Here is a 57,671-nt window from a genome sequence, read left to right as displayed (position 1 = left end):
ACGTCGTGCGCGCGCTCAGGGAGAACTTCGACCTTCCGCTCGTCGCCTACAACGTCAGCGGCGAGTATGCGATGGTGAAGGCGGCCGCGGCGAACGGCTGGGTCGACGAGCGCAAGATCGTGCTGGAGACGCTGCTCGGCATGAAGCGGGCCGGAGCGGACATGATCATTACCTATCACGCCAAGGACGCAGCCCTCTGGCTGCAGGAGGTGCAGAACTGATGGCGGACAACGTTCACGGCAGAAAAGCGGATGACAAGTCGAGCGCGGCCTTCGAGGAAGCGAAGCGCTATATTCCTGGCGGCGTCAACAGTCCGGTGCGCGCCTTCAAATCGGTCGGCCTCACGCCGGCTTACATGGAGCGCGGCGAAGGGGCGGTGGTGTACGATATCGACGGCAACTCCTATATCGACTACGTCGGCTCCTGGGGCCCGCTCATCATGGGCCACGCCCATCCCGCAGTCATCGAGGCGGTCAAATCCGCCGCTGAGCGCGGCACGAGCTTCGGCGCCCCGACGCTGATCGAAACGGAGATGGCGAAGCTTGTCTGCGAGCGAGTGCCGTCCTGCGACATCGTGCGCATGGTCAACTCCGGCACGGAAGCGACGATGAGCGCCCTGCGCCTTGCGCGCGGGTATACCGGAAGGAGCAAAATCCTCAAATTCGAAGGCTCCTATCACGGCCATGCCGACAGCCTGCTCATCAAAGCCGGCTCAGGCGTCGCCACGCTCGGCCTTCCCGACAGCCCGGGCGTACCCGAGACGGTGGCGTCCCAGACGATTACCGTTCCGTACAACGACCTGGAATCGGTCAAGCTGGCGTTCGAGAAGTTCGGCGAGGAGATCGCCTGCATCATCGTGGAGCCGGTAGCCGGCAACATGGGCGTCGTTCCGCCTTTGCCCGGGTTCCTGCAAGGGCTGCGCGACGTCACGACGAAATACGGAAGCCTGCTCATTTTCGACGAGGTCATGACCGGCTTCCGCGTCCACTACAACTGCGCCCAAGGGCTGTTCGGCATCACCCCCGACTTGACCTGCCTCGGCAAAGTGATCGGCGGCGGCCTTCCCGTCGGCGCCTACGGCGGACGCCGCGACATCATGGAGCGCATGGCTCCGGCCGGTCCGATCTACCAGGCGGGCACGCTGTCCGGCAATCCGCTTGCCATGGCGGCCGGTTACACGACCCTTAGCCTGCTGACGCCGGAAGTCTATCAGCAGCTGGAGAAGATGTCGGTGCGGCTGCAGGCTGGCTTCGAGGACAATGCGCGCGAAACCGGCGTGCCGGTGACGATCAACCGCGTCGGGTCCATGGTCTGTCCGTTCTTCAACGAGAGCCACGTCATCAACTTCGAGACGGCGCAGCAGAGCGATCTGGGTCGTTTCCGCACCTACTTCGCGAATCTGCTTGAGCTCGGCGTAAGCGTCGCTCCTTCGCAGTTCGAAGGCATGTTCGTCTCGGCAGCCCATACGGCGGAGCTGATCGACGAGACGATCGCCGCGAACCGGGAAGCTCTCCGGCGCCTGTAGTGAGGATTCCGGCATGGAGCTGATGATGGAATCCGCTTATCGCCGCGGAGAGTGGCTGCATGTGCCGGTCTCCCCGGACGGAGATGCCGGAGAGCTGAGAGCCGGAAGCCATGCGCACGAGACGCGCCTGCAGCTTCTGGCTCTTGGCCTTTGGCCGGCCAAATGGATCAATTCCCTCTTCTCCACCGGAGGCATCGGCTGGACGCCGGACGGCGAGCTGCGCCTGCGGGCGTTTCCCGCCGCAGAGGCGGCCGACCCGCTGCAGCGGCGTGCCGCGGCCGTCCTTGCGGCGTCCGGCGGCGCATATGCGCCGGACTGGCCGGAAGTGCTGCATGAGGACGATTGGTGCCTCGTCCTGAACAAGCCGGCCGGCATGCCGGTCCACGGCAGCGGCGAAGCGCCGCGTCCAGCGGGAAGCAGGGCTTCCTATTCCGACGCAGCGGGCAAGGCGCCTGCCTGCCCGGCGACGCTGGACGAAGCGGCGGCATGCCGCTGCCTGGCGGCTGGAGACCCGCTTCCGGCGAGGCATATCCACCGCATCGACGACGATACGAGCGGTCCGGTGCTGTATGCGAAAAAAGATCTCGCCCAGCAGGTGCTCGATGCGGCGATGCGGGAGAAGGCGATCGGCCGCCAGTATTGGGCTGCCGTACACGGCGCTCCGAATCCGCCTGAGGGCAAGATCGACCAGCCGATCGGCAAGGACCGGCATCATCCGTCGCGGAGAAGAGTATCGCCGGGCGGAGACCGAGCGGTCACGTTTTACACAGTTCTGGAAGCATGGCGCTCGGCAGCTCTCGTTCAGCTTGCGCTCGAAACCGGAAGGACGCATCAGATCCGGGTTCATATGAGCCATATCGGCCATCCGCTGCTTGGAGACGGCCTGTACGGCGGGGCGTCGCCGCTGCTCGGCCGTCAAGCCCTTCACGGAAGGAGGCTTCGGTTCCGGCATCCATGGACGGGCTCCGATATGGAGATCGAGGCCGCTCTTCCCGCCGATATGGAGCGTCTGCTGGCACGGCTCCGCGCCGGGAAGCCGTAAGGGAAAGGGCGGGCTTTCTATGTGAGAATTCCCCCTGCCCTAAGTCCCGTCCCGGGTGGCAACGTCTCGTCGGCAGGCTTGAGGCCGCCCTCGGTTTATGAACCGCTTTGCATCGTTTTGAGCGATGCAGGGCGGTTCTTTTTTCTGGCTCGCCAGCATGACGGAATGAACGAATAAAGCCGGCTTCGCTTCCATCGCGGAATCAAGCGATACAGGATTGGATTTTATTCTTCGCCGGCCATGAAGCAGAGGAAGCGAGTTTTTTCACCTGGGAGAAACAGGTCTCGATGTCGCGCCTTTTCCGGCCCTTTAGGACGGTTTTTCCAGCTCATGTACGCCGAAGCCGGCGTTGCCGGAGGCAGCCGTCAAGCAAGAACAGCCTGCTTCCGTCGGCGAGTCCCTCCCCCAAGTAGTCATGCTATGCGATTCCCTGCCATATAGATGGTATGGAGCAAGGCATATGCCCAAGCAATAGCTAGGGAAGGGAGGCTTAAGCGTGAGCGAACTAACACAAGGACTGCGGTTCGACGTGTATGAACGCGTCCATCTGCCCGAGGAAGTTCCCGCTATCGACGAGCTGGAGGAAATCGAACTCGTTCCCCGCATCCAAGTCGTTCAGCAGGGAGAACAAGCCATACTGCGAGGCCAGCTGCTGCTGAGCGGAGTGTACCGCACGACGGACCGTTCGGCGTCGGCGCAGTCGATGGAGCATCGGATTCCGGTGGAGATTACGCTTCCGATGAACCGCATCGAGAGGCTGGATGACATCTCCGTGGAGATCGACAACTTCGACGTCGACCTCCTGTCGGCGCGTACGCTGAACATTACCGGCGTGCTGTCGTTGTCCGGCATCCGGGTGGAGTCCTCCTCCGAGGAGGAGGGGGAGTGGAAGGAAGAGCCTTATACGGTGGTGCATCGCCAGGAAGCGCACCCGACGGGCGACATTTCTCCGGTCCGATATCTGGAGCTGGATGAAGAAGAAGACGAGCCGCAGGGAGAAGCGGGGGGAGAAAGGGATTTCGATCAGGCGACTCCTTATCGGGACGCAGAAGCAATTGCCGGCCAGAGCTACGATCCGGTCGAGGAGGCGCAGAACGAGCCGTACGCCTATGCGGCCGGCTGGACGCAGCTCGGCTCGGCCAGCGGGGCTCGCGAGGAGGAAGTGGACTCTTCCTTCCAGCAGGAGGAGGGTTCCTCCAGGCAGGATGCCGAGACGGAAAACGAAGCTCTCGCGGCCAGCGGAGGAAGCTCCAGCCCGTTCCGCGCGCCGATTCCGCCTGCTTCGGACATTCCCCTGGTCCAGAGCGAAGAGCGGCAATCGGCCTTCTCGGCGCTCCGGAACATAGCGGAGGAGATCATTCCGGCAGAGCCGGAAGCAGCGGCGGATGTCCCGCAGGAGGAAGATCCGGTCGCCGTCCTGTACGGCCGCCCGGCTGCCGAACTGCCGCCGGTCGAAGAGGCGGCGGCCGATTCAGAGCCTCAGCGCGTCGAGACGGAAGACGCCGGGGAAGGGGAATCAGCATCCGCCTTCGCCGCGGAGCCGTTCGAGAATCATGAGCCGCTGCAGGAGCAGGAGAAGCAGGAGCTGCGCATCGCGTTCGGCAGCAAGCGATCGGCTTCGCCCGAGGAAGCCGGGCAGGAGCTTGCTTCTTCGCTGATCGGCTCCAGCAGGAGGGAGCGGGAGCAGCGGCAGGCCGCCGAGCGCAGCCGGCAATCCCAGGAATCCCAGCCGGCAGCGCCAGCGGAAGAGGTGGAGTGGCAGTCGCTTTTCCTCGGCCGGGTCAGCGAAGAGAAGCCGTTCCGCAAAGTGCGGATCTGCATCGTGCAGCGGGAAGAGACGCTGGATCTGATCGCCGACCGCTATCATCTTCAAGCCCGCGAGCTTGCTCTCTACAACCGCCTTGCCGATCAGGGCGTCGCAGAGGGCCAGGTTCTCTACATCCCTTGAGCGGGAGCGTCCCGAATCTATCCCGGCTCCGTCCATGGCTTACCATACCGCGCCTTTCCCCGCTTTGCGGGGGATGGCGCCTTTTTTGGCTTCGGCTGCCGTTTCCAGCCCGATCCCGGCATGGGTCCGATATGGCTGCCCGGGCAAGGCTGCCGCCTAATCAAGTTGACTCCAGCCTTCAAGAACGCTAAAATGAAGCTACCTATTTTTCGAAGTTTGAATAGCCGACGTTGAAAGGGAAGAGCATTCGCCTCGCCTACAGAGAGCAGACCGCAAGCGCTGGAAGGTCTGCAGGCAAGGAGCGGATGCGGGTCGCCCCGGAGTTGCCCCGGTCATGCTGCGCGAGCAGCGGAAGCCGGAGCCGGCCGCAGCCGATATCCTGCGCCAAAGTGCCGCAAGGAAGCTTTCTTGCGGAACAAAGGTGGTACCGCGGAAGCCTGAAGTCTTTCGTCCTTTGCGAAGAGGATGAAAGGCTTTTTTTGTCGGAAAAAACGGCGTTCGCCTTCCTGCGGAATCCGGGGCCCGGCATCGGGCCGGAGGCGGATGTACGCTGTCCTCCGCGCAGGCCGGCCAGCCGAGGCGTTGTCAAAAAGAAGGCCATAAAAAAACGACTTTCATTGATAAGGGTGAATCCAAAATGTCAGAGACTCAGCAGCACACGACGGAAATGCCGACGACCTACGATCCGAAGGCGGCGGAGCAGAAAGGAACCGAGTTCTGGGAAAAGGGCGGTTTCTTCCAGGCCGGCCGCAAGCCAGAAGCGAAGCCTTACACGATCGTCATCCCGCCCCCCAACGTAACGGGAATGCTCCATATCGGGCATGCGCTCGATTTCACGCTGCAGGATATCATGATCCGAACGAAGCGCATGCAGGGATACGACGCCCTGTGGCTGCCCGGAACGGACCATGCCGGCATCGCCACGCAGACCGTAGTGGAGAAGAAGCTTCGCGAGCAAGGCATGACGCGCCACGATCTGGGCCGCGAGAAATTCCTGGAGCAGGTATGGGAGTGGAAGGACACGTATGCGGGGACGATCCGCAGCCAGTGGAGCAAGATGGGCCTTTCCCTGGACTACTCCCGCGAGCGCTTCACGCTGGACGAGGGGCTTTCCAAAGCCGTTCGCGAGGTGTTCGTCCGCTTGTACGAGAAAGGGCTGATCTATCGCGGCGCCAAGATCATCAACTGGGATCCGGCAGCGCGCACGGCCCTGTCCGACATCGAGGTCGAGTACAAGGAAGTGAACGGACACCTGTACCACCTGAAATATCCGCTTGCGGACGGAACCGGCCACGTCACCGTCGCGACGACCCGTCCCGAGACGATGCTCGGCGACACGGCTGTAGCGGTGCATCCGAAGGATGAGCGCTACGCCGCTCTCGTCGGCAAAATGCTCGTGCTCCCTGTTACCGGACGCGAGATTCCGATCATCGCAGACGATTATGTCGAGAAGGACTTCGGCTCCGGAGCGGTCAAGATCACGCCTGCCCATGATCCGAACGACTTCGAGGTCGGCGAGCGCCACAGCCTGCCCAAGATCATCGTCATGGACGAGAGCGGCGTCATGAACGCCGAGGCCGGACCTTACCAAGGCCTCGACCGCGCCGAAGCGCGCAAGAAGCTTGTCGCCGACCTTCAGGAGAGCGGCGTTCTCGTCCGCATCGAGGACCATGTTCATCAAGTCGGGCACAGCGAGCGCAGCGGCGCCGTCGTCGAGCCGTACTTGTCCACGCAGTGGTTCGTGGCGATGAAGCCGCTCGCCGAACGCGCGATCGAAGCCCAGAAGTCCGGCGAGGGCGTGAACTTCGTGCCGGACCGCTTCGAGAAGATCTACCTGAACTGGATCGAGAACGTCCGCGACTGGTGCATTTCCCGCCAGCTGTGGTGGGGCCATCGCATTCCGGCCTGGTACTGCGACTCCTGCGGCAAGCTTCATGTCGCCCGCGAGGATCTCAAAGCTTGCCCGGACTGCGGGCATGGAGAGCTGCGCCGCGACGAGGACGTTCTCGACACCTGGTTCAGCTCCGCCCTTTGGCCGTTCTCCACGCTCGGCTGGCCGGACGAGGACAGCGCCGATTTCAAGCGCCACTATCCGAACGACCTGCTTGTCACCGGTTACGACATCATCTACTTCTGGGTAGCCCGCATGATCTTCACGGCGCTGGAATTCACGGACCGCATCCCGTTCAAGGACGTGCTCATGCACGGCCTGGTGCGCGACGCGGACGGCAAGAAGATGTCCAAGTCGCTCGGCAACGGAGTCGATCCGCTGGACATCATCGAGCAGTACGGTGCGGATGCGATGCGCTTCATGCTGTCCACCGGCAGCACGCCGGGGCAGGATTTGCGGTTCCGCCTGGAGAAGGTAGAGCAGGCGAGAAACTTCGCCAACAAGATCTGGAACGCTTCCCGCTTCGCCTTGATGAATCTGGAAGGTTTCAATTATGATGATATCGATATAACTGTTCCGCTCGGCACGGCCGACCGCTGGATCCTGCATCGTCTGAACGAGACCTCGCGCGATGTGACGAGACTGATCGACGCCTACGACTTCGGCGAAACAGGACGCCTGCTGTACAATTTCATCTGGGACGATCTGTGCGACTGGTACATCGAGGTTGCCAAGCTGAATCTGTACGGTCAGGATGCCGACGCCAAAAAGGCGACGCAATCCGTGCTCGCCTACGTGCTGGACCGGACGCAGCGCCTGATCCATCCGTTCATGCCGTTCATCAGCGAGGAAATCTGGCAGCATCTGCCGCATGAGGGCGAGTCCATCACGACGGCCGCCTGGCCGGTCTATGAAGCTGCGCTGGAAGCGCCGGAAGCCGTCCGCGAGATGGAGCTGCTCATGAGCACGATCCGCTCCGTGCGCAACATCCGCGCCGAAGTGAACGTGCCGATGAGCAAGAAGATCGAGCTGCAGATCAAGCCTTCCGGCAGCTTCGAAGCCGGCATCCTGAGCGGCAACGAAGAGCTTCTGCGCCGCTTCTGCGGCACTTCCTCCCTGGCGGTCGACACGGGACTGTCCGCTCCGGACAAGGCGATGGCCGCCATTGTGACGGGGGCGGAGCTGTACTTGCCGCTTGCGGGACTCATCGACATCGAACAGGAGATCGCGAGGCTGACGAAGGAAGCCGCCGTTCTCCGCTCCGAAGTGGAGCGCGTGGACAAAAAGCTTTCCAACGAAGGCTTCACGGCCAAAGCTCCGGCCAAAGTCATCGAGGAAGAAAAAGCCAAAAGGGCCGATTACGAGTCCAAGCTGGAGAAGGTGCTGGCGCGGATCGAGGAGCTGCAGAGCTGATCGAAGCTGCGATTGTCCTTGGAGGACGGTGGGCCCGGCGAAGGGCGTTCGCGCCGTTCGCCGGCGCAAGTCAAACATAAAAGGAAGCGAAACGATATGGACAACCAGGAAACGCATCGACAGGCCGGAGGCCTGCTGAAATCGTACGAGGAAGCGCGGGAATGGATCGAAGGCCTCATCGGCTTCGGCATCCGTCCGGGCCTGGATCGGATGAAGCTGATGATGGAGCGTCTCGGACATCCCGAGCGCCGGCTCCGCTTCATCCATGTGGCGGGAACGAACGGCAAAGGCTCCGTCTGCGCCTACCTGACCGAGGCGCTGACGCGCGGAGGCTATGACACGGGAACGTTCACGTCGCCTTATATCACCAAGTTCACCAACCGCTTCCGCTATAACGGCCAGGATATCGAGGAGGAGACGCTGCTGCGGCTGGCCAACGAGCTGAAGCCGCTCGTGGACGAGATCGCGGCTACCGAGCACGGCTCCCCGACGATGTTCGAGGTATCCACGGCGCTGGCGATCCTGTACTTCGCCAAGGTGACCTACCCGGATTACGTCGTCTGGGAAACCGGCCTCGGAGGCCGGCTGGACGTGACGAATATCGTGACGCCGGTCATCTCGGTCATCACGAACGTCGGGCATGACCACATGGACGTGCTCGGCAGCTCCATAACGGAAATCGCGTCGGAGAAAGCCGGCATCATCAAGCCTGGGGTCCCGGTCGTAAGCACCGTCGAGGATCCGGAGGCGCTGGCGGTCATCCGCGCGGCGGCAAGCCGCAGCAAGAGCACGCTGTACCAGCTCGGCGAGCAGTTCTCCATTCAAGCGCTTGAGGTGTCGGAGGCCGAGCAGAGCTTCGCGTTCCAGGGCCTGTTCCGCTCTGTGAGTCCGCTGACGGTGACGCTTGGCGGCGCCCATCAGCGCACCAATGCCGCTGCCGCGGTCATGGCGCTTGAGGTGCTGCGCCAATACTGCGCCTTGCTGGTCGACGACGAGCAGCTTCGCGCCGGCCTCAAGGAGGCCGCATGGCCGGGCCGCCTCGAGATGGTGAGAAGCGAGCCGCGGCTGCTGCTTGACGGCGCGCATAATCCCGAAGGAGCGGAGTCGCTGGCGGCGGCGCTCAAGGACGTCTTCAAGTACCGCAAGCTCCATCTCATGATGGGAATGCTGGAGAACAAGAATCATCGGGATGTGCTGCGGCATATACTCCCTATAGTGGATACCTTTGTCATTACGGAGCCCGCCTTCCGCAAGGCGATGCCGGCCCCTGCTCTTGCCGAGCTGGCACGCTCGGAAGCGGCGGAGCTCGGGGTTTCGCCGGAAATCGTGGTCGAGCCCGATTGGACCGCTGCGCTGCGGCGCCTGGAAGAGGCGGCGGGTCCGGAGGACCTGTCCGTCGTAACCGGCACTCTTTATTTAATCGCCGATGTCCGCACCCGGGTGCTTGGGCTACCGGATTCTGAAAAAGGTTGGTGACCGTCATGACGACTACAGCAGAGCACGTACATTTTATCGGAATCGGCGGCTACGGCATGAGCGCGATCGCCCGCGTCATGCTGGAGATGGGATACAAGGTGACGGGATCCGACGTTGCGCGGGCGGAGCTGGCGGAAAAGCTGGCATCCAAGGGAGCAAGCATCTATATCGGCCATGACGCAGGCAACGTCAAGGGGGCCGATCTGGTCGTCTACAGCACGGCGCTGTCCAAGGACAACGTGGAGCGGCGCGCGGCGGAGGAGCTGAAGATTCCGGTGCTCCATCGCTCCCAGATGCTGGCCAGGCTCATGAATGCGGGCAAGGGGGTCGCCGTCGCCGGAGCGCACGGCAAAACGACGACCTCCTCGATGATCGCTCTCGTCATGGAGAGCTGCGGAGCGGATCCGACCTACATCATCGGCGGCGAAATCGTCAATGTCGGCACGAACGCCAAGGCGGGCAAAGGCGAATATGTCGTAGCGGAAGCCGACGAGAGCGACGGCTCCTTCCTGCATTACCATCCGGCGATCGCGGTCGTCACCAACATCGAGCCGGATCATCTGGAGAACTACGACGGCGATTTCGCCAACCTGAAGAAGGCCTACGTCCAGTTTCTCACCCAGGTCACTCCCGATGGAAGGGCCGTCGTATGCCTGGACGATCCGATCGTCCGCGAGCTGCTGCCGCAGGCGGCAGGCTCCCTTCCGTCCGAACGCATCCTGACCTTCGGCATCGACGAGGAAGCGGAATTCCGCGCATCGGACATCGTGCTCGGCGACCGCAAGGTGGCGTTCAAGCTTTCCCGTTCCGGCAAAGAGCTCGGCGTCGTGCAGCTGTCCGTCCCTGGACGCCATAACGTGTACAACGCGATGGCGACGCTGATCACCTGCATGGAAGCCGGCATTCCGTTCGGCGCGGCAGCTGCCGCGATCAAGGAATTCATCGGGGCCAAGCGCCGCTTCCAGGTGCTGGGCGACGTGAACGGCATTCTCGTCATCGACGACTACGCCCATCATCCGACGGAGATCCAAGCGACGATCAGCGCCGCCAAGGCGACCGGCAAGCGGATCGTGGCCGTGTTCCAGCCGCAGCGCTATACGCGCACCTTCTTCCTGCTGGAGCAGTTCAGCCGGGCTTTCGCCGAAGCCGACGAAGTGATCATCACCGACATCTACTCCCCGGCCGGCGAGCAGCAGATCGAAGGCATCAGCTCGCAGCGGCTCGTGGAGATGATCGTGGAGAACTGCAATGCCAATACACGCTATCTTCCGACCAAGGAAGAGGTGCAGGCCGAGCTGTCGAAGCAGGCTGCGCCCGGCGATCTCATCATTACGATGGGAGCCGGAGATATCTGGAAGGCCGCCGACGGCCTCGCGCGCGAGCTGCGGGAGCGGCACGGGCAATAACATCGGAACAGCAGAAGGAAGAACCTTCGAAACGGCCTGATGCAGGCTTTTTCGGAGGTTTTTTTTCATGCCGGAATCCGGTTCCTCGCAGAGATGCGGGGCCTCCCGCCTTTTCCACCCGCTGCAGCTTCCGCTCTCGATCCTGCCTATCAATCTCTATATCCTTCTTCCAAAACGAGGAATAACTCTATCGTTCGGACATAGATTAGAGTAAGAACCCGGCATGGCAGGAGGAATGGAACATGACGAAATCGCGGATGACCTATCGTCCGGACGGTCAAGGGAAGCTGGTGCAGGATCAACGCAAATCGCCACCGGCTGCAGGGAGCGGGCAGCGTGCCGCCGGAGCGGAGGCTCCGGACAAGGGACAGGCGCCGGCGCAAAGGCAAAGGCAAAAAAAAGATCAAGCGCTTTGGCAAGGCCAAGTGCTTTCACAGGAGCAGCCAAAGGACCAACCGCAGGCAAAGGAACAGATGAAAGCAAGAGAGCCATTGCAAGCAATCGCACAGCTGCAGCCGAAGGGCCGCTTGCAGGCGGAAGAACAAAAGAAAGCAAAAGAGCAGTTGCAAGCCGTAGAGCTGCAGCCAAAAGGCCAAATGAAGGCGAAGGATTTTCCGCTCCGGCATGGGGGCGCGCGCCAAACGGGCATGCGCAAGCAGGCATCGCTGCCGCCGGATTGGAGTCCGACGCCTGCGGAGTCGCTTTCATCCATGGAATTCACAGCGGAATACAAAGCATGGGAAAGCCCCTTTCAGGATGACATCGACAGGTTGGAAAGCCTCATCCGCAAGGAAGACGGGCGTCCGGCCGGAAGGCAGTTGCCGGCTGACGCCGCACCTGCACTGGAAAAACGCCGTGCCGGCAACACCTTCGGAGCGGAGGGGCTCCTCGAAGCCCCATCACTCACACCGGATGAAGTCCAGGCTCTCTCCACGGACGAGCGCCTCGACGGCCGGGCTGCCAGGCCCGGAGAGCGCCGCAGCACGCCGCTCCCCGATCCGGGCATTCTCTCCGAATGGCCGCAATGGCCGGATGCGGAGCCTGTGTCCGCGGCAGGAACGGAGCTTTTCGAAGGGCCCGTCATCGATTTGGATGAAATTCGCGCATCAAGGAAGCTTAAATCCGTCCCCGCTCGTCGTATAGAAAGCGGAAGCGCGGGCGGCAGCCGCAGAGGCCCGTCCTGGCCGGCGGTCCTGCTGTCGGTTGCCGGCGCGATAGCGACCGGAGCACTCTTCGGCTACATCGCCTTGGCACTCTTCGCAGGCGGCAGCGTTCTCCCCGCCAAAGACGGCGGAGCCGCCGGAAACACGGCTTCCGAGCCGGCGTCCGCTCCTGCGGCATCGCCTCCGGCAAGCGGCGCCGGCTCTCCCGCCGTCAAGACGGAATCGTCAGCAGGCGGCGCTCCGACTTCTGCCGGCGCTGCGGCGGACGTTCAGGCGGATTGGCCGCAGACGGCTTTCAGCCTGCTGCAGTACGGCGTCTTCTCGGCCAAGGACAGCGCCGCCGCGGCGGCGTCCGAGCTGAAGGCTGGCGGACTCGGCTCTGCTTCGGCAAAGGCGGACGGCGGCTACCGCGTCTACGCCGGCATCTCGTCGAAGCGCAGCGGCGCGGAGTCTCTCGCTGCTTCCATCTCCGGCACGGAAGTATACATCAAGGAAGTCTCGCTTCCCGCGGCCGGCAAGTTTCGTTTCGCCGGATCCGAAAGGGATGCGAAGGCGTTTGGACCCGCGACATCCGGGCTGATCGCGCAGCTGGCCGACATGACGCTGGCCTCTGCGAGCCAGGCGAAGCCTGGCGCTGCGGACAAGAAAGCCATGGCGGAATGGGACAAGCAGCTGGCCTCGTGGCGGCAAGCCTATGCAGCCTTCCGTCCCGGGGTACAGGGCAAGGAGTCGGCGGCCGCGGCCGATAGCCTGGAGTCGGCGGTCAATCTGGCTGCCAAAGAGCTGGACGCCTATAATGCGGCTCCCTCGAAGGCGCGTTTGTGGACGGTGCAGAGCCGATCGATGGACGTCTTCTTCGGACAGCGTGCGTTGATCGAAACCTTGCAGCCGTAAGGGGAGACAGGTTCTTTACATTGTAAAGAACGGAGGCGATCGCGTATAATGAGGCCAGGTGTCAATCATTGGCGAGAGGCGTTGAACCATGAAGAAAAATGGCTGGACGCTTCTCTTCTTTATCGTGCTTGGACTTGTCGCAGGAGCGCTTGCGAACCGCTGGCTGAAGGATGTGCCGGGGGTGTCGGCGCTGACGCGCTCCACGGATATCCGCTGGTCTCCCGCCGCCGATCTGGGCGTCCTCAGCTACAGCCTGGACGTCACCATCCAATTCAGCCTGATCAGCCTGCTCGTGCTCGTGCTTGCGCTGTGGCTGTACCGCCGCCTCTGACCGGAGGACATGGCGGACCGTTATCGAAGAGGAGCATTATGGAAGAGGAGCATTATCGAACATGAACGATGTCGCTATACCCGATCGGCTCGTACTGGCCTCGGCATCCCCGCGGCGCCGGGAGCTGGTGTCTGTCCTCGGACTTGAGCTTCCTGTCCGCCTGCTTCCTACCGGGGCGGATGAATCCGTCGCCGGGACGCTCTCTCCCGGAGAGATCGTCCTCGAGCTTAGCCGGCGCAAGGCCGAGGCCGCTGCCGACGCGCTTCGCGGCGAGCAATCCGCAGAATCCTCCTCAGGGAACGATCTCGTGCTCGGCGCCGATACGATCGTCGTGCTGGACGGGGCGGTGCTCGGCAAGCCCGCGGACCGCGAGGATGCCGTGTCTGCCCTGATGGCGCTGAGCGGCCGCACGCATGAAGTCTATACCGGCGTCACCCTCCTTTCCTGCCCGGGAGATCGCGCCGTCAGCCGCTGGCAGCGTACGCTGGTCACGATGAAGCCGTTCGGCATCGAGAGCGCCCGCCGCTACGCGGCTACGGGAGAACCGCTGGACAAAGCCGGCTCCTACGGCATTCAAGGCGTGGGCGGCGTGCTGGTGGAGAAGATCGAAGGCTGTTATACCAATGTCGTCGGCTTGCCGCTGCCGCTGCTTGCGGACATGCTGGCCGAATTCGGCATACACGTCATTTAATTCTGCTGCTCCCGTGCCTGCGCGCTGCGCCAGGACGGGGGCTTGAAGGCGGTCGGGTCCAATGTCGGTTCCATCAAAAGGATTAAGCCTGCGCGAGCTTCCAAGCGAAGAACGTCCGAGAGAGCGCATGATCAAGTACGGAGCGGAAGCGCTCAGCCATGCCGAGCTGCTGGCGATCCTTCTGCGGACGGGAACGGCGTCGGAGACGGCGGTGCATCTGGCCTCGCGTATTCTGGCCCAGAGCGGCAGCCTGCGCGGACTGGTGGACATGGGGACGACGGAGCTGACGCGGATCAAGGGCATCGGTCCGGCCAAGGCGCTGCAGATCCGGGCCGGCATCGAGCTCGGCAGGCGGCTTTCCCAGAGCCGCCGCGGAGAGGCCGTCGTCGTGCGGAGGCCGCAGGACGCGGCGGATTACCTGATGGAAGACCTTCGCTATCATAAGGTGGAGCATTTCGTCTGCCTGTTTCTCAACACCAAAAATCATATCGTCGCGCGCGAGACCATATCGGTAGGAACGCTGAATGCATCGCTTGTCCATCCGCGGGAAGTATTCCGCGAGGCGATACGGCATGGCGCGGCTTCGATCGTCTGCGCCCACAACCATCCGAGCGGAGATCCGACCCCGAGCACCGAGGATGCGGCGCTGACGCGCAGGCTGGCAGAGGCGGGAGAACTGGTCGGAATCGACGTGCTGGATCATATTGTCATCGGCGATGGAGTCTTCATTAGTTTGAAGGAACAAGGCCTCTTGTAATATAATGAATAGGATTGCCGCATTTCAGAAGGGAGTTTGACCATGTTCGGAGGCTCTAAGGATTTAGGGATTGACCTGGGTACCGCCAATACGCTCGTGTATGTCAAAGGAAAAGGAATCGCTGTCAGGGAGCCGTCTGTGGTGGCCCTGCGTACGGATACAAAAACGATTGAAGCTGTCGGCGAGCATGCCAAGAAAATGATCGGCCGCACGCCCGGCAACATCCGCGCTGTCCGTCCGATGAAGGATGGCGTCATCGCGGATTTTGAGACGACAGCCACTATGATCAAATATTTCATTCGCCAGGCGCAGAAGCAGCGCGCCCTGTTCCCGCGTCATCCAAACGTCATGATATGCGTGCCTTCGGGAATTACATCCGTCGAGAAGCGCGCCGTCGAAGACGCGGCCAAGCAAGCAGGAGCGCGCGAGGCGTTCACGATCGAGGAGCCGTTCGCGGCGGCGATCGGAGCCGACCTGCCCGTATGGGAGCCGACCGGCAGCATGGTCGTCGATATCGGCGGCGGCACGACGGAAGTCGCGGTCATTTCGCTCGGAGGCATCGTGACGAGCCGTTCGGTCCGCATCGCCGGAGACGAGATGGATGAGGCCGTCATCCAGTACATCAAGCGGCTGTACAATCTGATGATCGGCGAGCGCACGGCCGAGCAGCTGAAGATGGAGATCGGCACGGCGATGGCGCTGGAGCAGTCGGAGACGATGGAAATCCGCGGCCGCGACCTCGTGACGGGGCTGCCCAAGACGCTGTCGATCACTTCGGACGAGATTACGGAAGCTCTCGCGGATACGATCGCGGCTATTATCGACGCCGTGAAGATCACGCTCGAGAAATGCCCGCCGGAGCTGTCTGCGGACATCATGGACCGCGGCATCGTGCTTACCGGCGGCGGAGCGCTGCTGCGCAACCTGGACAAGCTGCTCTCCCGCGAGACCGGCATGCCGGTCATCGTAGCCGAGAATCCCCTTGACTGCGTAGCGATCGGCACGGGCCGCTCGCTCGACAACTTGCATTTATTCAAAAACAGAGGCGGCTCCAGGTCCAAGCGCTAAGTCGCAGGAGGAGCGGATGAATGAGACGGGCGGGTGAACGGTTTGTTTAAGCATTTGCGGAACAGGCGGCTCTTCGTTCTCATGATCAGCTTCATTCTTTTCATCGCGGTCATCGGCGTGTCGATCAGCAACCGCTCGGGGCTGACCGCGCCGGAGAAGTTCCTTCGGGATACGACCGGATTCGTGCAGCAATGGTTCTACAAGCCCGCTGGCTATATGGCGGGCTTCTTCCAGGATATCGGAAACTTGCGCGCCATGCATGAAGAGAATGAGCAGCTGCGCATGACAGTAGCCGCCTATACGAGGGACAAGGTGAAATTCAATGCGATGGAGCAGACGAACCAGAGCTTGCAGGAGCTGCTGCACTTCACCGAAGCCCAGAAGAAGATCAACGATTACAAATTCCTGTTCGCCCAGGTCATCGCGGTCAGTCCGGATCCATACAACCAGACGCTGACGATCAACCTCGGCTCCAAGAACGGGATCAAGGAAAAGATGGCCGTCATAACCGACGAGGGCATGGTCGGCATCATCAGCAAAGTGTCCGAGGTCACCTCCACGATCATGCCGCTGCTTGAACTGAACGACCAGGCGCCGGGAATATCGGCGACGGCGCTCGGCAAGCAGAAGCAGTCGTTCGGCATCGTCAGCAGCTACAACAAGGAGACGCAGATGCTTCAGATGACGAAGATCGCGGCGGACGACCCGATGACGAAGGGCGATACGATCCTGACCTCCGGACTGAACAATGTCTATCCGGAGGGGCTGGTCATCGGGACCGTAGAGTCCATTCAGGACAGCGACTTCGGCCTGACCAAGACGGCCAGCATCAAGCTGGCTGCTGATTTCGATCATCTGAACGAGGTGCTTGTCGTCCAGAAGCCCGAGGCGATCCAATGAGGATGCAAGGCATCGTAGGCTTGACCTTCCTGGCCTTCGTCGTGCAGTCGACGATCGTGCCGTGGATCATTCCGGGCGAGTTCGCCGGGCGAATCGTTCCTCATTTCACGCTTGCCGTCGTGCTCTTCGCGGCCATGTACCACAGCCGGCACTCCGCTCTGCTGCTCGGAGCGGGCTTCGGGCTGCTGCAGGATATCGTCTTCCGCGGGCATCTGCTCGGCCTGCATGCCTATGCGATGGCTCTCATCGGCTACCTGTTCGGGCTGCTGCTCGAGAGGCGCCGCAGCACGATGATGATGGCGCTTGTCGTCGTCGCGTTCGGCACGCTCTTATATGAACTTGCCCTTTATTTTGTCTACAAGGTGTTCCAGTTCACGCAGGAGTCCCTGTCCTGGGCGCTGGTCGACCATATTCTTCCCAGCCTGTTCCTTCAGCTGGCATTCGCACTGGCGGTGTATATCCCGCTGCGGAGATGGTTCCAGAACTTGGCCATGAACCGGTACAGCAAGAAAGAGCCTGAATGAAGCCATGCATGAAGGAAGCAGGAAACCGCCTTCCGCAAGCCGAATTGAGTACGTCAAGGAGGGACGGATGTGACCGACAAACAGCGTATTACGATTAAGGGAGTCAAGGACGGTCTCATCTTCCTCTTTGACGATCAGTGCGAGCTTTCGGAATTGATGGAAGAGCTCCAGTTCAAGCTGGAAAAATCCCACCAGCAGCTGCTTTCCGGGCCGCTGGTGCATGTGCATGTGAGGCTGGGCGCGCGCAGCCTGGAGGAGGAAGACAAGGAGAGAATCCGTTCCTTGATCCGCCAGAAGGGGAACCTGCTTGTCCAGTCGATTGAATCCGAAGCTGCCGCCGAAGAAGGCGATGAGGCCGGAATGCAGGCGTTCAAGCTTATGACGGGAATGATCCGTTCCGGACAGACAGTGGAGCATGATGGAAGCCTGCTGCTGCTCGGCGACGTGAACCCCGGCGGCACGGTCCGCTGCACCGGGGATATATATGTGCTCGGCGCTCTTCGCGGAATGGCCCATGCGGGCTGCGAGGGCCGTGAAGAAGCCATTATCGCCGCGTCGCTGCTGCGGCCGACGCAGCTGCGCATTGCGGATGTCATCAGCCGTCCTCCCGAGGAATGGATGTCGGGAGACGCCTCCATGGAGTATGCCTACCTGGAGGACGGGCGGATGCAGATCGACAAGATGAACCAGCTCGCGCGGATGCGCAAGGAGACGATGCTGTTCAAAGGGGTGTAAAGGCATGGGAGAAGCAATCGTCATCACATCGGGCAAAGGCGGAGTCGGCAAGACGACGACATCGGCCAATCTGGGCACCGCCCTTGCTCTGCTGGGCAAAAAAGTGGCCATGGTCGATACCGATATCGGCCTGCGCAATCTGGACGTCGTCATGGGGCTTGAGAACCGGATCATCTACGATCTCGTGGACGTTGCGGAAGGGCGCTGCCGCCTGCAGCAGGCGCTCGTCAAGGACAAGCGGTTCGAGGAGCTGTACATGCTGCCCGCCGCCCAGACGAAGGACAAGTCCGACGTCACGCCGGAGCAGGTCAAGGACATCGTCCTGGAGCTGAAGCGGGAGTACGATTATGTCATCATCGACTGTCCGGCCGGCATCGAGCAGGGCTTCCGCAACGCGGTAGCCGGCGCCGACCGGGCGATCGTCGTCACGACCCCCGAGAATGCCGCCGTGAGGGACGCCGACCGGGTGATCGGCTTGCTGGAGGGCTCCAAGGTTCCGGCCAAGCTGGTCGTCAACCGCATCCGCCCCGCGATGGTCAAGAGCGGGGAAATGCTGGACATCGACGAGATTTGCCAGGTGCTGGCCGTCGACCTGCTCGGCATCGTTCCGGACGATGAGAGAGTCATCAAGGCTGCCAACTCCGGCGAACCGACCGTCATGGATCCGAGCTCGCGGGCTGCGATCGCTTACCGCAACATCGCCAGGCGCATACTGGGGGACATGGTTCCGCTGATGCAACTGGAAGAGAGGCCGGGTAGGCTGCGCAGGCTCGTGAAGTTTCTGGGAATGGGATGAACGTAAGTGCTCAATAGACTCAAAAAAATGGATGTCGGCATCCTGACGCTGCTAGTGTGCTTCATGGTGGTCAGCGCGGTGCTGCTCTACAGCGTCGGCGACGGGGATCCGAAGTATGCCGGCTACTATAAGAAGATGCTGCAGTTTTATGTCGCGGGGTACATTCTGGTGACTTTCGTCACCTTGGTGGACTACCGCATTATTCTCAAGTTCTGGTATTATTTTTACGCCGTCGGCATCGCGCTGCTCGTCGCCGTCTTTTTCCTCGGCTCCAAGGTGAACGGCGCGACCGGGTGGTTCAAGCTGCCGGGCGGATTCAGCTTCCAGCCGGCCGAGGCATTCAAGATCATCATGATCATCGTCGTGGCCTACATGCTGGGACGAAGGCAGGGTGACAAGCTGCTGTTCACGCAGGATCTCCTGCCGATCGCGGTGTTGGTCGGGCTGCCCTTCATGCTTGTCGTCGTCCAGCCCGATCTCGGCAATGCCGTCATTTATCTGGTCATCCTGCTCGGCATGCTGTGGATCGGCAACGTAAAGTACTCGCATGTCCTGATCGGGCTTGTATCCGTCATCGGCGGCGCTCTTCTCTTCGTGACGCTGTTCACTTCCTTCAATGCCGAAATCAAGGACTACGCGGAGAAGCATGGCGTCAAGCACTGGTACGAGCGGATCAACACCTTCGTCGATCCGACCAATGCCGACAAGGACGAGGCTTACCAGGCGCGCAACGCCAAGATCGCCGTCGGCAGCGGCGGCTTGACGGGAGACGGCTTCCTTCAGGGCGATTCCAAAAATCGCGGCGCAGTTCCATATACGTATTCGGATTCCATCTTTGTCGTCATCGGCGAGGAGTTCGGCTTCCAGGGCTCGGCCGTGCTGCTGCTCCTGTACTTCCTGCTTATCTACCGGATGATCATCATCGCCTTCCAGTGCCTGGACCTGAAGGGCTCGTTCATCATCATCGGGATTGTGTGCATGTATGTGTTCCAGGTGTTCCAGAACGTAGGCATGATGATCGGCATCATGCCGATCACCGGCATCACGCTGCCGTTCGTCAGCTACGGCGGCACGTCTCTGATGCTGAATATGCTCAGCATCGGCATTGTTTTCAGCGTTCGGGCGCATCAGGAGAAATATCAGCTCGAGTAGCCGAAAAAAGAAAAACTCGCAAATCTTGCATAGAGATTCCCTTGAGGATGTCGGAGAAGGAGCTGCTGAGCTTCTGGCCGGCATTCTTTTTCTTTTTCTCGATGACATGCTTGTTTGACCGGGAAAAAACGGCCGAATGCGTACAAAGCCGTGATCGATTGGAAAGCATTCTTGGGCACCTCTCCTTTCCGAAGGAGCCGCCACAAGTTGAGCCGTACGGGACAATCAAACCAGCACTAGAGTCTTCCGCAGACGGGAGGCTCTTTTTATTTTGCCCGCTCGCCTTGTGCCTGATCCTGCTGCAGCCAGGGGGTGGCCAAGTCCGTCCCGCACCGTCCGCATACTTGGATAAGCCCGCTCATAAGGATAAGGAACAAGCCTCCGTCATCTTATCCGGCGGCGGAGATTCCGAAGGGAGCGGGACAAGGATGGATGCGGGAAACAAGGGACGGTTCGATGCCGATTATTCGACCCGGCGCCGCTTGAACGGCGGCCGCAGGCATGAGGAAGCGGAGGCAATCGGGACGGGCAACCGCGAGCGCCGCCAGGAAAGGATCCGGGAGTTGACGGAGAGCGGTCCCGGCGCGGGGATGCGTCCGGCTCCCTCTCGGTATGAAAAGGATACCGAGGCTGGGCGCGCCTCGTCCGGCTCGCCTCGAAAGCAAGGGGCGTTCGGCTCCGGCCCATCCGCCCAAAACAACGGAGGCGCAGGCGGCGCAGGACCGTACGGCACCCGCGTGTATGCTCCGCCGCCGGAAGCGTTTGACGCCGAGCCGGACGAGCTGTGGCAGGAAGCCTGGCCGCTCCCTTCCGAGAAGGATCCCGAGCTGGAATGGAAGCGCAGCGCCAACCCGTGGCAGCGGCTGGAGGAGGCGAGCGGCAGCCTTTCGGCTCCTTTCCGCAAGCAGGAAGGGAGGACGCCTTCATCCGGGCGCCGCTCCGGTTCCGGCGGAAGCCGCCAAGGAGGCGGCGGGACCAGCGGCTTCCGCCAGGAGCTCCAGGTGAAGCTGCTGCTCTCCGTCGCCTTGTTCGGGGCGGTATGGGGGCTGTTCCAGCTCAGCGGCGGAGCCGCGAGGCAAGGGCAGGCGCTGGTGACCGAAGCGCTGACCGAGCAGATGGATTTCACGCGGATAGCGGGCTGGTACAACCAGGTATTCGCAGGAGCGCCGTCCTTCATTCCCGGCTTCGGCATCCGGGACGGGGAGCAGACGGCAAGCGTAGGAGGGACGGTCAAGCCCGAAACGGTATCGCCGCTTGAAGGCGGCGCCGTCGTGAAGACGTTCGCCGAGTCGCTGGGCGGCGTGGAGATGGCGGGGCAGGCCGGAGGAGCGGTAAGGGCGGCCGAGCAGGGACGGGTCCAGGTCGTCTCGGCCGACGACGCCAAGGGACCGACGATCGTCATCCAGCATGCCGACGGCCGTACGACCTATTACGGCCAGCTGGGCGAGGCAGGCGTGCAGGTGAACGATTGGGTGACGGCCGGACAGGTGATCGGCAAGATGGGATCCGCGGCAGCGGACGGAAGCTTGCCCCTGCTCTATTTTGCGGTGAAGGACAACGACCGCTACGTCGACCCGGCGGAAGTGGTTCCGCTTGATTAACATCCGGGGAGTGAGGTGGAGCCTTCATCCCTTGTTCGCGGTGCTGATGCTGCTGTCGGTGATGACAGGCTATCTTGCCGAGCTCCTTACCCTTTTCACGCTCGTTTTCGTCCATGAGCTGGGACACGCGGCGGCAGCCTATGGGTACGGATGGACGATCAGGGAGATCAAGCTGCTGCCGTTCGGAGGCGTAGCCGAGCTCGAGGAGAAGCCGGGAGCGCCGGCGCGCGAGGAGGCGGTCATCGCGCTGGCAGGACCGCTCCAGAATGTATGGATGGCGGCAGCGGCCTGGGGGCTGGGCTCGCTTGGATGGATGGACGCGGGCTGGGCGGACTATCTGCTGCGCGCGAACCTGCTCCTGCTCGCCTTCAATCTGCTGCCGATTTATCCGCTGGACGGCGGCAGGCTGCTCCGGATCGCCTGCGGGCTTCGCTTTACCTTTTATTCGACGCTGAGGCTGACCGCATGGACCGGAATGGCGTTCAGCCTCGTCATGATCGGCTACGCGCTGCTGCCGCAGCTTCACCGGAGCAGCGGCATCCAGGCCAATCTGCTGGCGGTAGGGCTGTTTCTGCTGGCGACCAACTGGACCTACCGGAAGCACATTCCGTTCCTATTCCTGCGTTTTCTCGTGAACAGGGATCGCGGGGCGAGAAGGCGGATTCGGGAAGGCGTCCGGGCGAGGCCGATTGTCGTGACGCAGCGGCATCCGGTCTGGACGACGGCGAGGCTGTTCCTGCGGGACCATTATCATCTCGTCTACGTGATGGAAGAGCGGGGCCGGATCGTCAAGGTGCTGCCGGAGCAGAGGATCATCGAAGGATATTTGACGGGAGACCGTGCAGTTTCCGACCTTTTGAGGTAGAATAAGAGGCAAATCGAACGGTCTTGCAAAGACCGCGGGGGGCAGGTGTCACCGTCATATCATGAGGACAATGCTGATTCAGGCGAACGGTGCGCTGCTGCAGACGGCGGTGCTTCAGGGCGGGCGCGTCATGGAGTTTTTCATGGAGGATGCATCGGAAGGCGGTTTGGTCGGCAATATGTACAAAGGTCGCGTCGTCAACGTGCTGCCTGGCATGCAGGCGGCATTCGTCGATATCGGCCTGGCCAAAAACGCGTTTCTGTATATCGACGAGCTGCTCCATCCTGCAGCCGATCACGGCAAGGACAAGCCGGCCATCGCGGACCTGGTCCGTGTCGGCCAGGAGCTGCTCGTGCAGGTCATCAAGGAGCCGATCGGCGGCAAAGGAGCGCGGGTAACGACCCAGTTTTCCTTGCCGGGAAGATGGCTTGTCTACATGCCGGGCGCGGATTATGTCGGCGTATCCAAGAAGATCGGAGCCGAGAGCGAGCGCAGCAGGCTCCGAGGCGTCGGCGAGGAGCTGCGCAGAGGCAGCGAGGGCATCATCATGCGGACCGTGGCGGCCGGCGAGAGCCTGCATTCGCTGCGCCATGACCTGATGCAGCTCAGGGAAAGCTGGGAAGCGGTGGTGAAGAAGGCCAAAGGGCTCAAGCCGCCCCAGCCGGTCCTTCGCGAGGCGGCCTTGATGAGGCGGACGTTCCGCGACGTCTTCACGCCGGGCACCGAGGTGTACTTCGACGATCGGTCCCGGTACGAGGAGGCGCTGGGACTGGTCCGGGAGCTGGCGCCGGGCAGCGAGGCGCGGCTTCACCTGGCGGACAGGCAGGGCGGCAAGACCCTCTTCGAGCAGCATGGAATCGCCGAGCAGCTGAGCGCGGCCTTCCAGACGCGGATCTGGCTGCCGAGCGGCGGCTACCTCGTCTGGGAGCAGACCGAGGCGCTTACGGTCATCGATGTCAACACGGGCAAGTTCACCGGAACAAGCGGCTTGGAGGATACGGTGTTCCGCACGAACATGGAGGCGGCCCGCGAGATCGCCCGCCTGCTCCGGCTGCGCGACGTGGGCGGCATCATCATCGTGGATTTCATCGATATGGAAGACGGCATCCATCGGGAGAAGGTGCGCCATCAGCTCGAGGACGCCTCGCGGGACGACCGGAGCAAATGCCAGGTTCACGGCTGGACCCGGCTCGGCCTGCTCGAGATTACCCGCAAGAAAACGCGCAAGAGCATCGGGCCCAAGTTCCATGAGATCTGCGGCAGCTGCGGCGGGAGCGGGCAACGGTACGTCGGGCTCTCTCCGCGCGCCAAGGGCGGTCAGGATGGACGAGCTTCGACATAGCTATTGTATGAGCGCCTAGGATATGGTACACTACTTTGGTGTATGTCCCCCGAGGACATATATGGTACCGCACCGGACGGGTTTTCAAGCCGGGATCTCGCTCGTCGATTTCCCCACCTTTTCCAGGCGAGTCTTCGACTATAAGGAGGTGCACCATCCATGTTCGCAATTATCGAAACAGGCGGCAAGCAGTACAAAGTTCAGCAAGGCGACGTTCTCTACATCGAGAAGCTGAACGCCGGCGAAGGCGATACGGTAACGTTTGATCGCGTCCTGGCCGTATCCAAGGACGGAGGTCTCGTGACGGGTTCCCCGATCGTTTCCGGAGCTACGGTTTCCGGCAAGGTCGAGAAAATCGGCAGAGGCAAGAAGATCATCGTGTACAAGTACAAAGCCAAGAAGAACTACCGCCGCAAGCAAGGCCACCGTCAGCCGTACACGAAAGTCACGATCGAAAGCATCCAAGCGTAAGCTGGTGCTCTCATGATCGAGGTTACGTTCATCCGGCGGTCCGGTGACCGGCATATTACCGCCTTCTCCGTCAAGGGGCACGCGAAATATGCCAAAGCGGGCAAAGATATCGTATGCGCAGGTGTATCCGCCGTTACGGTGGGCACCGTGAATTCTATTGAGGCGTTGGCAGGCGTCGCCCTGCCGGCCGTCATGAAGAATGGATGGCTCCAATCGGAAATTCCAGCTCTGCAGGACGAAACGGCCGACGGCCGGGTCCAGCTGCTTCTGGAATCCATGGTGGTGATGCTGAGCGGAATCGCCGATTCCTACAGCAAATTCGTCACCTTGAACGAAGAGCTAGTTTAACGAGAAGGGAGGACACCGACATGTTGAAACTGAATCTTCAGTTGTTCGCTTCCAAAAAGGGCGTAGGCTCCACGAAGAACGGACGCGACAGCCAATCGAAGCGCCTCGGCGCCAAGCGTGCTGACGGTCAAGTCGTAAGCGCGGGCAGCATCCTGTTCCGTCAACGCGGAACGAAGATCCACCCGGGCAACAACGTGGGCATCGGCAAGGATGACACGCTGTACGCTCTGATCGACGGCGTCGTCAAGTTCGAGCGTTGGGGACGCGACCGCAAGAAAGCCAGCGTTTATCCCGTTGATCTGGCTCCGGTAGCTGCAGCAGTAGAAGCTTAAGTTCACGAGAGACGCGACCCGGCCTGATTTGAACAGGCCGGGTTTTTTTGTCAACAAATTGCCGGCTGCATACGGAGTTGGCTGGCCAGGGCATCCTTAAGGCAGAAAGTGGGATAAACGTATGAATCGCATCGGATCGGCTAAGCTGTATGCAGCGGGGTCTGTCCTGCTGCCTGCAGCAGGCGTGATCATTCGGCCTTCCTTGCTATGGACGCATATTTTGTTCATTCTGTGGGCCGTAGCCGCAGCTGCCTTCTGGATTGTCCAGGAGCGCAAGGAGCATGAGGACCGCGCCAGGCGCGCCTCCGCGCTCCAGCAGCAAGCCTCCATCCGTACGCTGAATCATCACCGGCATGACTGGATGAACGATTTGCAGGTGCTGTACGGCTATATCCGCATCGGCAAGCTGGATAGGGCTGCTGCCAGCGTGGAACGGATCCGGGACAAGATGGCGGTGGAGAGCAAGATCGCTCACCTGGGCATTCCTTCTCTCGTCGCCTATCTGCAATCTTTCCGCACGCTCAGCCACAATCTGGTGCTTGAAGTGGACGTCGAGGACAACCTCACGCTGGAGGATTTCCAGCTTGACCGAGACCGGACCGCGGATGCCCTGATCGAAGTCATTAACGCTTATCGCTTCGGCGTCAAGCCGGGAATCGGCGATCCTGCCGTCCTGGTGCTGAAGCTGTCCCGCGCAGCCGATGAGCTGATGGTGGAGCTGGAGTTCGCCGGCGAGCTGCGCGACGGCGATGAGCTGGTAGATAAATTGGAGCAGCGTCTGCGCGGAACCCCGCTGCAGGCCGTCAGCCTGAAGCAGTTCCGCCATGTGCTGCTTAAGGCTCCGCTCTGCGCATAATTGGAGGCTAATCATGTTTGTCGATAAAGCAAAAATATTTGTCAAAGGCGGAGACGGCGGAGACGGCATCGTATCGTTCCGGAGGGAGAAATACGTGCCCGAGGGCGGTCCAGCAGGCGGGGACGGCGGCCGTGGAGGCAATGTCATCTTCCGTGTGGACGAGGGCTTGCGCACGCTGATGGACTTCCGCTATCAGAAGCACTTCAAGGGCGAACGCGGCGAGCGGGGCCGTCCGAAGAGCATGCATGGAGCCGGAGCCGAGGATACGATCGTGCGCATTCCCCCGGGAACGATCATCATTGATGACGATACCGGCGAAATTGTCGGGGATATGACCCGCCACGGACAACAGGTCATCGTCGGCAAAGGCGGACGGGGCGGACGGGGCAACCCGCGCTTCGCGACGATCAGCAACCCCGCTCCCGAAATCGCGGAGAAGGGCGAGGAGGGCCAGGAGCGCTGGCTCGTGCTGGAGCTCAAGGTCATGGCCGATGTCGGGCTCGTCGGTTTCCCGAGCGTGGGCAAATCGACGCTGCTGTCGATCGTATCCGCCGCCAGACCGAAGATCGGCGCCTACCATTTTACGACGATCACGCCCAATCTTGGTGTTGTCGATGTCGAAGAGGGCCGCAGCTTCGTCATGGCCGACTTGCCGGGCTTGATTGAAGGCGCACATGAAGGCATCGGCCTTGGCCATGAATTCCTGCGCCATGTCGAGCGCACCCGAGTCATCATCCATGTCGTCGACATGTCGGGCACCGAAGGACGCGATCCGTTCGAGGACTGGCTGAAGATCAACGAAGAGCTCGTGCTCTACAACGCCAAGCTCGCCGAGCGTCCGCAGATCATCGCAGCCAACAAGATGGACATGCCCGAATCCGCCGCGAATCTGGAGCTGTTCCGCCAGAAGCTGGCGGAACGCGAAGAGGAAGGCCAGACCTACGACATCGTTCCCATCTCCTCGCTGACCAAGGAAGGCATTCAGGAGCTGCTCTACAAGGCAGCCGCAAAGCTGGATGAAATTCCGGAAGCGCCTGAACTCGAGGAGGTAAAGGAAGTCGAGGAGCGGAAAATTTACCGTCATGCCGAGAAGAAGGAAGAGCCGTTCCGCGTGTACCGCGAGAACGACTACTATGTCGTGGAGAGCGAATCGTTCGAGCGTCAGCTCAAGCGGATTCACCTCAACTCGTATGACGCCGTGAACCGCTTCGGCCGCATGCTGCGCAAGATGGGCGTCGATTCCGCTCTGCGGAAAATCGGAGCCAAGGATGGAGATACGGTGCATCTCGGCGAATTCGTGTTCGAATTTTTCGAGGGAAGCGAATACTCCCCGGAATAAGAGGCAAGCAGGGGGAATCGGGCCGGGAGAAATCCGGGCCTTTTCCTTTGTCTCTTTATAGATAACTCCTATAAAGTGATGGTTATTTTATATTTCAAAATAATAATGAATTCCCTTATGATGAGACTAAGAAAAGAAACGGGGTGGCAGCGATGGGAGATCGGGTTCAGCAGCAATTCGATGCGGTTTCGTCTCGATATGACGCACAGCGGAGAATGCTGATTCCTTGCTTCGACGACTTTTACGGAATGGCGGCCTGGGCCGCCGACAGCGCCGCAGCGGAGCCGAGGATATTGGATTTAGGGGCGGGAACGGGGCTGATGTCCTCCTTTATGAGGCAGCGTTATCCGAGAGCGCATATTACGCTGACGGATTTCACGGCAAGCATGCTGGACAAGGCGAGAGAACGATTTGCGGGCGACAGCCGAGTCGATTTCGTGCAAGCGGATATGACGGGCGAGCTTCCCGAAGGGCCTTACGACCTGATCGTTTCCTCGCTGGCCATCCATCATCTGCGGCATGAGGATAAGCGGTTGTTGTTCGGCAACGTGATGGCGCGGCTTGAAGACGGAGGCCGCTTCGTCAATGCCGATCAAGCCGCGGCGGAGTCCCCGTTGTTCGACCGGCTGTACCGGGAGCAGTGGCTGAGGGATATTTATGACGGCCGCTTGGCCGCGGAGGAGGCGGACGCCTCCGTGCTTCGAAGGGAAGTCGACATCAACGCGAAAGTGTCCGAGCAGCTTCGCTGGATGGAGGAAGCGGGCTTCTCCAGCGTCGATTGCGTCTATAAATATCGGGATTTTGCCGTGTTCTGCGCCGTGAAGTAAAGGGCCGCAAAACGATGTTCCGCTTAGAAACAGGTGAATAGATAGAGAGAGCAACACAGCTGCCGGATGATTGTCGATCGGGCAGCTTTTCTGATGGCAGTTTATGCGTTATAATGTACATAAATTCGTTAAAACGAACATTGGGCATGAAATCAACGGTTGCCGAAAGGATCGGTTTTCCGTATAATGTCCTCTATGGGAGTACATCTGTCTACGCTGGGAGGACGAAATGTTGACAGAGCGATATTATGTCGTCCGCGAGGATTTGCTGCCCGAAGCCATCATCAAGACGATCGCGGTCAAGGAGATGCTGGCGCGCGGCGAAGCGGCCACCATCCATGAGGCGGTGGAGAAGGCGGATCTGTCGCGCAGCGCGTTTTATAAGTATCGGGAAGGCGTGTTGACGCTGGGGGAGCTGGAGCGGGGGTCGATCATTACGGTGTCCATCGATTTGGAGCATCGGGCCGGCATTTTGTCCCAAGTGCTCAGCATGTTCGCGGCCCGAGGCGGCAACGTGCTGACGATCCATCAGAGCATCCCGCTGCAAGGCTCCGCCAATGTGGTGCTGTCGGTAGATACGGCTCCGATGAAGGATGAAGTGTTCGCATTCGTGGACGAACTTCGCTTGGTGCCAGGCGTCAAGCGGGCTTCGGTCATCGGCCAGGGATAGAAAAGCGCTGCGTCCGGTGCTGTGAATGCCGGATCGGCCTAAGCATGTCGACTAGGAACAGGAACGGGGGAATGGCGATGAAGCCGGTTAAGGTAGGGTTGCTCGGACTAGGAACGGTGGGCACGGGAGTCGTGCGGATCGTGGAGGGCCATCAGGCGGATTTGCGCAGCCAGGTCGGATCTCCGATCGAGATTGAGAAGGTGCTCGTGCAGAACGTGGAGAAGACGAGGACGATCGGCATCGATGCGGCGAAGCTGACGACCGATCCGTGGGAGATCATCCGCAATCCGGAGATCGATGTCATCGTAGAAGTCATGGGCGGCATCGAGAACACGAAGGAGTATATTCTCGAAGCTCTCTCTCGCGGCAAGCATATCGTCACGGCCAACAAGGATCTGATGGCGCTGCATGGCCGCGAGATTCTGGCCAGGGCCAGCGAGCAGCGCTGCGACGTTCTGTACGAAGCCAGCGTGGCTGGCGGCATTCCGATCATCCGCACGCTCAACGAAGGCTTCTCCTCGGACCGCATTACCAAAATCATGGGCATCGTCAACGGCACGACCAACTACATCCTGACGAAAATGAGCCAGGAGGGGGCGTCCTACGCCGACGTGCTGAAGGAGGCCCAGGATCTCGGCTACGCCGAAGCCGATCCGACCTCCGATGTGGAAGGGCTTGATGCCGCCCGCAAAATGACCATTCTCTCCCGGCTCGGCTTCCGCTCGGAAGTCAATCTCGAAGACGTTTCGGTCAAGGGCATCTCCTCCGTCTCCAAGGAAGACATCGCCTACGCGAAGCGGCTCGGCTACGAGGTCAAGCTGCTCGGCATCGCCGAGCGCCGGGACGAGTCGATCAGCGTCAGCGTGCAGCCGACGATGGTGAAGACGACCCATCCGATCGCCTCGGTCAACGGGGTGTTCAACGCCGTGTACGTCCACGGCGAAGCTGTCGGGGAAACGATGTTCTACGGCGCGGGCGCCGGAGAGCTGCCGACGGCGACCTCGGTCGTCGCGGATCTCGTGTCCGTGGTGAAAAACCTGAAGATCGGCGTCAACGGCCAGCAGGGCGTCATTTCCTACAACGAGAAGCGGCTCAAGACCGACGAGCAGATCTCGTCCAAGAACTTCCTCCGGCTCCATGTCGCGGACAAAGCCGGCGTTCTCGCCCGGATTACGCAGGTGTTCGCCGAATACGAAGTCAGCCTCGAATCCGTCATCCAGCAGCCGAATGCGGATCTGAAGGAAGCGGAGATCATCGTGATTACCCATAATGCCAGCAAGGCCGCGATGAATAAAGTGCTGGACGCCTTCCAGACGCTGGATGTCATCCAGAACGTGCAGAGCGTCTACCGGGTGGAAGGCTGATGGGCATGCGAAGCGTGCTGGTGCGAGTCCCGGCCAGCACGGCGAATCTGGGACCCGGCTTCGACTGTCTGGGCATGGCGCTGTCGCTCTATACATGGATCGAGATGAAGCCGGCGGACAAGGCTACGGTCATCCGGCTGCATGGGGAAGGGCTTGAAGGCATCCCGCTGGACAAAAGCAATTTGATCTACAAGACAGCCCAGCTCGTCTTTCAGGAAACGGGAACCGATCTGCCGGAGCTGGAAATCGACATGTACAGCGATATCCCGCTCACCCGCGGCCTCGGCAGCAGCGCGAGCGCCATCGTCGGCGCCCTGACGGCCGCAAGCGAGCTGACAGGCGGCGGCCTCGACCGCGATGCCCTGCTCCAGATCGCCAGCCGCCTGGAAGGGCATCCGGACAACGTCGGAGCCTCGCTGTTCGGCGGCATCGTCGCGGCGGCCTGGGACGGCACGCGGGCGGACTGCCTGCGCATCGAGCCGCCGGCCGGACTAGCCGCGCTCGTGGCGATTCCGCGCTTCCAGCTCTCGACCGAGAAAGCCCGGCATGCGCTGCCGGAGCAGCTGGCGCTGAGCGACGCCGTGCACAACATCGGCCGCAGCTCGCTGCTTGTGGCCGCTCTCGCCGGCGGCCGGCTCGACATGATCCGCCATGCGATGAAGGACAAGCTGCATCAGCCTTACCGGGCAGCGCTCATTCCGGGCATGGCCGAGGTTCTTGAGGGCGCGTCGGATCACGGAGCGCTCGGAGCTGCGCTGAGCGGCGCCGGCCCGACGCTGCTCGCCCTGATCGAGAACGGAAGCCCGCGAATGAGAGAGCTGGAGGCGTTCCTGCTCTCGACCTTGTCGGCTGCCGGAGTCGATGCGGATCTCCTGCTGCTGCAGCCCGATCCCGCCGGCGCGGTCGTCCTTGAGGGCGCCGATCCCGCACTGCCTTTCGCAGAGCGAATCAAAGGAGAAGTTCATTCATGATCAAAGTCGCCTTGCTTCCCGTCGTCTCCACCTCCGACGAGGCTGCCCGCAGCCTGTGCGGAGACAACGCCGAGAGAGTTTATTACCCGATGATATCCGATGTCTTCCTTGCCACGGCGGAGGGAAGGACCGATTACAGCGTCATTCCGATCGAGAATACGATCGAGGGCTCCGTCAACCTCCATATGGACTGGCTTCTGCACGAAGTGGATTTGCCGATCCAGGCGGAATGGATCTATCCGTCCCGCCAGCAGCTGATCGGCCGCAAGGACGAGCTGCTCGGAGCGGGAGGAGAGCCGGAGTACGGCCGCATCGTCAAGGTGTTCAGCCATCCCGTCGCGCTGGCCCAGTGCCAGAGCTTCCTGCGCGGCCATCTCCAGCATGCCCAATGGGAGCCGGTCAGCAGCACCGCGGAGGCGGTTCGGATCGTATCCGAGAATCCGGGCCAGGGCTGGGCTGCGATCGGGCTGACGCTGGCGGCGGCCCACTACGGCCTTGACGTGCTGCGCGAACGGGTGACGGATCACGACAACAACTACACCCGCTTCCTGCTGGCCGGTCCGAAGCCGTTCGAGCTGCGCCAGTCCCCTGTCCGCAAGACGTCCATTCTCGTCACCTTGCCGGAAGATTACCCGGGAGCGCTCCATCAGGTGCTGTCCGCCTTCGCCTGGCGAAGGATCAACCTCGGGAGGATCGAATCCCGTCCGACCAAAAAACGTCTGGGCACGTACCATTTCGTCATCGACATCGAGATGGCTCTGGACACGGTCCTTCTCCCGGCGGCGCTGCAGGAGATCGAAGCGATCGGCTGCCAGGTAAGGGTGCTCGGCACCTATCCGAGCTTCGGCAGCACGGCGGATTGATCCGTTTTGAAGCGCCGAGCATCATTCTTTTCTGCCGATACCGAATAAGTGAAGGGTCTGTCCTTAGTCGTTTCGTGACTAGCGGGACAGCCCTTCTTCGCGTTCAGGACCAAGCCGCAGGAATACGAGCCAGCTGTCATTCGTACGGATATTCGGTACGCTTCCCGGCAGGGCTTGTATTTTTTTGCTGAAAAGGGAGACAGACGCCCAGTCGCTGCATACGATGTAACGACGGGCAGATAGGCTGCAGTCCTGCCGCTGCGCACAGCACGCGAAGAGGAGGGAGTCGGCTAGTGAAAATCCATATTGTCAAAGAGGGAGAATCATTCTACCTCATCGGCCAGAAATACGGGGTGACGGTGGAGGAGCTGAAGAAGCTCAACCCATCCGTGACCGATGACAAGAATCTGCAGATCGGCGCCAAAATCAAGGTTCCTTCGGAAGAGGAAAAGCCGTGGAGCGGCGGCTTGATCCACAAGTACACGGTGAAAGAGGGGGATACGCTCTGGAAGCTCTCGAAGGCTTGGGGAGTGCCCCTGAACGAGCTCATCAAGGCCAACTCGCAACTGACGAATCCGGATGCGCTGAATGTCGGCGATACGGTCAATATTCCAAAGCTAAAGGAATCGACCGGATTATCCCCCGAGCATAAATCCGATCATCACGGCCACGCGGGAGGAAAAGCGTTCACGGGACCGATCGTCGACGGCAAAAAGAACACGGCGCCCATCGAGGAGAAGCCGCCTACGGCGGTGAAGCCACCTACGGCGGTGAAGCCTCCAACGGCGGAGAAGCCTCCAACGGCTGTGAAGCCGCCCGAGCCGGTTCCTGTGCCGCCGCCCGCCCCTCCTGTGCCGCCGGCGCTTCCGGCCGAGGAGAAGGCATATGGGAAGCCTTATCAATCCCATTATACGGAGAAGGCGATCCATCCTTTCGCACAGGAGAAGCTTCCGGCCGTCGAAGCGATCGCTCCGCTGTTTGAGCTTCCCAAAATGCCGGAATATGCTCCGTCCCCATCCTATGGAAGCGGGTATGCGAATACGGAAGCAGGGTCTTACGGCGTCCAGGGCACCGGGTACGGGAACGCCTACTCGCAGGGCGGGCATGCCGCGGGATACGGGCAGGAGCTCCCTGGACTAGGCGGCCAGATGGATGGCTACGGCGCATTTAACGTCTGGCCGGCGGCCGCCGGAGCTTCCGTCGAACAGCCCTATGCCGCCGCTTCCCCTTGGATGGCCGGCTATCCGGCCGGTTATGGAGTCGCGGGGCATCAGCAAGGGTACGGTTACCCGGGAGGCGCGGTGCAGGGAGCCGCGCAGATGCCGGGAGACGGCTATGGTTCCCAGGCGGGAAGCCCGGGGCATGACGGCTATGGAGCTGCCGCAGCAGGCATGCAGGATTGTTACCCGCCGGGATACGGCGGATACGGCCATGGCGGATACGGCCATCACGGCTATGCAGCGGGAGCGCAAGGATACGGCGGATACGGCCATCCCGGCTATGCAGCGGAAGCGCAAGGATACGGCGGATACGGCCATCACGGCTACGCAGCGGAAGCGCAAGGATACGGCGGATACGGCCATCCCGGCTATGCAGCGGAAGCGCAAGGGTACGGCGGATACGGCCATCACGGCTACGCAGCGGAAGCTCAAGGCTATGGCGGATACGGCCATCCGGGTTACGCCGCCGAAGCGCAAGGGTATGGCGGATACGGCCATCAAGGATACGGCGCCCAGAACAACGGAGCGCATGTATACGGCGGGGGAGGTTATCCTCAGGGCATCATGCCGGCCGCAGGAGCGGCTGCTCCCGGTTCGTACAATTACGACGGCGGCGGCCAGTGGAATGCAGCTGGAGCAGTCGCCGGCGCCGCCAGTCCTGCCCAGTGGCCTGGATACCAAGGCTGGGGCGCGGAAGCTCAAGGGTATCCCGCCTCTCCGGGAGGCTGGCCGCAGACGGCCGCCGTACAGGGCTACGGCGTGAATCCGGGGTATGGAGGAGCGCCGCCGGATGAATCTGCTCCGGTAGCGGTCCAGCCTTCCTGCTGCGGAGACAGGGACGAGGAGGAGGCGCAGGCGGCTGAGAAGGCAGTCAAGCCGGAGACCAAATCGAAGGCTGAAGCCAAGCCGGCGAAAACGGGCACGGCAGCCGCGCGCAAGCAGCCAAAAAAAGCGGTTATACGCAGCGCTTCCCGGCCGGCTCCCCGCGCCTCCAAGGGCAGCAAGCCCTGGATCAACCGCTGACGGAAGCCGAGCATGGGGAATGGCCACAGAGCCGAGCCGGGCTGAACTCGCAGCCCGGTTCTTTTTTATGCTTGCATAATTCATCCAGCCGGAAGGCAGACTAGCCGAAACTGCCAAGAAGGGGCTATGGATGACCATGTTGTCAATCAGCATCTGGAACCATCTGAAACGGAAATATTTGAGGCGCAGGCGCGGCCGCTCGCCGCTCAGCCTGGCCTGCGCGCTTCTGCTTCCTGCAGCGCTTCTGCTGGGCTCTTCCGCAGCCGAGGCGGCCGCTCGGAGCGGGCCGGACCTTACACAGGAGGGGATCTCTTCCTTTCTGGAAGGAAGCGCATCTGCCGCGGTCACGATGAAAAGAGTCTATCTATGCGGAGAGGAAATCCGTCCGCTCGGCGTCATGGATCCTCCTTCCGTGCTGAAGCTGCTCGGCAGCCATCCCGGCTGGGAAGCCGGATTCGATGATAAGGGCGGCGTCGTCGTGACCGAGCGGATCGACGATCTGTCCGAGGCCTGCAAGCAGAGCGCGACTTTCGGGGTGGATGACGGGGGAAGCCTGACGTTGTTCGAAGGTCCTCCGAGCGACGAGAAGGTCATGAAGACGTTTTTTCAGCTCGACCTGCAGTACATGGAAAGCGCGCTGCCCAAGCAGGAACGGGACAGGCTGCTGAGCGGCATCCGCGTCCAGGACAGGGACGAGTTCAACAGCGTCTTGTCGACGTACAACGATTTTGCCCTGGAGAGATCCAGAGGAGCGATGAAGCGCGCCTACTGATTCCGTTCGGATATCAGCAGACTGCGCTTCCGCCGACAGCATGTCTTCCCGTCCGGTTCCAGTCCGGCAAGCCCGTTCTCCGAGCGCCTTTGCGAAAAGGCGTTTTTTGCTTTTCGGCGAGCGGTCTGAAACGCTTGTTCTCATGTCATCCACTTCCTGTTATAATAGATAGAGTCTGTTTTTCGCTACATAGAGATAGATTTCATTGTCCAGCTTTCATACAAGGAGAGTGCGCGATGCGGATTTTAGGGATCGACCCCGGCATCGCCATCGCGGGATTCGGGTTCATCGACAAGGACGGCATGAAGCTTACGCCGGTCCAATACGGCTCCATCGAGACGGAAGCCGGCACCCCTCACGAGGTGCGGCTCAAGCAGGTCTACGAGTCTGCTTCGGCTCTGATGGACAAATACAAGCCGGACTCCGTTGCCGTCGAGAAGCTGTTCTTCAACCGCAACGTGACGACGGCCTTCACGGTCGGCGAAGCCCGGGGCGTCATTATTTTGGCCGCCGCGCAGAGGGGGCTTCCCATTACGGAATATACGCCGATGCAGGTCAAGCAGGCCGTCGTCGGCTACGGCAAGGCCGAGAAGCGCCAGGTACAGGAGATGGTGCGGATGTTCCTCAAGCTGGCCAAGGTGCCCAAGCCCGACGACGTCGCCGATGCGCTTGCGGTTGCCGTCTGCCATGCCCACGCTTCCGGCATGATGTCCAAGATAAACGAGGTGCGCCGCAGATGATCGATTTTGTAAAAGGCCGTGTGGCCTATGTGGATACGGATTATATCGTCGTCGACGTTCGGGATGTCGGGTACCAGGTCTACACGCCGAATCCTTACGCGTTCGCCCGGGGGGAGGAGCCGGTAACCGTCTACTGCCACCACCATGTGCGCGAGGACGCGGCGCAGCTGTTCGGCTTCCAGACGAGGGAGGAGCAGGCGCTCTTCCGCAAGCTGCTGGAGGTATCCGGCATCGGGCCGAGGGTCGCGGTCGGAATTCTGGCCGGCGGCCGCCCGGAGGCGGTCATCTCGGCCATCCACCGCGAGGATTTGAGCTTCCTCACCCGGCTGCCCGGCATCGGCAAGAAGACGGCCCAGCGGATGATTCTGGACCTCAAGGACAAGCTGCAGATCACGTCGGCTTCCATCGAGCTCGTATGGGAAGCCGAAGCCGCCGGCGGAGCGGCAGTCGCCGCCGCCGGCGAGGACAGCTGGGGCGAGGCGAGGGAAGCCCTCGGAGCCCTCGGTTATACGGCGTCGGAGCTGGACCGCGCCTGGGCGGGCATGGGCGGCTCGCAGCAGCCCGGAGAGACCGTGGACGCGCTCATGAAGCGGGCGCTGCAGCAGCTGTTCAAGGGATAGCGGAAAGGGAGGTTTTGCATGGAAGACGATCGCATCATTTCCGCCAATCTGATGATGGAGGACCAGGCTGTCGAATACAGCCTGCGTCCGAGGTATCTCGCCGAGTACATCGGCCAGTCCCAGGTGAAGGACAACCTCAAGGTATTCATCGAGGCGGCCAAGCTCCGCAAGGAGGCTCTCGACCATGTGCTGCTCTACGGCCCGCCGGGACTCGGCAAAACGACTCTCTCGAACATCATCGCCAACGAGCTCGGCGTCAACCTGCGCACGACCTCCGGCCCGGCGATCGAGCGTCCGGGAGATCTGGCCGCCCTGCTCACGAACCTGCAGGAGGGCGATGTGCTGTTCATCGACGAAATCCACCGCTTGAACCGCTCCGTGGAGGAAGTGCTGTACCCGGCGATGGAGGATTTCTGCCTGGACATCATGATCGGCAAAGGTCCCAGCGCGCGCTCCGTGCGGCTTGACCTGCCCCCGTTCACGCTGATCGGAGCCACGACCCGCGCCGGGCTGCTCAGCGCCCCTCTGCGCGACCGCTTCGGAGTCGTCAGCAGGCTGGAGTATTACGGCACGGACGAGCTGGCGTTCATCATCTCCCGCTCCGCCGAGATTCTGGAGGTCGGCATGGTCGGCGATGCGGCCTCCGAGATCGCACTGCGCTCGCGGGGAACGCCGCGGATCGCCAACCGGCTCCTCAAGCGGGTTCGCGATTTCGCGCAGGTCCGCGGCAACGGCATCATTACGAACGAGCTCGCCCAGCAGGCGCTGTCGCTGATCGCGGTGGATCCGCTCGGACTCGACCGGATCGACCACAAGATGCTGCAGGCGATGATCGCCAACTATCGCGGCGGCCCCGTAGGCCTGGACACGATCGCAGCGACGATCGGCGAGGAAAGCCAGACGATCGAGGATGTGTACGAGCCGTATCTCATGCAGATCGGCTTCCTGCAGCGGACTCCGCGAGGGCGTGTCGTCACTCCTCTTGCCTACCGCCATCTGGGCTTGCCCGTACCGGAATAATGGCCGCGGCAGACAAGCCGCATGGCCTAAGGGAGGATCCGCCGATGAAGGAGCAACGGTCCGGAGCCGCTGAAGACAGCGCGCTCACCGTCATCTACGACGGCCAGTGCAACCTCTGCCTCGCCTCGGTCGACAGGCTGGGCCGACTGGGCTCGCGGGCGGAGCTGAAGTTTGTTCCGTTGCAGAATCTGGACCGGCTCCAGGGCCGGGCCGCCGAGCGGTTACTGGACATCGACGCGGAAGCGCTGAGGGACAGGATGCATGTCGTTGACGGCGCAGGGCGCTTGTATGCGGGCAGCGACGCCGTCGTGCGCATCCTGCGCACGGTTCCTGGCTTCGGTCCGGCAGGCTGGCTGTACCGGCTGCCGGGCATGAGCCGTCTTGGAGACCGGATTTATCGCTACATCGCCAAACGCCGCTATGACTGGTTCGGGAAGGCGGACGAAGCCTGTTCCCCGGATGGATGCCGCATTCCCCCCGAGGACCGTACCGACAAGACCCTGTAAGGTGCCCGCCTGCACGCCGGCCGACGGCCGCGAGCCGGCGGAGCACACGGAAGGAGAGAACCATGAACAGACCGATAGCCCGAATTCTCCCCAAAGGCCTGCTGGCAGCCGCCGTTCTGGGCGGCTGCCTCTACTTGCCTCCCAAGGCGGAAGCGGACGGGATCGAGGTCATGGACACGATTCGCGTCGGCTTGTTCATCACCGTACCGAACAAATATACGCTGTCGATTCCGGCCGCAACGTTCAGCTCCGACGGCGGGATAGCCATCGGCGTCAGCCAAGGGGGAACGGCCAAACCTCTGGCTTTCGCTGTCGGCGGCGCGACTGCCCGGGTAGCCGTGGAGAACTATTCCGTCCTGCTGGGAGAGAACAGCTCCTTCGCGGCCGCGCTGGCAGTATTCAAAGCCGTGCAGACTGCCGGAGGAAACGCCGTGCTGGAGGCGGTGGACCGCGGGGGCGGCACTTCCTACCAAGTGTCGGAAGGCTCCTACTCCTCTGCGGCTGCGGCAGGGACCGCTCTTGCCAAATGGAACGCGAACGCGACGGTGAAGGCATTCGGCGGCGGCGCCTCCGTGCGCGGACCGCTTCACCTGGAGACGGCCGCGTACGCGTCCGAGCAGGAGGCGCGGCTCGCGATGGCCTCGTTCAGCGCTTCCGGAACGGATACATTCCTTGCGCTGCGCCCATCGGATTCCGGAACCCGTTATTCCGTCATGGTGGGAGCGGCGGCGGACAGCGCTTCGCTGGAAGCCGTGAAGCTCAAGCTGGCCGGAATCGCGGAGGCGACCGGGCTGAAGCAGGCTGCGGCGGGCGATTATCTGCTGCAGCGGAGGGATTTGTCCGTCACCCAGAAGGAAGCGGCGCCCGGCATGCTGCTGACTTTCCCGGCGGGCACGAAGGCTGTCGTGTTGCCGTCCTCGACCCAAGGCGTGAAACTTGCCGAGCGCTACGCCCGTACATACAGAGGCCAGTTCGAGTTAAGCAGCTACAACAACGCTCTTGCCGTCATCAACGAGCTTCCGTTCGAGCAGTATCTGTATTCCGTCGTCGGCGGGGAAATGCCCGGCTCCTGGCCGATCGAGGCGCTCAAGGCGCAAGCCGTGGCCGCCCGCTCGTACGCCGTCTACCAGGGGACCGGCTTCGGCATCGCCCAGGTCGTCGACACGACGCTCAGCCAGGCGTACAACGGTGTCGCCTCCGAGAAGGCGACGACCATCAAGGCGGTCGACGATACCAAGGGGCAGGTCATGCTCAGCGGGGGCAAGCCTGTCGAGGCGGTATTCTCTTCCAGCGCCGGAGGGTATACAGCGGATCCATCCGAAGTATGGGGAAGCAAGGTGCCGTATCTGGCTCCGGTCCAAAGCCCGGACGATTCTTCCGAGAACGGCCTGTTCAAATGGTACCGGGTCATGGCTCCGAGCGGCGGCACCGGCTTCATCCGGTCCGACACGGCTGACCTGACCGGCGAGAAGAACGCAGCCGGGGCTGTCATCGCGCGCATCAAGTCCGCCGCTACCAATGTGAGGCCGCTGCCTCTCATCCAGGACGGCGTGAATCCGGTGGACAAGCTGGACGCCGGGGCTAAGGTGACGGTGCTGGAGACGGTCGCGCAGTCCAATGAATTCAACTGGATGCGCGGCCCGTTCACCTCGGCCCAGCTGCTGGATGCCATGAAGGGCAAGACGACCTCGGCCGTATCGGGACCGATTCAGTCGCTGGAGGTCGCCTCGCGCGGACCTTCAGGGCGGGTCATGCAGGTGAACGTGAACGGCAAAGCCGTTCCGGTCAAGTATCCGGACTCCCTGCGCACCGCGCTTGGCAGCTTGCCGAGCACGCGGTTCGCCATCGAGCCGGCCGGGCAGGTGTCGCTTCTCGGCGCCGGCGGCGCCTCGGCGGTCAAGGAAACGGGAGCCGCCGTCCAAGTGCTGGGAGCCGGCGGAGCCAAAGCATCGCCATCGGGCGGAGCGGGCCTGACGGTCATGAACGCCTCCGGAGCCATCCGGCCCGTCTCCGCTTCGCAGACGTGGCTCATCCGGGGAACCGGCAACGGGCACGGCCTCGGAATGTCGCAATACGGCGCCAAGGGCCTGGCCGATACCGGGTATGATTACCAACGCATTCTGAAATACTACTACAAAGAGATTGAACTCGCTAAGGACGGAAGCTGAAGCCATGAACGTAGAAGATTATGATTTTCACCTGCCGGAAGAGCTGATCGCCCAGACCCCTTTGACGGACCGGACCTCCTCGCGCCTGCTCGCTTTGGACAAGCGCACGGGAGAGATCGCCCATCATCGGTTCACGGATCTGAAGCAGTATTTGCGCGAGGGAGACACGCTGGTCGTCAACGATAGCCGCGTGCTTCCCGCCCGCCTGCTAGGCGTCAAGGAGGATACCGGAGCGAAGGCGGAGCTGCTGCTGCTCCGCCAGCTCGAAGGCGATTGCTGGGAGACGCTGGCGAAGCCGGCCAAGAAGCTGAAGGCCGGCACGGTCATCGCTTTCGGCGCCGGCGAAGGCGGCGAGCCGCTGCTGCGCGCAGTCGTGGAAAGCGAAGGCGATATGGGCGGACGCATCGTCCGGTTCCAGTACAGCGGAATATTCCAGGAGCTGCTGGACAGACTGGGCGAGATGCCGCTGCCGCCGTATATCAAGGAACGCCTGGACGACCGGGAGCGGTATCAGACTGTTTATTCCCGCCAGGCGGGATCCGCAGCGGCTCCGACCGCGGGGCTGCATTTCACGCAGCAGTTCCTCCAGGAGCTGCGGGATAGGGGAGTCGGAATCGCTCCGCTGACGCTTCATGTCGGTCTCGGCACATTCCGGCCGATGTCCACGGACACGATTGAAGAGCATGTGATGCACTCCGAGTATTACGAGCTCAGCGAGGAATCCGCCGCGATGATCCGCACCGCCAAGGAACGCGGCGGCCGAATCGTTGCCGTCGGCACCACGTCGGCCCGCACGCTGGAGACAGCGGCTCAGCGGTATCCGGACGGGCTTCAGGCTTGCAGCGGCTGGACGGATATTTTCATTTATCCCGGATATGAGTTCCGGGCTGTCGACGCCCTGCTGACGAATTTCCATCTGCCCAAGTCGACGCTGGTCATGCTGGTCAGCGCGCTTGCCGGGCGCGAGCATGTCCTGCACGCCTATGCAGAGGCAGTCAACGAGAAGTACCGGTTTTTCAGCTTCGGCGACGCGATGTTTATCTACTAGGAATGGAAGAGTGAACTGTGGCTGTAACTTACGAACTGATCAAAGTATGCAAGCAATCCGGGGCGCGGCTCGGCCGCGTCCATACCCCTCACGGCGTCATCGAGACGCCGGCGTTCATGCCCGTCGGCACCCAGGCTACCGTCAAGACGATGAGCCCGGAAGAGCTCAAGGAAATGGACGCCCATATCATTCTCAGCAACACCTATCACCTGTGGCTCCGTCCGGGCCACGACCTGATCCGCAATGCCGGCGGCCTGCACAAGTTCATGAATTGGGACCGCCCGATTCTGACGGACAGCGGCGGCTTCCAGGTGTTCTCGCTGAGCAACATGCGCAAGATCACCGAGGAAGGCGTCGAATTCCGCTCCCATCTCAACGGCGACCGCTTGTTCCTGTCGCCGGAGAAGGCGATGGAGATCCAGAACTCGCTCGGCTCCGATATCATGATGGCGTTCGACGAGTGCCCTCCGTATCCGGCCGAATACGAATACATCAAAAACTCGCTCGAGCGGACGACCCGCTGGGCGGAGCGCTGCCTCAAAGCCCATGCCCGTCCGCAGGACCAAGGGCTGTTCGCGATCGTCCAGGGAGGCATGCATGCCGACCTGCGCAAGCAGAGCGCGGCGGATTTGACTTCCATGGATTTCCCGGGGTATGCTATTGGTGGTTTGAGCGTCGGGGAACCGAAGCATCTCATGTATGAGGTGCTGGAGGAGACGATTCCGCTCCTGCCGACAGGCAAGCCGCGTTATTTGATGGGCGTCGGATCTCCCGACGCGCTTCTCGAAGGAGCGATTCGCGGAGTCGACATGTTCGACTGCGTGCTTCCGACCCGCATTGCCCGCAACGGCACGACGATGACGAGCGGAGGACGGGTGAACATCCGCAATGCCAAGTACGCGGAGGACCTCGGACCGCTTGATCCGGAATGCGGCTGCTACACCTGCCGCAATTATTCCCGCGCTTATCTGCGGCATCTCATCAAGGCCGACGAGACGTTCGGCATCAGGCTGACGACCTACCATAACCTGCATTTCCTGCTGGAGATGATGCGCGGCGTGCGCCAGGCGATCATGGAGGACAGGCTGCTTGATTTCCGGGACGAATTCTTCACCCAATACGGCCTGCATGACAACGACAAAGGGTTTTAACCAGAATCTCGTTCCGATATTGAAAGGGGTATACACCTATGTTTCTGGCTTCCGGTAGCGCCGGCGGTGGCGGCATGTCCATGCTGCTCATGTTCGGCCTCATGTTCATCGTCTTCTACTTCCTTCTGATCCGTCCTCAGCAGAAGAAGCAAAAGCAGCGCAACGCCCTGCTCGGCTCGCTCAAGAAAGGCGACAAAATCGCGACCATCGGCGGCATGCACGGCACGATCGTGGAGCTGACCGACGACACGGTCGTTCTGCGCGTCAACGATACGACGAGAGTGACGTTCGAACGCAGCGCCATCGCATCCGTCCTGAACAGCGCTCCGGCTCCTGTCGAAGCCAAGACGGAAGAAAAGCTTGAAGTCAAAAGCGACAAAGTGGATCCTGAAGGCACGCTCTAAGCAGCCCGACGCTCCAAAAACCCTTCGGAGAGCAGCTCTCCAAAGGGTTTTTTTATGCGTTGCGGTGCATCTCCAGAGCTGCTTCGGCGAGCTCGCATACCCGCTGCCGCAGCTCCGGTGGATCGACAGCCTCGACGGCGGGTGCGAGCGAGAGCACGACGCCGGCCGCATAGTCCAGCGTATCGAAGCGGACGTCGACGAGCTTCAAGACGGGGGTTGCTTCCGTCTCCTCCCTTTCTGCCGAAGCCGCCTCGCTTTCAGGGGAATAGGCGCCTACAATCCGCGTATATCTCATTTTTTGCAGCCTGTCCATGGCATCCGGAGAAGCCTTCAATCGAACAAGAGTGGAAGGCAGCCCTTCAAGGAAGCGGCTCACTGAAGTCCGCCACCACGCCGCCAGGCTGAATGAGGCAGGACGCTCAAAGGGCTCTCCCGTCAAGCGGATATCCGACAGCTTGGACGTCCGAAAGCTTTTAACGGCATCTCCCTCGCTGGCCGCCAAATACCAGGCGCTCCCCTTCATGACGAGACCGAGCGGCATCAGGCAGCGCGGGGAGGCAGCCTGAGGGGCGTTCCGCGATTCATAATAAGCTTCGATCCGCTGTTCGGTCAGGACGGCTTCGAACAAGAGGGCGAGCTTCGGCTGCGGCTCCCGGCATTCATGCCAGCCGTCCGCATCGACATGAAGCTTGGAGGACAGGCTCGAGGCGACGGCAGGCTTGCCCGGCATCCCCGCCGCCCGCAGCTTGAGAAGCGCCGAGTCGAGCGCATCCGCCAGACCGAGGTCGCGGGCCGCCCGGCTGCCCGCCGACAGGAGGAGAGCTTTCCATTCCTCTCCGGTCATGCCGGTGGCATCCGTCCGGTACCCCTCCATCAGCCTCCAGCCGCCGGCGCTTCCCCGTTCGGATACGACTGGAATCCCCGCCGAGCCCAAGGCATCCATATCCCTTTGAATCGTTCTTTCGGACACCTCCAGCCTTCGGGCAAGCTCCCGCTGCGACAGCTTTCCTTCGGCCTGGAGCGTCAGCAGGATGGCAAGCAGCCGGTCTCCGCGCATGGAACAGACCTCCTACAATGGATGGTTCATCCTACAAGACAGAGGATGTCGTGTATGGCACTATATGATTATACCTGAACTTAGTGCCGCTGAGCGGCCCCTATTGAAAAGGAGAGATGGTTCATGACGCAGAACAAGCCGTTGAAGGACAAGATTGCCCTCGTAGCCGGAGGAACGAGGGGAGCCGGCCGCGGAATCGCGATGGCGCTCGGAGAAGCCGGTGCGACGGTATACGTGACAGGGCGGACGACGCGAATGTCCTCTTCCCCCATCGGACGCAAGGAGACGATCGAGGAAACCGCTGAAAGGGTTGAAAGCCGCGGCGGTATCGGGATTGCTGTCCGAGTCGACCATTCGGTGCCGGAGGAAGTGGAGGCGCTGATGAAGCGGATCGAAATGGCCCATGGACGTCTGGATATCCTCGTGAACGATATTTGGGGAGGAGAAAGGCTGACTCATTGGGGCAAGCCTTTCTGGGCGTCACCGCTGAAGGATGGGCTGGCGATGCAGCACGGAGTGCTCGACACCCATTACATGACGGCACATTACGCGATGCCTCTGCTCATCCGCAGCGAGTCCGGCCTCCTTGCGGAAATAACCGACGGCGTCGACTACAAGTATCGGGGCAATCTGCCCTATAGCTTGTCCAAGATATGGGGAATCCATATGGCTGCAGGGCTGTCCGAGGAGCTGAAGCCATATGGAATTTGCGCGGTTTCGTTGACCCCGGGATTTTTGCGCTCGGAGGAGATGCTGGCCCATTTCGGCGTGACGGAAGCGAACTGGAGAGACGCCGGCGAGAAGGATCCTAATTTTCTTCAATCGGAGACCCCGCTTTATGTAGGCAGGGCGCTGGCCTGTCTGGCCGCCGACCCCGGGAAGGGAAGCTTGTCCGGAAGGCATCTTAGCTCATGGGAGCTGTCGGAACGTTACGGATTTGTGGATGAGGACGGAACGCAGCCTCATTGGGGCCGGCACGAGCAAAAGCTGCTGAGTCAGCCGTAAAAAAAAAAGGAGCCGCGAAGGCTCTTTTTTTGCGCTATTGCCGGAAGGGGGAGCGATTTAACGCCGGGAAGGAGTTCAGCGTGAAGGATGAACGGACGGAATTGGTTTGGCCAGCGATTTCAAATCCGCCAGCTTGTAGCCCATGTACACGGCGAAGGTCGCCAGGCAGAGGCCTCCGAGCATATCGGTCAGCCAGTGGATGCCCATATAGAAGATGGTGAAAATAATGATTGCCGCCGTCACGCCGGTCAGCCAGGCCCAGCGCTTGATGCCGGAACGGGCTCCCAGCAAGGCAAGCGTCACGGAGATGGAAGTATGAAGGCTCGGGAAACAGTTGTCCAGGCCGGACAAGCCGCGGTATACCGTTTCAAAAGCCGGAAAAGCCTCCAGCATATAAAAATGAACGTTTGGATTATAGGCCCAAACTTCCTTGACGGGCATGAACAAATAAAAAGGAATCGCAATCAGGTAGTTGAGCATGATCGCGTAGCAGGTCGCGGAGAATTGCCGTCCGGTCTTGTCGCGGTACATGTAGACAGCGAGCGATGCGACCAGCAGCGACTGGAAGACGACAACGTAGAAAAAGGCCAGCACCGGCGTCAGCCATGCGGCATGGAACAGCTGCTGGAATCCTTCCACGAAGCCGCCTTCGAGCCGCTGGACAAATGGGGTGAAGTCGGTCTGATGCTTCATCTTGCTTTCGATGATCAGCTCGAGCTTGTTCATGAAGAGGATGGCGAGCAGCGAGCCGAACAGCAGCAAGTATCTGGGATTGACGGCTAGATTGCGGGCAAAGACGCCTGCGGCGCGCAGCGGATTGCGGCCGGTTCCGAAACTGATCAATACGGCGGACGTCAGCACCGTGTACAGCGTAATTTGATTCATGGATGTCAAGATTGCCACTATGGTTCCCCCTAAGCTTGCCCCTGATACACCGGAAGATGACAGTTCCAGATGTTTACCAGTTCGATTACCGAGAACAAGTATAGCATACCCGAGACAAGTTTACACAGGGGGTCATTTCCGCAGATTGACGCCGATCATGCCCCCGAATGCGCCTGCGAGAGCGACGATGAGGAAAAGGATGCCGGTTTTGGACGACAGGCCTGCATCGGCTGCCAGAAAGCCGATCACGAGCACCAGAAGGCCGTAAACGAGACCGAGCAGGCCGCCATGGTACCAGCCTTTGGCTCCGCTGCGCTTGCCGGACGTGAAGCCTCCGCACAGGGAAGCGGTGCCGTGAATGCCAAGCGCCCAGGCCGGAAGCGAATCCTCGCTGAGATTTCCCGCGTACAGCATGAGCGACAGAAGCAGGGCTCCCAGAGCGAGCCATAAGCCGGAGTAAGCCAGCCCTCCTAGCATGGGGGAGCCGATACGCACTTTTTGCACATTTTTAATGGGGTTCATGCGGGAATCACCCTCCAGTGATGGTATGGTATTTAGTTCACCATATGGTCAAGCCGCCGGAATTAGTACAGCCCTGCCGATGGGAAGGACAAATCCTCGTTTCGCCTTTATTGCCAACATTTCATTGCGTCATGCTGTGCATGGCTGCGGACAGGGGGGGCGACAATACCATCTGACGCTTGATGATTGGGCCAAGGGGGGCGAAAGCATGGAATATGGGTCGCTGCTGCTGCGGACCGTCCTGATTTATTTTGTCGTGTTCCTGATCATGAGATTGATGGGAAAGCGGGAAATCGGCAAAATGAGCGTGTTCGACCTCGTCATCTCGTTCATGATTGCCGAAATTGCGGTTCTTGTCATCGAGGATACGAAACGGCCGGTTATCGAGGGCATCGTTCCGATGGCCGTGCTGATGATCATTCAGGTGCTGATCGCTTATATCGGCCTGAAAAACCGCAAGCTCCGGCTGCTGTTCGACGGCAAGCCCAGCGTCATTATCGCCGACGGCAAGCTCAATCAGAAGGAAATGAAGAAACAGCGCTACAACCTGGACGATCTCATGCTTCAGCTGAGGGAAAACCAGGTTGCGAGGGTGGCGGACGTGGAATTCGCGATTCTCGAGACGAGCGGCAAGCTGTCCGTCATCCCGAAGGAAAGCCAGTCCCCGTCTTCCGGCCAGAGCCAGCAAGGACAACAAGGCCAGCAGAACCAGCAAAGCGGGCAGCAGCAAAGCGGGCAGCAGCAAAGTCAACAGGGAAGCTCTTCCGGCGGAGAACAAAAACAGGGAAAGCATGGAAAGCAAGACAAGCAAGACAAGCAAGACAAGAACAATGAGCAGCAGGATTCATCGTCAAGCGACATAACGTTTCCTTCGGCTTATCGATTCGAAACGCTGCCGGTTCCGCTCATCATGGATGGCAGAGTCATGGATCATAATCTGGAGAAGCTGGAAAAAAACCGTCTCTGGCTGAAGCAGCAGCTTCGCAAAAGAGGGCTTACGGAGTGGAACCAGGTGTTCTTCTGCACGATCGACCACAAAGGCGAGCTGTTCGTCGATGAGAACCGCCGAAAAAAATAAAAAGCGGGCAGCTGCGATGCAGCTGCCTTTTCGCTTTGTCTCCATACATGCCGGCTTCACCCGAACCAGCGCCCGATGCCCGGTATTCGGGACAAGTCATGTCTGTCGACAATTCCCATGGCTCCCATCAAAAATAAATAAACCGCGGCGCCGGCTGCGCAAGAAACGATCAGATTGAGCCATTCGGCTGGAAGCGGCCCTCTGCTCATCAGCCACCTGCAGCAGGCTCCCATGATGATCATGGCGCTTCCGACCTTGATGAAGTCGGGCAGCTTCATGCGGTACCCGGCGCAGCGCATGACGCTAATGCCGTGGAGGGCAGTGACGAGGATGATGTTGACGACGATCGCGATGACAGCGCCATAGATTCCGAGCTCGGGACGAGATGCGAGCTCGACGATCAGATACAGCTTCACGCAAGCGCCTACGGTCGTATTGAACAGAGCCGTTCCGGGTTTGTCTAGCGCCTGCAGGGCTGCCTGGAGCGGTCCTTGCAAGTAGATGAAGATGCCGGCGGGAGCGAGCAGGGCAAGCAGCGGGGCGATTTCCCCGTGGTTGTACATCAGCCGGCACAGCGGCTCCGCGAGCAGTCCCATGACGACGACAAAGGGGGCGCCGCTGACGAGAGCGAGGCGGAGGGACTGATGGAGACGCTTGTGGATCGAGGCCATGTCTCCTCTGGCCGCTGCGGCCGACAGGGATGGAATCAGAGACACGGACAGGGAGTAGGTCAGAGCCGTCGGCAGCAGCAGCAGCGGAATGATCATCCCTTGAAGGGCGCCGTATTGCGCGGTGGCGGCACCGGTCGCGATGCCTGCGGCGGCGAGGCTGCGGGCGGTCAGAATCGATTCCAGCAGATAGGACAGGGAGCCGACCAGCCGGCTGCCGGTAACCGGGATGGAAAGGCGCAGCAGCTTTTTCAGCACGGGAACGCGGTCTTCGTTCTTGAAGTCTTGAGAAAAAGGTGGAGCGCCGGCAGGGGGGGCGGGAACTGCCGCAGCGGACTTTCCCTTGTCTCTGGCTGCATGCCAGAACAAGATCAGCAAGCCGGCGATCTCCCCGATGACGGTTCCCATCATCGCGCCTGCGGCTGCCCACTCGAGTCCGTACGGGAGCAGAAGGAAAGCCAGCAGCAATTGCCCGGCGATCCGCAGCACCGTCTCCACGACCTGGGACTGGGCGGTCGGGATCATGTTCTGCTTGCCTTGGAAATAGCCTCTGTATACGGACGATACCCCGATGATGAGAAGCATCGGCGCCATCATGACGAACGGCCGGTACACGCGGCTGTCGGTCAGGACGCGGGTCGTGATCCATTCGGCGCCGAGCAGCATCAGAGCCGTCATCGCGAGGGCAAGGACGATCGTCAGCAGCATGGCGGTGCGGAAAATCTGCTTGACGCGGTGGCCCTCCCCCTTGGAGTCGGCTTCCGCGATCCATTTGGCGACGGCCAGCGGGATGCCGCCTGTAATGAGAGTCAGCAGCACGCCGAGGAACGGGTAGCTGAGCTGGTAGATGCCGACCCCTTCGGCTCCGATGACGCGGGGAAGGGCGATGCGGGGGACGAAACCGAGAATCCGGTTGATGACGCCCGCCGCAAGCAGGATCATAGCTCCCTTGATAAAGGTTTGCTTGGTTGGTTTGTTCGGCTTCGTCATAGATTCCTTCCTCTTCCCTAACGGTGTTCATTGTGCCGGCCCGGCAGCGGGCGGGCACGTCCGTACAGCATGTTTATGCGGCATCCGGCACCCGGCATGTCTATGTTTTTTGGGAAGAAGCCGGATCGAGGCAGGAAAGCGGGCCTCTGCGTCGAATGAAATCAGTTCGACGGCTTGAGGCGGATAGTCAACAGGGGAGGCGAGTGGCCGCATGACGGAAAAGGAAATGAGCGAGGAGATCTTCGCCCTGTGCGAGAGCAAGGCGGAGGAGTTCCGCTGGATCGGTTACGAGCAGGTGACGGGGACCGATGTATGGGAATGCGTTCAAGCCCGGTATATCAAGTCGGGAGAGCCGCTGCTGCACAAGCTCGTAAATGACATCTTGTCCCTTAAGGCGACCCAGCTCATGAACCATCTGACGATGAGCGCGTGGAAAGAACCCTGATTTTGACAAGGGTTTCTTTTTTTTGACTCAAATTTCCGTCATCGTTATAATAGAAACGATTGTGAACTTAAGGAGGAACATCAGGAATTATGAAACGGATGCTAGCATTCCTGATCATTGTCGTCGTCAGTTTCGGCGTCATTGGTTGGACAAGCCCCGCCCTCTTGGATAAGACCCGGTTAGGTCTAGACCTCAAAGGCGGATTCGAAATCCTCTACCAGGCCAAGCCTTTGAACGAAGGCAGCAAAGTGACGCGCGAATCGTTGACGGAGACGGCAAAAAGCCTCGAGAAGCGCGTCAACAAAGACGGCGTGTCCGAGCCTGAAGTCACGACGGAAGGCACGGACCGCATCCGCATCCGCATCGCGGGCATGGACGAAGCCAAGGAAGCCAAGCTGCGCGAGGATCTCGTCAAGCCGGCGAACCTGACCTTCCGCAGCGCCATCGGCTGCGCCAAGGAGGCCGGCTACTGCAAGGTCGAATTGACCGGCAGCGACTTCAAGGAAGGCGGCGCATCGGTCCAGCGCGATGACTTCGGACGCTATCAGATCAACATCAAGCTCAAGGATGCCGCCCAGTTCGCCAAGGTGACGGCCGAGGTGGCCAAGCTGGCCGTGACCGGCAACAACCAGCTCGCCATTTATCTCGACGAGAACCAGCTTTCGGCTCCGGCCGTGTCCTCGACGATCAACAGCAGCGACGCCCAGATCACCGGGGGCTACACGCAAGAAGAAGCGATGAATATCCGCGACACGATCAACCTCGGCGCCCTGCCGCTGAAGCTCGAAGTGAAATACACGCAATCCGTAGGCGCCTCGCTCGGCAAGCAGTCGCTCGACGACACGATTTTCGCCGGTCTCGTCGGCACGATCTTCATCGTGCTCTTCATGCTCGTGTTCTATCGGGTGCCGGGCATCGCGGCCAGCGTATCCCTGATCATCTATACGTGGCTGCTGCTTGCGGCGCATATCGCGCTCAACGCGACGCTTACGCTTCCCGGCATCGCGGCCTTCATTCTCGGCATCGGCATCGCCGTCGACGCCAATATCCTGACGGCGGAGCGGATCAAGGAAGAGATGCGTTCCGGCAAGAGCCTGCTGAGCGCTTTCCGCGCCGGCTCCAAAACTTCCCTGCGCACGATCATCGACTCCCATGTCACGACGATCATCGCCGCCGGCGTTCTGTTCTTCATCGGTGTCGGATCCGTCAAAGGATTCGCCATCACGCTGCTTCTGAGCATCATCATCAGCCTGATCTCCAACGTAGTCGTTTCCCGCTACCTGCTCTGGCTGATGATCAAGAGCGGCAAATTCAACAAGCCGGGCTATTACGGCGTGAAGGAGAGTGAAATCCGTGCGCTCTAAGGAATCCCGGATCGATTTTGTCCATTACAGCAAGTATTTCTACATCTTCTCGATCGTCATCACGATCGCCGGCATCGTGGCGCTCGCGGCTCTGGGACTCAACTACGGCGTCGATTTCAAGTCGGGCTCCAGCGTGGACGTCAAGTCGACCAAGGACTTGTCCGCCCAGCGCCAGGAGATCGAATCCTATCTCCAGGCCGGAGAATTCGGCAAGCACAACGCGCCGACCTTCGGCGACAACCGGATGACGATCCGATTCGACGAAGTGCTCAGCCAGAGCAAGGAGGAGCAGCTCAAAACGGATCTTAAAGCGAAGTTCGATCCCGGCTCTTCGGTCGAGGTCAACACGGTCGATGTCGAGATCGCCCGCGAGCTGCAGTGGAACGCGCTGAAGGCGATGCTGCTGGCTTGCATCGGCATCATCATCTATATCGCCATCCGCTTTGAATGGCGCTTCGGCCTTGCGGCCGTCGTGGCTCTCGTCCACGATGCCTTCATCGTCATCAGCGTCTTCTCGATATTCCGCCTGGAAGTCAATCTGCCGTTCATCGTCGCGATTCTGACGATCATCGGCTACTCCATCAACGATACGATCGTCATCTTCGACCGGATCCGCGAAAACCTGCGATTCGCGAAGATCAAGACATTCAAGGACTATATCAAGGTCGTAAACGACAGCGTATGGCAGACGATGACGCGCTCCATCAACACGGCGCTTACGGTGCTGTTCGCCGCTTTGGCGCTGTTCATTTTCGGCAGCGAATCGATCCGCCTGTTCTCGCTGGCCATGCTGGTCGGTCTGTTCAGCGGAGCGTATTCCTCCATCTTCATCGCAAGCCCGCTGTGGCTGCTCATGAAGAAGAATTCCAAGTCGAAGCCGGCTTCCGCCGGCAATCCGGCAGCTTCATAACGGGAGGCTGAAGCCATGGCCGACAAGCTACCGCAATCCGGCCAAGCTGCGGCCGGCCGGCGGAGGGAGACCGGAGTCCATATCGGGCTCGCCGTCATTAAGGGAACGGCCGGTTCCCTCTTCGGCAGTTCCGTTCTGCTGTCCGATGCTTTCCGTTCCGCTTCGGACGCATGCTCCTCCTATGCGGCGCAAGCATCCGGCAAGGAGCACAGCCGCCGCAGCGGGGACAACGTGCAGCGTATGGGCAGGGAGCATACATTCGCTTATGTGTTCTCCATTTTTCTCATCGTCATCGGCCTGCAGATGGCCGTACTCGCTCTCAACCGCATGATGGAGCCGCTTGACGGCTATCCGCAGCTGCCGGCTGCCTTCGTCATTCCGATCTGCCTTGCCTTGCGGCTTCTGTTCGTAAGAGGCCCCATTCCCGGATGGGAATGGGCGGTCTCGCTGACGGCGGCCGCCGGAGCCGCCGGCGCTTGGGCCGGAGGCGAGAGCGGATGGACCTGGATGACTTATCTGGATCCTGCCGCATCGGTCCTCATCGGGGCTTTCATCGTCTACAAGGGCTATCTTCTTTTTCTTGGAACCGGCAAAAAGAAGGAACCGGCACCCGCAGACCATTCCGGTCTCGCCGAGGACATGACGGAGATCATCCAAAGAGTCGACGGCGTCGTGACGGTTGAAGCGGTCCAGCCGCATATGAGCGGAGGCAGGATATCCGCCGAAATCGTCATCAGCGTCAATCCGCGGATTTCCGTTCTCGAAGGGGCGGACATCGGGCGGCGGGTCAAGCAGCTGGTCCTCAAGCGGTTCATGCATATCCATGACGTCAAAATCTGCGTAGAGCCTTATAATCCCGGCTATCCGTACAAATCCAATCATGATCCCAATCAGGAGCATATGCCGACGCTGCTTCAGTAAGAGCCGGCTGGTCCGTCCTGGGCATAACGCTGCCGCCGCCTGCTGCGGGCTGATCCGGTCTTCCGGAACGGCCCGCAGCCGCAGAGGGCAGCGTTTCTCTGCTTGGATTTCGTTTTGAGAACCAGCCTGTGGCGGCAAGCGGCAGATATAAGCAGCAAGCTACACACCGAATGGCAAGGATGGAGGCGGGTACAACGTGATCGGGTCCAAAACCCGCTGGAACATAAGAAAGCTGAATGAAGAGGAAAACCAGGCCGCGCAATCGATTCAGGCTGCCCTTGGCCTGAATCCGCTGGCGGCGAGGCTGCTCGTCCAAAGAGGGTGCATGACGCCGGAAACGGCCCATGACTTCATGGGAGCGGGAATCGAGTCGATGCATGATCCCTATCTGCTCAAGGGAATGGAGGAAGCGGCCGCCCGCATCCGGAAGGCCGCGGCAGACGGGGAGAAAGTGCTGGTGTACGGAGATTACGATGCGGACGGGGTTTCCTCCACCGCCTTGATGATCCTTCTGATGCGCGAGCTGGGCATTCGCCATGACTATTATATTCCGCATCGTACCCGGGAAGGATATGGCATGAACATCCCGGCCGTGGACAAGGCTGCGAGAGAGGGATTCACGCTTATCGTCACGGTCGACAACGGAATCAGCGCCGTCGAGCCGATCGCGCATGCCCGCAAGCTGGGCTTGTCGGTCGTCGTTACGGATCATCACGAGCCTCCCGACGTTCTTCCCGATGCCGATGCCATCGTGAACCCCAAGCAGCCTGGCTGCGCTTATCCGTTCAAGGGACTGTGCGGCGCGGGAGTCGCATTCAAGCTCGCCCAGTGCCTGCTGGGCCGCATTCCCCTGGAATGGAGCGATATCGCCGCTCTGGGAACGATTGCGGACTTGATGCCATTGGCCGACGAGAACCGCATTATCGTTCGCTCCGGCCTGCATGTCATTCGAACTTCGCCTCGCCCCGGCTTCGCGGCTTTGGCCGAAGCGGGCGGCATCAAGACGGAGGCGGTCACGGCTTCCGATATCGGCTTCCAGATGGGGCCGAGAGTCAACGCCGCCGGCCGGCTCGATCATGCCGCTCCGGCCGTAGTCCTTCTTGTCACCGATAATCGGGAGGAAGCCGAGGAAATCGCCTCGAGCCTGGACGAGCTCAATATCGAGCGCCGCGAGGTTGTCGCCGATATTGCCAAGGAAGCCGAAGCCATGTGGCAGGAACGCTGCCGCCGGGCCGACGAGCAAGGCGCTCCCCGCCCCGGAGTGATCGTGCTCGCCGGTGCGGGCTGGAATCCCGGCGTTGTCGGCATCGTAGCTTCCAAGCTGCTGGAGAAGCATTACCGTCCGACCGTGCTGCTCGGCCTTGACGAGCAATCGGGAATGTGCAAAGGATCGGCAAGGTCGATTCCGGGTTATGATCTGTTCGAAGCTCTGAGTTCCTGCAAGGAACTGATGGAGCATTACGGAGGCCACGCGGCCGCAGCGGGCATGACGCTGCACCGCACCCGTCTGGACGAGCTGGAAGAAGCCCTTTGCGCGCAAGCGGAGCTTCAGCTGCGTCCGGAGGACTACATTCCGGTCTGCGACATCGATTTGGTCTGTCCCATCGAGGAGGCGTCGATCGAGACTGCCGGCGAGCTGGCACTGCTTGAGCCTTACGGCAGCGGCAATCCGGTGCCGAAGCTGCTGATCAGCGTAGCGGGCATCGGCGATGTCCGCCTGCTCGGCAAGGAAAAGACGCATCTCAAGCTCGCTCTGAGCAGCGGCATCACCCCGGCGAAGCTGGACGCGATCGGATTCGGCATGGGCGAATTCGCCGATCCGCTCGCCGCTTCCTTGAGGGCGGACATCGTAGGGGAGCTGACGGTGAACGAATGGAACGGGAAGCGGAAGCCGCAGCTGATGATCCGCGATTTGAGGGTCAGAGAGCCGAGGGTGTACGACTTCCGAGGGACAAGGGATCCGGTCGGCCGCCTCGCCTCGATCATCGAGAGGCTCCGGCAGGAAAAGAGAACGGCCGTCATCGTGACGAGGGAAAGGCTTCATTTGTCCAGCGCTCTCGAGATCGCAGCAGGAAGCGAAGGAAGCGGCAATCCCGGATGGACTCATTGCCTTCCCGAAGAGGTTCCGGCAGGAGGCTTCTCCTGCCAGGAAATCATCCTTTATGGAAGTCCGTCATCCTGCATCAGGCTGGAGAAAGCTCTTCGGCTCAGCCATGGGCTGGAGGCGCTGCATCTGCTCTATCCGGCCGATCAGAAAGGCTCCGCGGATTGGCTGGAGCGGGCGGGCATGGGCAGGCTGTACGCCTGGATCCGCAAGCTGTCTCCGCTGCCTGCCGGGCAGGCGGGACGGAGGCTGGCCGAGGCTGCGGGCTGCCCGCCGGAGCGAGCCTCTCTGGCATTGGAAGTGTTTCATCAGCTGGGCTTCATCGAGCGGCGCGACGAGGGCTGGACAGCCGCCGAAGCCCCGGCCCGCAGGGACCTCTCGGAATCCGCGCTTTACTTGGAGGCGCTGGAAGAAGAGAAGATCATGTCCAGGCTCTTTTCCGCCATCGAAGACATCAAATCTTGGATAGCCGGCTTGCCGGCATCAAGCCATCATACCGAACTACCCGCATAGGGAATAAAAGGAGCTCGACAATCATGAACTTCAAAGAATATATCCGCGTTATCGAAGATTTTCCTCAGCCAGGCATCCGCTTCAAGGACATTACGACGCTGCTGAACAACGGCGAAGTATACCGTGCGGCGATCGATGAGCTCAAAAAAGCGGCCCACGGCAAAGAGATCGACCTGATCGCCGGTCCGGAGGCGCGCGGCTTCGTCGTCGGAGCTCCGCTTGCGATCGCTCTCGGAGTCGGCTTCGTGCCGATCCGCAAAAGCGGCAAGCTTCCGGGAGAGACCGTCGAGGCCGGTTATGATCTCGAATACGGCAAAGACACGCTCGCCGTCCACAAGGATGCCATCAAGCCGGGACAGCGCGTGCTTATCGCCGACGATCTGCTCGCCACCGGCGGTACGATCGCGACGACGATCAACCTCATCGAACAGCTCGGCGGCGAGGTGGTAGGAGCTTCGTTCCTGATCGAGCTCGGCTATTTGGACGGACGCGCCAAGCTTGGCGGATTGGACATCTTCTCCCTGATGAAATACTAAATGCTTCATGGGTAATTATTTCTCAGGAAATAATGACGGCCGGTCATCGGCCGTCTTTTTTTTTGTCGATCTAGAGACATTTCCGCCAAATGAATAACAGAATAAGGAATTTGAACCATTGTTTATGGTGGACCTGTGTGCCGCGTTCGGAGGGAGGACCGTATCGCTTCAAGTTCAGTTGACGCAGCCCGTATTGTAGGGGCATAATAGGAGTTAAACTTATTTCATAGGTACTGGGACACGGTAGAAGTCGAACGATGACATTTGGATGGAAAGGGACGTTTCATGGGCATAGAGCAATTACTCGCTAAGGCGTCGACTTATATGAGGGACCAGGATCTGAACAGGATCCGGGAAGCCTATGAATTTGCCGACCAGGCCCATCACGGGCAGGTGCGCAAATCGGGAGAGCCCTATATTCTCCATCCGGTGGCCGTGGCGGAAATCCTGGTCAATATGGAGATGGACGTGACTTCCATCATAGCGGCGCTGCTGCATGACGTTGTGGAGGATACGACTGTCGAGGTGGAACAGGTCCGAGCGAGGTTCGGAGATACCTGCGCCATGCTGGTCGACGGCCTCACCAAGCTGGAAAAGATCAAATTCCGGTCCAAGGAAGAACAGCAGAACGAGAACTACCGCAAGATGTTCGTGGCGATGGCTCAGGACATCCGCGTCATTCTCATCAAGCTTGCGGACCGGCTTCATAATATGCGCACGCTGAAGTTCCAATCGGAGGAGGCGCAGCGCCGCATCGCCTACGAGACCCTGGAGATTTTCTGTCCGATCGCCCACAGGCTCGGCATCTCCGCGATCAAGTGGGAGATGGAGGATATCGCCCTGCGCTATCTCAATCCGCAGCAGTATTACCGGATCGCCAATTTGATGAAGAAAAAGCGTGCGGAACGGGAGCAGTACATCGCTGTCGTCATCGGCCGGATCACGGAAAAGCTGGAGGAAATGGGCATCGACGGCGATATTTCGGGGCGCCCCAAGCATATTTACAGCATTTACCGCAAGATGACGATGCGCAACAAGCAGTTCAATGAAATCTATGATCTGATGGCGATCCGCATCATCGTGGACAACATCAAGGACTGCTACGCGACGCTCGGCATCATCCATACGCTGTGGAAGCCGATGCCGGGCCGCTTCAAGGACTATGTCGCGATGCCGAAGGCCAACATGTACCAATCGCTGCATACGACCGTCGTGGGACCGAACGGCGAGCCGACCGAGGTCCAGATCCGCACCTGGGAGATGCACCGCACGAGCGAGTACGGCGTCGCGGCCCACTGGGCCTATAAGGAAGGATCGGCGGGACCGAGCGGCAATATCGAGGACAAGATGGGCTGGTTCCGCGAAATTCTGGAGCTGCAGAACGAGGCCGAGGACGCCTCCGAGTTCATGGAGTCGCTCAAGATGGACTTCTTCTCGGATCTGGTGTTCGTGTTCACCCCGAAAGGCGAAGTGATCGAGCTGCCGGCCGGTTCCGTTCCGCTTGATTTTGCGTACCGGATCCATACGGAGGTCGGCAACCGGACGATCGGGGCCAAGGTGAACGGCCGGATCGTGCCGCTCGACCATAAGCTCAAGACCGGCGACATCGTGGAGATTCTGACCTCGAAGCATTCCTACGGCCCGAGCCAGGACTGGATCAAGATCACGAAATCCTCGCATGCCCGGACCAAGATCAAAGCCTGGTTCAAAAAAGAGCGGCGCGAGGAAAACGTCATCAAGGGCCGCGACATGCTGGAGCGCGAGCTGAAGCGGCTCGGCCTCGAGCCGTCCGCCTGGATGGCCGAGGACAAGCTCATGGAGGCCGCGTCCAAGTTCAGCTTCCACGATGTCGAGGACATGATGTCCGCGATCGGCTTCGGCGGCATCACCGCCGCGCAGATCTGCACCAAGCTGACCGAGAAGATGCGGCGGGAAGCCGAAGCCGCGCAGCTGATCGAGCTTACGAACGAGCCGACCGAGGTGAAGTCTCCGGGGACCCGCAAGAAGGCGGCGACCGGCGGCGTGACCGTCAAAGGCATCGACAACCTGCTCGTCCGCTTCGCCCGCTGCTGCAATCCGGTTCCCGGCGATGAAATCGTAGGTTATATTACGCGCGGACGCGGAGTGTCCGTTCACCGGCAGGATTGCCCGAATCTTCCTGTCGAAGGCAAGGAGGACGACGCGGAGCGCGTCATCGAGGTCGAATGGGAAGAGTCGACGGAGTCGAACTACAGCGTCGATATCGAGATTACCGGCTACGACCATCGCGGCCTGCTCAACGAGGTTCTGCAGGCAGTCGCGGAGAGCAAGACGAATATTTCCGCCGTCACGGGACGCACGGGCAAGAACAAGATGGTCATCATCCATATGACCATCCTGATCCGCAACATCGAGCATTTGCAGTCTGTCGTGGACAAGATCAAGCGCGTCAAGGACATCT

General features: G+C 60.8%; 53 protein-coding genes (2 of these 53 only partly in view). 49 read left to right on the top strand and 4 right to left on the bottom strand.

Translation table 11 applies throughout. The features are described 5' to 3' along the window. From hemB to yajC, 40 genes are all read left to right on the top strand, one after another. Positions 1-221, top strand: partial view of a porphobilinogen synthase gene (gene hemB / locus VE23_RS09260; protein WP_048749605.1) — the end only. It extends 781 nt beyond the left edge of the window; the window shows 221 of its 1,002 coding nt (coding positions 782-1,002); the start codon falls outside the window, past its left edge; the stop codon is at positions 219-221. Continuing rightward, the gene (gene hemL, locus VE23_RS09255) at positions 221-1,525 is read left to right on the top strand and encodes a glutamate-1-semialdehyde 2,1-aminomutase (RefSeq protein ID WP_048749607.1); all 1,305 of its coding nucleotides are present in this window, start codon (positions 221-223) and stop codon (positions 1,523-1,525) included. The genes hemB and hemL overlap by 1 nt, the downstream gene beginning before the upstream one ends. A gap of 13 nt (positions 1,526-1,538) precedes the next feature. Next, a complete protein-coding gene (locus VE23_RS09250) occupies positions 1,539-2,567 on the top strand; it encodes an RluA family pseudouridine synthase (protein ID WP_332310165.1) in 1,029 nt (342 codons plus the stop codon). 496 nt (positions 2,568-3,063) lie between these two features. Further along, complete coding sequence (locus VE23_RS09245) at positions 3,064-4,515, top strand: LysM peptidoglycan-binding domain-containing protein (protein WP_049867836.1); 1,452 nt, start codon at positions 3,064-3,066, stop codon at positions 4,513-4,515. A gap of 637 nt (positions 4,516-5,152) precedes the next feature. Continuing rightward, on the top strand, positions 5,153-7,819 hold the full coding sequence (locus tag VE23_RS09235) for a valine--tRNA ligase (protein ID WP_049867835.1): 2,667 nt from the start codon (positions 5,153-5,155) through the stop codon (positions 7,817-7,819). Between the two features lie 96 nt (positions 7,820-7,915). Beyond that, positions 7,916-9,295 carry a bifunctional folylpolyglutamate synthase/dihydrofolate synthase gene (locus VE23_RS09230; protein ID WP_049867834.1) on the top strand — a complete coding sequence of 460 codons (1,380 nt, stop codon included), beginning with the start codon at positions 7,916-7,918 and terminating at the stop codon, positions 9,293-9,295. A gap of 5 nt (positions 9,296-9,300) precedes the next feature. Continuing rightward, on the top strand, positions 9,301-10,701 hold the full coding sequence (gene murC / locus VE23_RS09225) for a UDP-N-acetylmuramate--L-alanine ligase (protein ID WP_048744795.1): 1,401 nt from the start codon (positions 9,301-9,303) through the stop codon (positions 10,699-10,701). A 242-nt stretch (positions 10,702-10,943) separates the two neighbouring features. After that, positions 10,944-12,758 carry a hypothetical protein gene (locus VE23_RS09220; protein ID WP_049867833.1) on the top strand — a complete coding sequence of 605 codons (1,815 nt, stop codon included), beginning with the start codon at positions 10,944-10,946 and terminating at the stop codon, positions 12,756-12,758. An 88-nt stretch (positions 12,759-12,846) separates the two neighbouring features. After that, positions 12,847-13,089, top strand: coding sequence for a DUF4321 domain-containing protein (locus VE23_RS09215; protein ID WP_021880678.1), 243 nt, complete (start codon positions 12,847-12,849; stop codon positions 13,087-13,089). Positions 13,090-13,150: 61 nt separating this feature from the next. After that, complete coding sequence (locus VE23_RS09210; RefSeq protein WP_048744777.1) at positions 13,151-13,780, top strand: Maf family protein; 630 nt, start codon at positions 13,151-13,153, stop codon at positions 13,778-13,780. 61 nt (positions 13,781-13,841) lie between these two features. Next, positions 13,842-14,537 (top strand): RadC family protein, encoded by a 696-nt coding sequence (radC, locus tag VE23_RS09205; protein ID WP_021880680.1) that lies wholly within the window; start codon positions 13,842-13,844, stop codon positions 14,535-14,537. A gap of 42 nt (positions 14,538-14,579) precedes the next feature. Continuing rightward, positions 14,580-15,605, top strand: a complete 1,026-nt coding sequence (locus tag VE23_RS09200; RefSeq protein ID WP_048744776.1) for a rod shape-determining protein — start codon at positions 14,580-14,582, stop codon at positions 15,603-15,605. 81 nt (positions 15,606-15,686) lie between these two features. Then, positions 15,687-16,505 (top strand): rod shape-determining protein MreC, encoded by an 819-nt coding sequence (gene mreC / locus VE23_RS09195; protein ID WP_048744794.1) that lies wholly within the window; start codon positions 15,687-15,689, stop codon positions 16,503-16,505. A 2-nt stretch (positions 16,506-16,507) separates the two neighbouring features. Next, positions 16,508-17,029: a rod shape-determining protein MreD gene (gene mreD, locus VE23_RS09190; RefSeq protein ID WP_232316853.1), complete on the top strand. Its 522-nt coding sequence runs from the start codon at positions 16,508-16,510 to the stop codon at positions 17,027-17,029. A gap of 69 nt (positions 17,030-17,098) precedes the next feature. After that, positions 17,099-17,764, top strand: a complete 666-nt coding sequence (locus VE23_RS09185) for a septum site-determining protein MinC (RefSeq protein WP_021880684.1) — start codon at positions 17,099-17,101, stop codon at positions 17,762-17,764. Positions 17,765-17,768: 4 nt separating this feature from the next. Then, entirely contained in the window at positions 17,769-18,560 is a 792-nt protein-coding gene (minD, locus tag VE23_RS09180) for a septum site-determining protein MinD (RefSeq protein ID WP_021880685.1), read from the top strand. A 6-nt stretch (positions 18,561-18,566) separates the two neighbouring features. Continuing rightward, a complete protein-coding gene (locus VE23_RS09175; protein WP_021880686.1) occupies positions 18,567-19,712 on the top strand; it encodes an FtsW/RodA/SpoVE family cell cycle protein in 1,146 nt (381 codons plus the stop codon). Between the two features lie 428 nt (positions 19,713-20,140). Continuing rightward, a complete protein-coding gene (locus tag VE23_RS09170; protein WP_127505997.1) occupies positions 20,141-21,313 on the top strand; it encodes a M23 family metallopeptidase in 1,173 nt (390 codons plus the stop codon). After that, positions 21,306-22,178, top strand: coding sequence for a M50 family metallopeptidase (locus VE23_RS09165; RefSeq protein ID WP_048744773.1), 873 nt, complete (start codon positions 21,306-21,308; stop codon positions 22,176-22,178). The genes VE23_RS09170 and VE23_RS09165 overlap by 8 nt, the downstream gene beginning before the upstream one ends. A gap of 61 nt (positions 22,179-22,239) precedes the next feature. Further along, complete coding sequence (locus VE23_RS09160; RefSeq protein WP_049867830.1) at positions 22,240-23,520, top strand: Rne/Rng family ribonuclease; 1,281 nt, start codon at positions 22,240-22,242, stop codon at positions 23,518-23,520. A 159-nt stretch (positions 23,521-23,679) separates the two neighbouring features. Continuing rightward, positions 23,680-23,991 carry a 50S ribosomal protein L21 gene (rplU, locus tag VE23_RS09155; RefSeq protein ID WP_021881561.1) on the top strand — a complete coding sequence of 104 codons (312 nt, stop codon included), beginning with the start codon at positions 23,680-23,682 and terminating at the stop codon, positions 23,989-23,991. A gap of 12 nt (positions 23,992-24,003) precedes the next feature. Next, a complete protein-coding gene (locus VE23_RS09150) occupies positions 24,004-24,339 on the top strand; it encodes a ribosomal-processing cysteine protease Prp (RefSeq protein WP_048744636.1) in 336 nt (111 codons plus the stop codon). A 20-nt stretch (positions 24,340-24,359) separates the two neighbouring features. Then, on the top strand, positions 24,360-24,671 hold the full coding sequence (rpmA, locus tag VE23_RS09145) for a 50S ribosomal protein L27 (protein ID WP_048744637.1): 312 nt from the start codon (positions 24,360-24,362) through the stop codon (positions 24,669-24,671). 121 nt (positions 24,672-24,792) lie between these two features. Further along, a complete protein-coding gene (locus VE23_RS09140; protein ID WP_049867829.1) occupies positions 24,793-25,527 on the top strand; it encodes a Spo0B domain-containing protein in 735 nt (244 codons plus the stop codon). Positions 25,528-25,540: 13 nt separating this feature from the next. Further along, entirely contained in the window at positions 25,541-26,866 is a 1,326-nt protein-coding gene (gene obgE / locus VE23_RS09135) for a GTPase ObgE (protein WP_048744640.1), read from the top strand. 152 nt (positions 26,867-27,018) lie between these two features. Next, positions 27,019-27,693 carry a class I SAM-dependent methyltransferase gene (locus VE23_RS09130; RefSeq protein WP_049867828.1) on the top strand — a complete coding sequence of 225 codons (675 nt, stop codon included), beginning with the start codon at positions 27,019-27,021 and terminating at the stop codon, positions 27,691-27,693. A gap of 229 nt (positions 27,694-27,922) precedes the next feature. Beyond that, the gene (locus tag VE23_RS09125) at positions 27,923-28,363 is read left to right on the top strand and encodes an ACT domain-containing protein (protein ID WP_076354318.1); all 441 of its coding nucleotides are present in this window, start codon (positions 27,923-27,925) and stop codon (positions 28,361-28,363) included. 77 nt (positions 28,364-28,440) lie between these two features. Then, positions 28,441-29,727 (top strand): homoserine dehydrogenase, encoded by a 1,287-nt coding sequence (locus tag VE23_RS09120; protein WP_049869674.1) that lies wholly within the window; start codon positions 28,441-28,443, stop codon positions 29,725-29,727. Beyond that, positions 29,727-30,698 carry a homoserine kinase gene (gene thrB, locus VE23_RS09115; protein WP_049867827.1) on the top strand — a complete coding sequence of 324 codons (972 nt, stop codon included), beginning with the start codon at positions 29,727-29,729 and terminating at the stop codon, positions 30,696-30,698. The genes VE23_RS09120 and thrB overlap by 1 nt, the downstream gene beginning before the upstream one ends. After that, positions 30,695-31,561, top strand: a complete 867-nt coding sequence (gene pheA / locus VE23_RS09110) for a prephenate dehydratase (protein ID WP_048749341.1) — start codon at positions 30,695-30,697, stop codon at positions 31,559-31,561. The genes thrB and pheA overlap by 4 nt, the downstream gene beginning before the upstream one ends. A gap of 293 nt (positions 31,562-31,854) precedes the next feature. Continuing rightward, the gene (locus VE23_RS09105; RefSeq protein WP_049867826.1) at positions 31,855-33,804 is read left to right on the top strand and encodes a LysM peptidoglycan-binding domain-containing protein; all 1,950 of its coding nucleotides are present in this window, start codon (positions 31,855-31,857) and stop codon (positions 33,802-33,804) included. 130 nt (positions 33,805-33,934) lie between these two features. After that, positions 33,935-34,576, top strand: a complete 642-nt coding sequence (locus VE23_RS09100) for a BofC C-terminal domain-containing protein (protein WP_049867825.1) — start codon at positions 33,935-33,937, stop codon at positions 34,574-34,576. 236 nt (positions 34,577-34,812) lie between these two features. Continuing rightward, positions 34,813-35,316, top strand: coding sequence for a crossover junction endodeoxyribonuclease RuvC (gene ruvC, locus VE23_RS09095; protein ID WP_048746652.1), 504 nt, complete (start codon positions 34,813-34,815; stop codon positions 35,314-35,316). Next, the gene (gene ruvA / locus VE23_RS09090; protein WP_049867824.1) at positions 35,313-35,936 is read left to right on the top strand and encodes a Holliday junction branch migration protein RuvA; all 624 of its coding nucleotides are present in this window, start codon (positions 35,313-35,315) and stop codon (positions 35,934-35,936) included. The genes ruvC and ruvA overlap by 4 nt, the downstream gene beginning before the upstream one ends. 18 nt (positions 35,937-35,954) lie before the next feature. Then, the gene (ruvB, locus tag VE23_RS09085) at positions 35,955-36,956 is read left to right on the top strand and encodes a Holliday junction branch migration DNA helicase RuvB (RefSeq protein WP_049867823.1); all 1,002 of its coding nucleotides are present in this window, start codon (positions 35,955-35,957) and stop codon (positions 36,954-36,956) included. 44 nt (positions 36,957-37,000) lie between these two features. Beyond that, positions 37,001-37,462 carry a thiol-disulfide oxidoreductase DCC family protein gene (locus VE23_RS09080; RefSeq protein ID WP_048746656.1) on the top strand — a complete coding sequence of 154 codons (462 nt, stop codon included), beginning with the start codon at positions 37,001-37,003 and terminating at the stop codon, positions 37,460-37,462. 62 nt (positions 37,463-37,524) lie between these two features. Next, the gene (locus VE23_RS09075) at positions 37,525-39,630 is read left to right on the top strand and encodes a SpoIID/LytB domain-containing protein (protein WP_049867822.1); all 2,106 of its coding nucleotides are present in this window, start codon (positions 37,525-37,527) and stop codon (positions 39,628-39,630) included. A gap of 4 nt (positions 39,631-39,634) precedes the next feature. Further along, on the top strand, positions 39,635-40,678 hold the full coding sequence (queA, locus tag VE23_RS09070; protein WP_049867821.1) for a tRNA preQ1(34) S-adenosylmethionine ribosyltransferase-isomerase QueA: 1,044 nt from the start codon (positions 39,635-39,637) through the stop codon (positions 40,676-40,678). Between the two features lie 17 nt (positions 40,679-40,695). Further along, positions 40,696-41,829: a tRNA guanosine(34) transglycosylase Tgt gene (gene tgt / locus VE23_RS09065; protein WP_021879620.1), complete on the top strand. Its 1,134-nt coding sequence runs from the start codon at positions 40,696-40,698 to the stop codon at positions 41,827-41,829. Between the two features lie 38 nt (positions 41,830-41,867). Beyond that, positions 41,868-42,233 carry a preprotein translocase subunit YajC gene (yajC, locus tag VE23_RS09060; protein ID WP_021879619.1) on the top strand — a complete coding sequence of 122 codons (366 nt, stop codon included), beginning with the start codon at positions 41,868-41,870 and terminating at the stop codon, positions 42,231-42,233. 52 nt (positions 42,234-42,285) lie between these two features. Here yajC and VE23_RS09055 read toward each other — a convergent pair whose 3' ends face one another. Next, positions 42,286-43,290, bottom strand: a complete 1,005-nt coding sequence (locus tag VE23_RS09055) for a helix-turn-helix transcriptional regulator (protein ID WP_049867820.1) — start codon at positions 43,288-43,290, stop codon at positions 42,286-42,288. 123 nt (positions 43,291-43,413) lie between these two features. On the opposite strand from VE23_RS09055, the gene VE23_RS09050 reads away from it, so the two are divergent. Next, positions 43,414-44,295: an SDR family oxidoreductase gene (locus VE23_RS09050; RefSeq protein ID WP_048745174.1), complete on the top strand. Its 882-nt coding sequence runs from the start codon at positions 43,414-43,416 to the stop codon at positions 44,293-44,295. A 75-nt stretch (positions 44,296-44,370) separates the two neighbouring features. Here the strand turns inward: VE23_RS09050 and VE23_RS09045 are convergent, their stop codons facing one another. Next, positions 44,371-45,198 (bottom strand): phosphatase PAP2 family protein, encoded by an 828-nt coding sequence (locus VE23_RS09045; protein WP_048745173.1) that lies wholly within the window; start codon positions 45,196-45,198, stop codon positions 44,371-44,373. A gap of 114 nt (positions 45,199-45,312) precedes the next feature. After that, on the bottom strand, positions 45,313-45,702 hold the full coding sequence (locus tag VE23_RS09040; protein ID WP_049867819.1) for a TIGR04086 family membrane protein: 390 nt from the start codon (positions 45,700-45,702) through the stop codon (positions 45,313-45,315). Positions 45,703-45,910: 208 nt separating this feature from the next. On the opposite strand from VE23_RS09040, the gene VE23_RS09035 reads away from it, so the two are divergent. Beyond that, a complete protein-coding gene (locus VE23_RS09035) occupies positions 45,911-46,780 on the top strand; it encodes a DUF421 domain-containing protein (protein WP_049867818.1) in 870 nt (289 codons plus the stop codon). A 56-nt stretch (positions 46,781-46,836) separates the two neighbouring features. On the opposite strand, the gene spoVB is transcribed toward VE23_RS09035, so the two are convergent. Then, the gene (spoVB, locus tag VE23_RS09030) at positions 46,837-48,438 is read right to left on the bottom strand and encodes a stage V sporulation protein B (protein ID WP_021879612.1); all 1,602 of its coding nucleotides are present in this window, start codon (positions 48,436-48,438) and stop codon (positions 46,837-46,839) included. Between the two features lie 211 nt (positions 48,439-48,649). Here spoVB and VE23_RS09025 point away from each other — a divergent pair, with 211 nt between their 5' ends. The 7 genes from VE23_RS09025 to VE23_RS08995 all read left to right on the top strand — a co-directional run. Beyond that, positions 48,650-48,883 (top strand): post-transcriptional regulator, encoded by a 234-nt coding sequence (locus VE23_RS09025; RefSeq protein ID WP_021879611.1) that lies wholly within the window; start codon positions 48,650-48,652, stop codon positions 48,881-48,883. An 89-nt stretch (positions 48,884-48,972) separates the two neighbouring features. Continuing rightward, on the top strand, positions 48,973-50,247 hold the full coding sequence (gene secD / locus VE23_RS25760; protein WP_049867817.1) for a protein translocase subunit SecD: 1,275 nt from the start codon (positions 48,973-48,975) through the stop codon (positions 50,245-50,247). Then, entirely contained in the window at positions 50,237-51,157 is a 921-nt protein-coding gene (gene secF, locus VE23_RS25755) for a protein translocase subunit SecF (protein WP_048745169.1), read from the top strand. Before secD ends, secF begins: the two co-directional genes overlap by 11 nt. Before the next feature lie 15 nt (positions 51,158-51,172). Further along, positions 51,173-52,078: a cation diffusion facilitator family transporter gene (locus tag VE23_RS09010; protein ID WP_048745168.1), complete on the top strand. Its 906-nt coding sequence runs from the start codon at positions 51,173-51,175 to the stop codon at positions 52,076-52,078. Positions 52,079-52,274: 196 nt separating this feature from the next. After that, positions 52,275-54,695 carry a single-stranded-DNA-specific exonuclease RecJ gene (gene recJ, locus VE23_RS09005; RefSeq protein ID WP_049867816.1) on the top strand — a complete coding sequence of 807 codons (2,421 nt, stop codon included), beginning with the start codon at positions 52,275-52,277 and terminating at the stop codon, positions 54,693-54,695. Between the two features lie 23 nt (positions 54,696-54,718). Beyond that, positions 54,719-55,231: an adenine phosphoribosyltransferase gene (locus VE23_RS09000; protein WP_021879606.1), complete on the top strand. Its 513-nt coding sequence runs from the start codon at positions 54,719-54,721 to the stop codon at positions 55,229-55,231. A 285-nt stretch (positions 55,232-55,516) separates the two neighbouring features. After that, a protein-coding gene (locus VE23_RS08995) for a RelA/SpoT family protein (protein ID WP_049867815.1) crosses the window boundary here: on the top strand, positions 55,517-57,671 show its 5' portion. 26 nt of this gene lie beyond the right edge of the window; the window shows 2,155 of its 2,181 coding nt (coding positions 1-2,155); the start codon lies at positions 55,517-55,519; its stop codon lies beyond the right edge, outside the window.

Origin of the sequence: Paenibacillus sp. D9 (assembly GCF_001188365.1) — a bacterium.
Classification (GTDB): domain Bacteria; phylum Bacillota; class Bacilli; order Paenibacillales; family Paenibacillaceae; genus Paenibacillus_O; species Paenibacillus_O humicus.
This window is presented reverse-complemented; position numbering and strand designations above follow the sequence as displayed.

Bases quoted from the DNA above. Each gene is read 5' to 3' on its own strand.
- hemL (WP_048749607.1), top strand. From the start codon at position 221: ATGGCGGACAACGTTCACGGCAGAAAAGCGGATGACAAGTCGAGCGCG.
- VE23_RS09250 (WP_332310165.1), top strand. From the start codon at position 1,539: ATGGAGCTGATGATGGAATCCGCTTATCGCCGCGGAGAGTGGCTGCAT.
- VE23_RS09235 (WP_049867835.1), top strand. From the start codon at position 5,153: ATGTCAGAGACTCAGCAGCACACGACGGAAATGCCGACGACCTACGAT.
- VE23_RS09230 (WP_049867834.1), top strand. From the start codon at position 7,916: ATGGACAACCAGGAAACGCATCGACAGGCCGGAGGCCTGCTGAAATCG.
- murC (WP_048744795.1), top strand. From the start codon at position 9,301: ATGACGACTACAGCAGAGCACGTACATTTTATCGGAATCGGCGGCTAC.
- VE23_RS09220 (WP_049867833.1), top strand. From the start codon at position 10,944: ATGACGAAATCGCGGATGACCTATCGTCCGGACGGTCAAGGGAAGCTG.
- VE23_RS09215 (WP_021880678.1), top strand. From the start codon at position 12,847: ATGAAGAAAAATGGCTGGACGCTTCTCTTCTTTATCGTGCTTGGACTT.
- VE23_RS09210 (WP_048744777.1), top strand. From the start codon at position 13,151: ATGAACGATGTCGCTATACCCGATCGGCTCGTACTGGCCTCGGCATCC.
- radC (WP_021880680.1), top strand. From the start codon at position 13,842: ATGTCGGTTCCATCAAAAGGATTAAGCCTGCGCGAGCTTCCAAGCGAA.
- VE23_RS09200 (WP_048744776.1), top strand. From the start codon at position 14,580: ATGTTCGGAGGCTCTAAGGATTTAGGGATTGACCTGGGTACCGCCAAT.
- mreC (WP_048744794.1), top strand. From the start codon at position 15,687: ATGATCAGCTTCATTCTTTTCATCGCGGTCATCGGCGTGTCGATCAGC.
- mreD (WP_232316853.1), top strand. From the start codon at position 16,508: ATGCAAGGCATCGTAGGCTTGACCTTCCTGGCCTTCGTCGTGCAGTCG.
- minD (WP_021880685.1), top strand. From the start codon at position 17,769: ATGGGAGAAGCAATCGTCATCACATCGGGCAAAGGCGGAGTCGGCAAG.
- VE23_RS09170 (WP_127505997.1), top strand. From the start codon at position 20,141: ATGGATGCGGGAAACAAGGGACGGTTCGATGCCGATTATTCGACCCGG.
- VE23_RS09160 (WP_049867830.1), top strand. From the start codon at position 22,240: ATGAGGACAATGCTGATTCAGGCGAACGGTGCGCTGCTGCAGACGGCG.
- rplU (WP_021881561.1), top strand. From the start codon at position 23,680: ATGTTCGCAATTATCGAAACAGGCGGCAAGCAGTACAAAGTTCAGCAA.
- VE23_RS09150 (WP_048744636.1), top strand. From the start codon at position 24,004: ATGATCGAGGTTACGTTCATCCGGCGGTCCGGTGACCGGCATATTACC.
- rpmA (WP_048744637.1), top strand. From the start codon at position 24,360: ATGTTGAAACTGAATCTTCAGTTGTTCGCTTCCAAAAAGGGCGTAGGC.
- VE23_RS09140 (WP_049867829.1), top strand. From the start codon at position 24,793: ATGAATCGCATCGGATCGGCTAAGCTGTATGCAGCGGGGTCTGTCCTG.
- obgE (WP_048744640.1), top strand. From the start codon at position 25,541: ATGTTTGTCGATAAAGCAAAAATATTTGTCAAAGGCGGAGACGGCGGA.
- VE23_RS09130 (WP_049867828.1), top strand. From the start codon at position 27,019: ATGGGAGATCGGGTTCAGCAGCAATTCGATGCGGTTTCGTCTCGATAT.
- VE23_RS09125 (WP_076354318.1), top strand. From the start codon at position 27,923: ATGTTGACAGAGCGATATTATGTCGTCCGCGAGGATTTGCTGCCCGAA.
- VE23_RS09120 (WP_049869674.1), top strand. From the start codon at position 28,441: ATGAAGCCGGTTAAGGTAGGGTTGCTCGGACTAGGAACGGTGGGCACG.
- thrB (WP_049867827.1), top strand. From the start codon at position 29,727: ATGGGCATGCGAAGCGTGCTGGTGCGAGTCCCGGCCAGCACGGCGAAT.
- pheA (WP_048749341.1), top strand. From the start codon at position 30,695: ATGATCAAAGTCGCCTTGCTTCCCGTCGTCTCCACCTCCGACGAGGCT.
- VE23_RS09100 (WP_049867825.1), top strand. From the start codon at position 33,935: ATGACCATGTTGTCAATCAGCATCTGGAACCATCTGAAACGGAAATAT.
- ruvC (WP_048746652.1), top strand. From the start codon at position 34,813: ATGCGGATTTTAGGGATCGACCCCGGCATCGCCATCGCGGGATTCGGG.
- ruvA (WP_049867824.1), top strand. From the start codon at position 35,313: ATGATCGATTTTGTAAAAGGCCGTGTGGCCTATGTGGATACGGATTAT.
- ruvB (WP_049867823.1), top strand. From the start codon at position 35,955: ATGGAAGACGATCGCATCATTTCCGCCAATCTGATGATGGAGGACCAG.
- VE23_RS09080 (WP_048746656.1), top strand. From the start codon at position 37,001: ATGAAGGAGCAACGGTCCGGAGCCGCTGAAGACAGCGCGCTCACCGTC.
- VE23_RS09075 (WP_049867822.1), top strand. From the start codon at position 37,525: ATGAACAGACCGATAGCCCGAATTCTCCCCAAAGGCCTGCTGGCAGCC.
- queA (WP_049867821.1), top strand. From the start codon at position 39,635: ATGAACGTAGAAGATTATGATTTTCACCTGCCGGAAGAGCTGATCGCC.
- yajC (WP_021879619.1), top strand. From the start codon at position 41,868: ATGTTTCTGGCTTCCGGTAGCGCCGGCGGTGGCGGCATGTCCATGCTG.
- VE23_RS09055 (WP_049867820.1), bottom strand. From the start codon at position 43,290: ATGCGCGGAGACCGGCTGCTTGCCATCCTGCTGACGCTCCAGGCCGAA.
- VE23_RS09050 (WP_048745174.1), top strand. From the start codon at position 43,414: ATGACGCAGAACAAGCCGTTGAAGGACAAGATTGCCCTCGTAGCCGGA.
- VE23_RS09040 (WP_049867819.1), bottom strand. From the start codon at position 45,702: ATGAACCCCATTAAAAATGTGCAAAAAGTGCGTATCGGCTCCCCCATG.
- VE23_RS09035 (WP_049867818.1), top strand. From the start codon at position 45,911: ATGGAATATGGGTCGCTGCTGCTGCGGACCGTCCTGATTTATTTTGTC.
- spoVB (WP_021879612.1), bottom strand. From the start codon at position 48,438: ATGACGAAGCCGAACAAACCAACCAAGCAAACCTTTATCAAGGGAGCT.
- VE23_RS09025 (WP_021879611.1), top strand. From the start codon at position 48,650: ATGACGGAAAAGGAAATGAGCGAGGAGATCTTCGCCCTGTGCGAGAGC.
- secD (WP_049867817.1), top strand. From the start codon at position 48,973: ATGAAACGGATGCTAGCATTCCTGATCATTGTCGTCGTCAGTTTCGGC.
- VE23_RS09010 (WP_048745168.1), top strand. From the start codon at position 51,173: ATGGCCGACAAGCTACCGCAATCCGGCCAAGCTGCGGCCGGCCGGCGG.
- VE23_RS09000 (WP_021879606.1), top strand. From the start codon at position 54,719: ATGAACTTCAAAGAATATATCCGCGTTATCGAAGATTTTCCTCAGCCA.